Annotated in this window: 49 protein-coding genes, 1 tRNA gene and 1 pseudogene (1 of these 51 running past the window's edge); 29 read left to right on the plus strand and 22 right to left on the minus strand. The window is 59.8% G+C overall.

Annotated elements, in window-relative coordinates:
* Together CWM54_RS20570 and glpK are read left to right on the plus strand one after the other, a co-directional pair.
* Positions 1-667, plus strand: the 3' portion of a protein-coding gene (locus CWM54_RS20570) for an MIP/aquaporin family protein (RefSeq protein WP_100698290.1). It extends 185 nt beyond the left edge of the window; only the last 667 of its 852 coding nucleotides appear in the window; the start codon falls outside the window, past its left edge; it ends in the stop codon at positions 665-667.
* A gap of 21 nt (positions 668-688) precedes the next feature.
* Positions 689-2,200: a glycerol kinase GlpK gene (glpK, locus tag CWM54_RS20575; protein ID WP_061152933.1), complete on the plus strand. Its 1,512-nt coding sequence runs from the start codon at positions 689-691 to the stop codon at positions 2,198-2,200.
* 114 nt (positions 2,201-2,314) lie between these two features.
* On the opposite strand, the gene gltS is transcribed toward glpK, so the two are convergent.
* On the minus strand, positions 2,315-3,517 hold the full coding sequence (gene gltS / locus CWM54_RS20580) for a sodium/glutamate symporter (protein ID WP_074386941.1): 1,203 nt from the start codon (positions 3,515-3,517) through the stop codon (positions 2,315-2,317).
* A gap of 284 nt (positions 3,518-3,801) precedes the next feature.
* Here gltS and CWM54_RS20585 point away from each other — a divergent pair, with 284 nt between their 5' ends.
* From CWM54_RS20585 to CWM54_RS20600, 4 genes are all read left to right on the plus strand, one after another.
* Positions 3,802-5,193: a nucleobase:cation symporter-2 family protein gene (locus CWM54_RS20585; protein WP_008806808.1), complete on the plus strand. Its 1,392-nt coding sequence runs from the start codon at positions 3,802-3,804 to the stop codon at positions 5,191-5,193.
* Between the two features lie 140 nt (positions 5,194-5,333).
* A complete protein-coding gene (locus CWM54_RS20590) occupies positions 5,334-7,031 on the plus strand; it encodes an AsmA family protein (protein ID WP_100698292.1) in 1,698 nt (565 codons plus the stop codon).
* Positions 7,032-7,285: 254 nt separating this feature from the next.
* Positions 7,286-8,845, plus strand: a complete 1,560-nt coding sequence (locus CWM54_RS20595; protein WP_100680989.1) for a PTS transporter subunit EIIC — start codon at positions 7,286-7,288, stop codon at positions 8,843-8,845.
* Positions 8,846-8,857: 12 nt separating this feature from the next.
* Positions 8,858-10,237, plus strand: coding sequence for a glycoside hydrolase (locus tag CWM54_RS20600; protein WP_100680990.1), 1,380 nt, complete (start codon positions 8,858-8,860; stop codon positions 10,235-10,237).
* 485 nt (positions 10,238-10,722) lie between these two features.
* Here CWM54_RS20600 and CWM54_RS20605 read toward each other — a convergent pair whose 3' ends face one another.
* The 3 genes from CWM54_RS20605 to CWM54_RS20615 form a co-directional block, all read right to left on the minus strand.
* Entirely contained in the window at positions 10,723-11,445 is a 723-nt protein-coding gene (locus CWM54_RS20605) for a MurR/RpiR family transcriptional regulator (RefSeq protein WP_061152928.1), read from the minus strand.
* Between the two features lie 159 nt (positions 11,446-11,604).
* Positions 11,605-13,923: an alpha-xylosidase gene (gene yicI, locus CWM54_RS20610; protein WP_100698294.1), complete on the minus strand. Its 2,319-nt coding sequence runs from the start codon at positions 13,921-13,923 to the stop codon at positions 11,605-11,607.
* 12 nt (positions 13,924-13,935) lie between these two features.
* Positions 13,936-15,330 (minus strand): glycoside-pentoside-hexuronide family transporter, encoded by a 1,395-nt coding sequence (locus CWM54_RS20615; RefSeq protein ID WP_061152926.1) that lies wholly within the window; start codon positions 15,328-15,330, stop codon positions 13,936-13,938.
* Positions 15,331-15,622: 292 nt separating this feature from the next.
* On the opposite strand from CWM54_RS20615, the gene CWM54_RS20620 reads away from it, so the two are divergent.
* From CWM54_RS20620 to CWM54_RS20635, 4 genes are all read left to right on the plus strand, one after another.
* A tRNA-Sec gene (locus CWM54_RS20620) sits at positions 15,623-15,717 on the plus strand.
* Positions 15,718-15,884: 167 nt separating this feature from the next.
* Positions 15,885-16,352 (plus strand): DUF3237 domain-containing protein, encoded by a 468-nt coding sequence (locus tag CWM54_RS20625; protein WP_100698296.1) that lies wholly within the window; start codon positions 15,885-15,887, stop codon positions 16,350-16,352.
* Positions 16,353-16,464: 112 nt separating this feature from the next.
* Positions 16,465-17,472 (plus strand): zinc-binding alcohol dehydrogenase family protein, encoded by a 1,008-nt coding sequence (locus CWM54_RS20630; RefSeq protein ID WP_100680993.1) that lies wholly within the window; start codon positions 16,465-16,467, stop codon positions 17,470-17,472.
* A 1-nt stretch (position 17,473) separates the two neighbouring features.
* Positions 17,474-17,764, plus strand: a complete 291-nt coding sequence (locus CWM54_RS20635) for a putative quinol monooxygenase (protein WP_100680994.1) — start codon at positions 17,474-17,476, stop codon at positions 17,762-17,764.
* 49 nt (positions 17,765-17,813) lie between these two features.
* On the opposite strand, the gene CWM54_RS20640 is transcribed toward CWM54_RS20635, so the two are convergent.
* On the minus strand, positions 17,814-18,512 hold the full coding sequence (locus CWM54_RS20640; RefSeq protein ID WP_100698298.1) for a winged helix-turn-helix transcriptional regulator: 699 nt from the start codon (positions 18,510-18,512) through the stop codon (positions 17,814-17,816).
* Positions 18,513-18,894: 382 nt separating this feature from the next.
* Between CWM54_RS20640 and CWM54_RS20645 the strand changes: the two genes are divergently transcribed.
* Positions 18,895-19,944, plus strand: a complete 1,050-nt coding sequence (locus CWM54_RS20645) for an NAD(P)-dependent alcohol dehydrogenase (protein ID WP_100698300.1) — start codon at positions 18,895-18,897, stop codon at positions 19,942-19,944.
* On the opposite strand, the gene CWM54_RS20650 is transcribed toward CWM54_RS20645, so the two are convergent.
* A complete protein-coding gene (locus CWM54_RS20650) occupies positions 19,941-20,894 on the minus strand; it encodes a GlxA family transcriptional regulator (protein WP_100698302.1) in 954 nt (317 codons plus the stop codon). The two genes, CWM54_RS20645 and CWM54_RS20650, sit on opposite strands and share 4 nt — an antisense overlap.
* A 21-nt stretch (positions 20,895-20,915) precedes the next feature.
* Positions 20,916-21,695 carry an MBL fold metallo-hydrolase gene (locus CWM54_RS20655; protein ID WP_100680997.1) on the minus strand — a complete coding sequence of 260 codons (780 nt, stop codon included), beginning with the start codon at positions 21,693-21,695 and terminating at the stop codon, positions 20,916-20,918.
* 167 nt (positions 21,696-21,862) lie between these two features.
* On the opposite strand from CWM54_RS20655, the gene CWM54_RS20660 reads away from it, so the two are divergent.
* A complete protein-coding gene (locus CWM54_RS20660; RefSeq protein ID WP_100698304.1) occupies positions 21,863-22,423 on the plus strand; it encodes an NUDIX hydrolase in 561 nt (186 codons plus the stop codon).
* Here CWM54_RS20660 and CWM54_RS20665 read toward each other — a convergent pair.
* From CWM54_RS20665 to CWM54_RS20675, 3 genes are all read right to left on the minus strand, one after another.
* Complete coding sequence (locus CWM54_RS20665; RefSeq protein WP_002922972.1) at positions 22,413-23,267, minus strand: DMT family transporter; 855 nt, start codon at positions 23,265-23,267, stop codon at positions 22,413-22,415. The two genes, CWM54_RS20660 and CWM54_RS20665, sit on opposite strands and share 11 nt — an antisense overlap.
* 25 nt (positions 23,268-23,292) lie before the next feature.
* Positions 23,293-24,102 (minus strand): lipoprotein NlpA, encoded by an 810-nt coding sequence (gene nlpA / locus CWM54_RS20670; protein ID WP_061152917.1) that lies wholly within the window; start codon positions 24,100-24,102, stop codon positions 23,293-23,295.
* Positions 24,103-24,229: 127 nt separating this feature from the next.
* Positions 24,230-25,135 (minus strand): AraC family transcriptional regulator, encoded by a 906-nt coding sequence (locus CWM54_RS20675; protein ID WP_100698306.1) that lies wholly within the window; start codon positions 25,133-25,135, stop codon positions 24,230-24,232.
* A 116-nt stretch (positions 25,136-25,251) separates the two neighbouring features.
* Here CWM54_RS20675 and CWM54_RS20680 point away from each other — a divergent pair, with 116 nt between their 5' ends.
* Positions 25,252-25,788 carry a carboxymuconolactone decarboxylase family protein gene (locus CWM54_RS20680; RefSeq protein WP_061152915.1) on the plus strand — a complete coding sequence of 179 codons (537 nt, stop codon included), beginning with the start codon at positions 25,252-25,254 and terminating at the stop codon, positions 25,786-25,788.
* Between the two features lie 20 nt (positions 25,789-25,808).
* On the opposite strand, the gene CWM54_RS20685 is transcribed toward CWM54_RS20680, so the two are convergent.
* Both CWM54_RS20685 and CWM54_RS20690 read right to left on the minus strand, forming a co-directional pair.
* On the minus strand, positions 25,809-26,279 hold the full coding sequence (locus CWM54_RS20685; protein WP_016946126.1) for a DUF1348 family protein: 471 nt from the start codon (positions 26,277-26,279) through the stop codon (positions 25,809-25,811).
* Positions 26,279-26,908: a pyridoxamine 5'-phosphate oxidase family protein gene (locus tag CWM54_RS20690; RefSeq protein WP_100698308.1), complete on the minus strand. Its 630-nt coding sequence runs from the start codon at positions 26,906-26,908 to the stop codon at positions 26,279-26,281. The genes CWM54_RS20685 and CWM54_RS20690 overlap by 1 nt, the downstream gene beginning before the upstream one ends.
* 95 nt (positions 26,909-27,003) lie before the next feature.
* Here CWM54_RS20690 and CWM54_RS20695 point away from each other — a divergent pair, with 95 nt between their 5' ends.
* Positions 27,004-27,918 carry a LysR family transcriptional regulator gene (locus CWM54_RS20695; protein ID WP_100681003.1) on the plus strand — a complete coding sequence of 305 codons (915 nt, stop codon included), beginning with the start codon at positions 27,004-27,006 and terminating at the stop codon, positions 27,916-27,918.
* Here the strand turns inward: CWM54_RS20695 and CWM54_RS20700 are convergent.
* Positions 27,915-29,408, minus strand: a complete 1,494-nt coding sequence (locus CWM54_RS20700) for an MDR family MFS transporter (protein ID WP_061152912.1) — start codon at positions 29,406-29,408, stop codon at positions 27,915-27,917. The two genes, CWM54_RS20695 and CWM54_RS20700, sit on opposite strands and share 4 nt — an antisense overlap.
* Positions 29,409-29,488: 80 nt before the next feature.
* Here CWM54_RS20700 and CWM54_RS20705 point away from each other — a divergent pair, with 80 nt between their 5' ends.
* Positions 29,489-30,136: a TetR/AcrR family transcriptional regulator gene (locus tag CWM54_RS20705; protein WP_074386914.1), complete on the plus strand. Its 648-nt coding sequence runs from the start codon at positions 29,489-29,491 to the stop codon at positions 30,134-30,136.
* 699 nt (positions 30,137-30,835) lie between these two features.
* Here the strand turns inward: CWM54_RS20705 and CWM54_RS20715 are convergent.
* Positions 30,836-31,252, minus strand: coding sequence for a GNAT family N-acetyltransferase (locus CWM54_RS20715; protein WP_100698311.1), 417 nt, complete (start codon positions 31,250-31,252; stop codon positions 30,836-30,838).
* On the opposite strand from CWM54_RS20715, the gene CWM54_RS28765 reads away from it, so the two are divergent.
* The gene (locus CWM54_RS28765) at positions 31,227-31,343 is read left to right on the plus strand and encodes a hypothetical protein (protein ID WP_165785946.1); all 117 of its coding nucleotides are present in this window, start codon (positions 31,227-31,229) and stop codon (positions 31,341-31,343) included. The two genes, CWM54_RS20715 and CWM54_RS28765, sit on opposite strands and share 26 nt — an antisense overlap.
* Here CWM54_RS28765 and CWM54_RS28770 read toward each other — a convergent pair.
* Positions 31,303-31,425 carry a hypothetical protein gene (locus CWM54_RS28770; RefSeq protein WP_046620780.1) on the minus strand — a complete coding sequence of 41 codons (123 nt, stop codon included), beginning with the start codon at positions 31,423-31,425 and terminating at the stop codon, positions 31,303-31,305. The two genes, CWM54_RS28765 and CWM54_RS28770, sit on opposite strands and share 41 nt — an antisense overlap.
* Before the next feature lie 206 nt (positions 31,426-31,631).
* Here CWM54_RS28770 and eefA point away from each other — a divergent pair, with 206 nt between their 5' ends.
* The 8 genes from eefA to CWM54_RS20760 all read left to right on the plus strand — a co-directional run bounded on the left by eefA (position 31,632) and on the right by CWM54_RS20760 (position 42,415).
* Positions 31,632-32,756, plus strand: a complete 1,125-nt coding sequence (gene eefA / locus CWM54_RS20725; protein WP_008806782.1) for a multidrug efflux RND transporter periplasmic adaptor subunit EefA — start codon at positions 31,632-31,634, stop codon at positions 32,754-32,756.
* The gene (gene eefB / locus CWM54_RS20730) at positions 32,756-35,863 is read left to right on the plus strand and encodes a multidrug efflux RND transporter permease subunit EefB (RefSeq protein ID WP_100698313.1); all 3,108 of its coding nucleotides are present in this window, start codon (positions 32,756-32,758) and stop codon (positions 35,861-35,863) included. The genes eefA and eefB overlap by 1 nt, the downstream gene beginning before the upstream one ends.
* Before the next feature lie 3 nt (positions 35,864-35,866).
* Positions 35,867-37,231 carry a multidrug efflux RND transporter outer membrane subunit EefC gene (eefC, locus tag CWM54_RS20735; RefSeq protein WP_012967026.1) on the plus strand — a complete coding sequence of 455 codons (1,365 nt, stop codon included), beginning with the start codon at positions 35,867-35,869 and terminating at the stop codon, positions 37,229-37,231.
* A 45-nt stretch (positions 37,232-37,276) separates the two neighbouring features.
* Positions 37,277-38,440 (plus strand): multidrug effflux MFS transporter, encoded by a 1,164-nt coding sequence (locus CWM54_RS20740; RefSeq protein WP_100698315.1) that lies wholly within the window; start codon positions 37,277-37,279, stop codon positions 38,438-38,440.
* 162 nt (positions 38,441-38,602) lie between these two features.
* Positions 38,603-39,505 (plus strand): N-acetylmuramic acid 6-phosphate etherase, encoded by a 903-nt coding sequence (gene murQ / locus CWM54_RS20745; RefSeq protein ID WP_100698317.1) that lies wholly within the window; start codon positions 38,603-38,605, stop codon positions 39,503-39,505.
* Positions 39,506-39,529: 24 nt separating this feature from the next.
* Positions 39,530-40,960 carry a PTS N-acetylmuramic acid transporter subunit IIBC gene (gene murP, locus CWM54_RS20750; protein WP_100698319.1) on the plus strand — a complete coding sequence of 477 codons (1,431 nt, stop codon included), beginning with the start codon at positions 39,530-39,532 and terminating at the stop codon, positions 40,958-40,960.
* A 155-nt stretch (positions 40,961-41,115) separates the two neighbouring features.
* On the plus strand, positions 41,116-42,018 hold the full coding sequence (locus CWM54_RS20755) for a DMT family transporter (RefSeq protein WP_319823394.1): 903 nt from the start codon (positions 41,116-41,118) through the stop codon (positions 42,016-42,018).
* Positions 42,019-42,124: 106 nt separating this feature from the next.
* Complete coding sequence (locus CWM54_RS20760; RefSeq protein ID WP_023298372.1) at positions 42,125-42,415, plus strand: YicS family protein; 291 nt, start codon at positions 42,125-42,127, stop codon at positions 42,413-42,415.
* A 3-nt stretch (positions 42,416-42,418) separates the two neighbouring features.
* Here CWM54_RS20760 and CWM54_RS20765 read toward each other — a convergent pair whose 3' ends face one another.
* From CWM54_RS20765 to galB, 4 genes are read right to left on the minus strand one after another with little or no spacing between them, the layout of a single operon-like run.
* Positions 42,419-43,282: an NAD(P)-dependent oxidoreductase gene (locus tag CWM54_RS20765; protein WP_100698321.1), complete on the minus strand. Its 864-nt coding sequence runs from the start codon at positions 43,280-43,282 to the stop codon at positions 42,419-42,421.
* A gap of 2 nt (positions 43,283-43,284) precedes the next feature.
* On the minus strand, positions 43,285-44,370 hold the full coding sequence (locus CWM54_RS20770) for a 4-oxalomesaconate tautomerase (protein WP_100698323.1): 1,086 nt from the start codon (positions 44,368-44,370) through the stop codon (positions 43,285-43,287).
* Positions 44,371-45,084, minus strand: coding sequence for a 4-carboxy-4-hydroxy-2-oxoadipate aldolase/oxaloacetate decarboxylase (locus CWM54_RS20775; protein WP_038421920.1), 714 nt, complete (start codon positions 45,082-45,084; stop codon positions 44,371-44,373).
* Complete coding sequence (gene galB / locus CWM54_RS20780) at positions 45,081-45,821, minus strand: 4-oxalmesaconate hydratase (protein ID WP_008806774.1); 741 nt, start codon at positions 45,819-45,821, stop codon at positions 45,081-45,083. Before galB ends, CWM54_RS20775 begins: the two co-directional genes overlap by 4 nt.
* Before the next feature lie 127 nt (positions 45,822-45,948).
* Here galB and CWM54_RS20785 point away from each other — a divergent pair, with 127 nt between their 5' ends.
* Positions 45,949-47,175, plus strand: coding sequence for a LysR family transcriptional regulator (locus CWM54_RS20785; protein ID WP_060876271.1), 1,227 nt, complete (start codon positions 45,949-45,951; stop codon positions 47,173-47,175).
* On the opposite strand, the gene CWM54_RS20790 is transcribed toward CWM54_RS20785, so the two are convergent.
* From CWM54_RS20790 to CWM54_RS20800, 3 genes are all read right to left on the minus strand, one after another.
* Positions 47,172-48,434 carry a gallate dioxygenase gene (locus tag CWM54_RS20790; protein ID WP_100698325.1) on the minus strand — a complete coding sequence of 421 codons (1,263 nt, stop codon included), beginning with the start codon at positions 48,432-48,434 and terminating at the stop codon, positions 47,172-47,174. The two genes, CWM54_RS20785 and CWM54_RS20790, sit on opposite strands and share 4 nt — an antisense overlap.
* 13 nt (positions 48,435-48,447) lie before the next feature.
* On the minus strand, positions 48,448-49,818 hold the full coding sequence (locus tag CWM54_RS20795; protein WP_100698327.1) for an MFS transporter: 1,371 nt from the start codon (positions 49,816-49,818) through the stop codon (positions 48,448-48,450).
* Between the two features lie 211 nt (positions 49,819-50,029).
* The gene (locus tag CWM54_RS20800) at positions 50,030-50,971 is read right to left on the minus strand and encodes a LacI family DNA-binding transcriptional regulator (protein ID WP_020324162.1); all 942 of its coding nucleotides are present in this window, start codon (positions 50,969-50,971) and stop codon (positions 50,030-50,032) included.
* A 293-nt stretch (positions 50,972-51,264) separates the two neighbouring features.
* On the opposite strand from CWM54_RS20800, the gene CWM54_RS20805 reads away from it, so the two are divergent.
* The 4 genes and pseudogenes from CWM54_RS20805 to CWM54_RS20820 all read left to right on the plus strand — a co-directional run.
* Entirely contained in the window at positions 51,265-51,579 is a 315-nt protein-coding gene (locus CWM54_RS20805; RefSeq protein WP_100698328.1) for a PTS sugar transporter subunit IIB, read from the plus strand.
* A gap of 11 nt (positions 51,580-51,590) precedes the next feature.
* Positions 51,591-52,913 carry a PTS cellobiose transporter subunit IIC gene (locus tag CWM54_RS20810; RefSeq protein ID WP_002923156.1) on the plus strand — a complete coding sequence of 441 codons (1,323 nt, stop codon included), beginning with the start codon at positions 51,591-51,593 and terminating at the stop codon, positions 52,911-52,913.
* A 97-nt stretch (positions 52,914-53,010) separates the two neighbouring features.
* Complete coding sequence (locus CWM54_RS20815; protein WP_004205145.1) at positions 53,011-53,313, plus strand: PTS lactose/cellobiose transporter subunit IIA; 303 nt, start codon at positions 53,011-53,013, stop codon at positions 53,311-53,313.
* A gap of 144 nt (positions 53,314-53,457) precedes the next feature.
* Positions 53,458-53,773: pseudogene (locus tag CWM54_RS20820) on the plus strand (hypothetical protein); the annotation flags it as partial.

Here is a 53,773-nt window from a genome sequence, read left to right on the forward strand (position 1 = left end):
CTCCGGTGCGCACCTTAACCCTGCGGTGACTATCGCACTCTGGCTGTTCGCCTGCTTCGATGGCCGCAAAGTGGTCCCTTTTATTATTTCGCAATTCGCTGGCGCCTTTTGCGCTGCGGCATTAGTTTACGGGCTTTATTACAATCTTTTCCTCGATTATGAAACCACCCACCATATGGTCCGCGGCAGCGTAGAAAGCCTCGATCTGGCCGGCATCTTCTCCACCTATCCGAACCCGCATATCAATTTTGTGCAGGCCTTCGCGGTAGAGATGGTGATTACCGCTATCCTGATGGGCGTCATCCTGGCGCTGACCGACGATGGCAATGGCGTACCGCGCGGCCCGCTTGCTCCGCTGCTGATCGGCCTGCTGATTGCGGTGATTGGCGCCTCCATGGGACCGCTGACCGGCTTCGCCATGAACCCGGCGCGTGATATCGGCCCGAAAGCCTTCGCCTGGCTGGCTGGCTGGGGCGACGTCGCCTTCACCGGCGGCAAAGATATTCCTTATTTCCTGGTGCCGCTGTGCGCACCGGTGGTCGGCGCGGCACTGGGCGCGTTCAGCTATCGTAAGCTGATTGGCCACCATCTGCCTTGCGACACCTGCGTGGACGAAGAGCAACAGAGCCCTTCCTCTTCGACCACTCAACATAAAGCTTCGCTGTAATCTGACTACGGGACACCGACTATGACCGACAAAAAATATATCGTTGCGCTTGACCAGGGCACTACCAGCTCCCGGGCCGTTGTGATGGATCATGATGCCAATATCGTCAGCGTCTCCCAGCGAGAATTTGAACAAATTTATCCTAAGCCAGGCTGGGTTGAGCACGACCCGATGGAGATTTGGGCTTCGCAAAGCTCTACGCTGGTCGAAGTGCTGGCGAAAGCTGACATCAACTCCGACGAAATTGCCGCCATCGGCATCACTAACCAGCGTGAAACCGCCATCGTATGGGAGCGTGAGACCGGTAAGCCAATCTACAACGCCATCGTCTGGCAGTGCCGCCGTACCGCGGAGATCTGCGAGCAGCTCAAGCGTGACGGGATGGAAGAGTATATCCGCAAGGCCACAGGCCTGGTGGTGGACCCCTACTTCTCCGGCACCAAAGTGAAATGGATCCTCGACCATGTCGAAGGTTCCCGTGAACGTGCGAAACGCGGCGAGCTGCTGTTCGGCACCGTTGACACCTGGCTTATCTGGAAGATGACCCAGGGCCGCGTGCACGTTACCGACTACACCAACGCCTCACGTACCATGCTGTTCAACATCCACGAGCTGGACTGGGACGACAAAATGCTCGACGCGCTGGACATTCCGCGCGCGATGCTGCCGGAAGTGCGTAAGTCATCCGAAGTGTACGGCCAGACCAACATCGGTGGTAAAGGCGGGACCCGTATCCCTATCGCCGGGATCGCCGGTGACCAGCAGGCGGCCCTGTTCGGCCAGCTGTGCGTCAAAGAAGGGATGGCGAAAAACACCTATGGCACCGGCTGCTTTATGCTGATGAACACCGGTGAAAAAGCGGTAGCCTCAACGCATGGCCTGCTGACTACCATTGCCTGCGGCCCGCGCGGCGAGGTGAACTATGCCCTGGAAGGGGCGGTGTTTATGGCCGGCGCGTCTATTCAGTGGCTGCGTGACGAGATGAAGCTCATCAGCGATGCGTTCGACTCCGAGTACTTCGCCACCAAAGTGAAGGATACCAACGGCGTATACGTGGTACCCGCGTTCACTGGTCTTGGCGCACCATACTGGGACCCGTATGCCCGCGGCGCGATTTTCGGCCTCACCCGCGGCGTGAACTCGAACCACATTATCCGTGCGACGCTGGAGTCCATCGCCTATCAGACCCGCGATGTGCTGGAGGCAATGCAGGCTGACTCCGGTATTCGTCTGCACGCCCTGCGCGTGGACGGTGGCGCGGTGGCCAACAACTTCCTGATGCAGTTCCAGTCCGATATCCTCGGCACCCGCGTGGAGCGGCCGGAAGTACGCGAAGTGACGGCGCTGGGCGCGGCCTATCTGGCGGGTCTGGCGGTGGGCTTCTGGCAAAATCTGGATGAGCTGCAGGAAAAAGCGGTCATTGAGCGCGAGTTCCGCCCGGGTATTGAAACCACCGAGCGCAACTTCCGCTACAGCGGCTGGAAGAAAGCGGTGAAACGCGCGTTAGCGTGGGAAGAGCACGACGAAGCGTAAGATTGTGAAGGTATTCCCGGCTTGCGGCGTAAACGCCTTAGCCGGGCTACAAAACCCCAAACAGCACGATCTTGTAGCCCGGACAGGTGCGCAGCACCGCCTCCGGGTTTTTTATCAGCCAAACATCGGCAGCAGCAGGTATAGCTTAATCACCAGCGCGTTAACGATGTCGATAAAGAACGCTCCCACCATCGGCACCACCAGGAAGGCCATATGTGACGGGCCAAAACGGTCGGTGATCGCCTGCATATTAGCAATCGCCGTCGGCGTTGCGCCCAGACCGAAGCCACAGTGGCCCGCCGCCAGCACCGCGGCATCGTAATTCTTACCCATCATCCGATAGGTGACGAACACCGCATACAGCGCCATCGCCAGCGATTGCACCGCCAGGATAATAATCATCGGCAGCGCCAGCGAGGCCAGTTCCCACAGCTTGAGGCTCATCAGGGCCATGGCGAGGAACAGCGACAGGCTGACGTTGCCCAGCACCGATACCGCCCTATCGAACACCCGATACAACCCCGCCAGCGCCAGGCTGTTGCTAAGGATCACACCGATAAACAGCACGCAGACGAAAGTCGGCAGCTCGAAGACGCTGCCCGCCAGCAGTTGCGCAACCACCTTGCCCACCGTCAGACAGATGGCGATCAGGGCGATACTTTCGATCAGCACCAGCGAGGTGATCACCCGCCCCACGTCCGGTTTTTCAAAGGCGGTTGGCGCCACCTGATCGTCCGGTGTGCCGTCCGGAGAGGAAGAGTGCTTCACCAGGTAGCGAGCCACCGGACCGCCGATCAGGCCGCCCAGCACCAGGCCGAAAGTCGCGCAGGCCATCGCCACTTCGGTGGCGTTGGCAAAACCGTAGCGCTCAACGAACAGCTTGCTCCACGCCGCCCCGGTGCCGTGGCCGCCGGATAAGGTAATCGACCCGGCCAGCAGGCCCATCAACGGATCCAGCCCCAGCAGCGTCGCCATGCCGATACCGAGGGCATTCTGCAGCAGCAGCAGGCCAACCACCACGATCAGGAAAGTGCCCAGCACCTTGCCGCCGGCCCGCAGGCTGGCGAGGTTGGCGTTAAGACCGATGGTGGCGAAGAACGCCAGCATGAGCGGGTCTTTCAGGCTCATATCGAAATCAATTTCGATATCCATGCTTTTCTTCAGCACCAGCAGCGCCAGCGCCACCAGCAAACCGCCGGCGACAGGTTCAGGGATGGTGTATTGCTTGAGGAAGGGAACGGTTTGCACGAGTTTTCTGCCGAGCAATAGCACAAGCGTTGCGGCAACGAGCGTCGATAAGGTATCGAGGTGAAACATAAAAAGCTCCTTATGGGCGCATGATCCATTCACACGCGACGATATTCCTGGTGTCTTTAGCTTCTCATCATGAGGAGTCAGAGGGGGATTTTACGCAGAACGGCGGAAAAAATGACAGAAAAAGATATTTTGTATCACCAATGATGCGATTTATCATACAAAATGTTAATAACCTCGTTGCGCATATTCACGGCATAAATTTTTATGACCAAATGCTGGCAAACGTTTGCTTTTGGTCTACAGTCCGATAAAATTCCCGCTTTGCCACCTTGGGATTGCTTGTGATGTCCGTTAACACCGCAGAGTCAGAAAATGCGCAACCGGTTGCGCATAAATCAGCTAGCGAATTAATCTACCGCCTCGAAGATCGCCCACCGCTACCGCAAACCCTGTTCGCCGCCTTCCAGCACCTGCTGGCGATGTTTGTCGCGGTGATCACTCCAGCGCTGTTAATCTGCCAGGCTCTCGGTCTCCCGGCACAAGATACCCAACATATCATCAGCATGTCGCTGTTCGCCTCCGGCGTCGCTTCCATTATTCAGATCAAAGCCTGGGGTCCCGTCGGCTCCGGATTGCTTTCCATTCAGGGCACCAGCTTCAACTTTGTCGCCCCGCTGATCATGGGCGGTACCGCGCTGAAAACCGGCGGCGCCGACGTCCCCACCATGATGGCCGCTCTGTTCGGTACCCTGATGCTGGCCAGCTGCACGGAAATGGTCCTCTCCCGCGTCCTGCACCTGGCGCGCCGCATCATTACCCCGCTGGTCTCCGGCGTGGTGGTGATGATTATCGGCCTGTCGCTGATTCAGGTCGGACTGACTTCCATCGGCGGCGGCTACGCGGCGATGGCCGACCACACCTTCGGCGCGCCGAAGAACCTGCTGTTGGCGGGCATCGTGCTGGCGCTGATCATTATTCTCAACCGCCAGCGTAATCCCTATTTGCGCATCGCTTCGCTGGTGATTGCCATGGCTGCCGGTTATCTGGCGGCATGGTTCCTCGATATGCTGCCAGCCAATACCGCCCCGACCAACAGCAGCCTCATCACCGTTCCGACGCCGCTCTACTATGGTCTCGGCATCGACTGGAGCCTGCTGCTGCCCCTGATGCTGGTGTTTATGATCACCTCCCTGGAAACCATCGGCGATATCACCGCCACCTCCGATGTCTCCGAACAGCCGGTTTCCGGTCCGCTGTATATGAAACGCCTGAAAGGCGGTGTGCTGGCTAACGGCCTCAACTCCTTTGTTTCCGCGGTCTTCAACACCTTCCCGAACTCCTGCTTCGGCCAGAACAACGGCGTGATCCAGCTGACCGGCGTTGCCAGCCGCTACGTCGGCTTTGTGGTCGCCCTGATGCTGATCGTCCTCGGCCTGTTCCCGGCGGTGAGCGGCTTCGTGCAACACATCCCTGAGCCGGTGCTCGGCGGCGCTACGCTGGTGATGTTCGGCACCATTGCCGCGTCCGGCGTGCGCATCGTCTCCCGTGAGCCGCTGAACCGTCGGGCGATCCTGATTATCGCCCTGTCGCTGGCGGTGGGCCTCGGCGTGTCGCAGCAGCCGTTGATCCTGCAGTTCGCTCCGGACTGGCTGAAAAACCTGCTCTCTTCGGGGATTGCCGCCGGTGGTATCACAGCGATTGTTCTGAATTTAATTTTCCCGCCAGAAAAAGCCTGATCTGACGCGCTCCCGGTCGTGCTATCGGCCGGGACGCTCTCCACGACCTGCCACATCACGGAAATAAACCACGCCCGCCTTGAGAAGTGCGCCTAAATCGGGCATAACACGGTTATGTGCATCTCACAGAATGGAAGACCATGAAATTTCTTGGAAAGCTGATTCTCTGGCTGCTAGTCGCTCTGCTGCTCGTCATTGTTGGCGCATGGTTCCTGCTGCAAACCCACTGGGGCGCCCGCCAGGCCAGCGCCTGGCTCAGCAATGGCACCGGCTGGCAGGTCTCCTTCGATGCGATGGAACACGATTTCTCCTCCCCTCTTCATGTGCAGTTGCAAAACGTCACCTTTGGCCGGGAAGGCAAGCCGGCCACCCTGGTGGCAAAAACGGTCGATATTGGCTTCAGCACCCGCCAGTTTAGCGATCCGCTGCATGCGGATGAGATAGTCCTTAACGACGGCACCCTGAATCTGTCTCCCCACTCCGCGGCCCTGCCGTTCGCTGCCGACCGGCTGATGTTGCGCAATATGGCCTTCAACAGTCCGGAAACCGGCTGGGCGCTTAGCGCGCAGCGCGTCACCGGCGGCGTCAGCCCATGGGCGCCGGAGGCAGGCAATGTGCTGGGGAACACGGCGCAGATCCAGATGAGTGCGGGCTCGATGACCCTCAATGGCGTCGAAGCCAGCAACGTCCTGATTCAGGGTAAGATTGATCATGGCGAGGTCACCCTCTCCACCCTCGGCGCCGATGTCGCCCGCGGCACCTTAACCGGCAATGCAAAACGCAGCGCTGACGGCAGCTGGCTGGTGGATAACCTCCAGCTCAATGAGATTCGACTGCAAAGCGCCTCATCGCTGGCCGACTTTTTCGCCCCGCTGACCACCGTCCCCTCCCTGCAGATTGGCCACCTGGATATCACCGACGCCCGCCTGCAGGGGCCGGACTGGGCGGTAACCGACCTCGACCTGAGCCTGCGCAACCTGACGCTCAGCCACGGCGGCTGGCAGAGCGAGGACGGCACGCTGTCGATGAACGCCAGCGAATTTATCTACGGCTCGCTGCACTTCTTCGACCCGATCCTGAATGCTGAATTCTCTCCCCAGGGCATTGCGCTGCGCCAGTTTACCTCACGCTGGGAGGGCGGCATGGTGCGCACCTCCGGCAACTGGCTGCGCGCCGGTAACGCCCTGGTGCTCGACGACACCGCCTTCGCCGGACTGGAGTACACGCTGCCGGCGAACTGGAAACAGCTGTGGATGGAGCCAATGCCGGCCTGGCTGCAAAGCCTGACGCTGAAAAAATTCAGCGCCAGCCGTAACCTGATCATTGATGTGGACCCAGCCTTCCCGTGGCAAATTACCGCCCTCGATGGCTATGGCGGCGAGCTACAGCTGGTGAAAAACGGCAGCTGGGGAGTATGGAACGGCAGCGCGACGCTGAACGCCGCGGCGGCGACTTTTAACCGGATAGACGTGCGCCGCCCATCACTCAAGCTGAGCGCGACGGCGTCGACGGTCAATATCACTGAGCTTAGCGCCTTCACCGAGCGCGGCATTCTGCAGGCCACCGCCGCGGTATCGCAGCTACCCCAGCGCCAGGTTAATCTCAGCCTGAACGGCCGCGGCGTACCGCTGGGTATTCTGCAGGCCTGGGGCTGGCCTTCGCTTCCCATTAACGGGGACGGCAATCTCCAGCTGACCGCCAGCGGCAGCGTGCGGGCCGATGTCCCGCTCAAACCGACGGTTAACGGGCAGCTCAGTGCGGTAAATATGGAGAAACAGCAGGTGGCGCAAACGATGCGCAACGGCGAGGTCAACACCGCGCCCGCCGCGCCGCAGTAAACTCCTCCTCACCCTGGCCCTCTCCCCCACGGGGAGAGGGAACACTTCCCGGTAAAACTCAGCTCTGGCCACTCCCTCTCCTTTTCAGGGAGAGGGTTGGGGTGAGGGTCCTGAAACCTGTGTGCAATAAGCGGCTATCTGTACCTATTTAGCGCAACAGGTTCCTTTCAAATATCAGAATTGCTATAACCAAATTACTGGAAGTCGATAAAAAAACCGCTCCCTGTACCTACAAAAATATAAAAGGATCAATCATGCCTGAAATACGTCAGCGTATTCTGGAGAATATGCAAAAATTCTCCCGGGCCATGATCGGCGCCGTATTGTTCTTGCCGGTCATTGGCTTAATTCTGGCCCTCAGTTCAGTATTAACTAATCCGACATTAATTGCTGAAACCAGTTTCTTACACCAGCTTGGGCAAATGCTCGGCGACACCTTTTGGCCTTTATTTGGCAACCTCGGCTTATTATTTTGCGTCGGCATTAGCTATGGTCTGGCAAAAGATAAAAAAACCGAAGTCGCGCTGGTGTCAGTGATGTGCTTCATTATGTTCCTTGGTGCCAATCACTCCTGGCTGGAACACACCCACGGACTCGCCGAAAAAATTAACGGTGAATATTATGGCACCGGACAAACCCAGCTGCTGGGCTTTGTGGTGGTGGATATGGGCGTTTTCCTGGGCATTATTCTCGGCTGCACGATTGCGTGGGTGCACAATAAAGTCTCTGCCATTGAGCTGCCTGGCGCGCTGTCGATGTACGGCGGCGCTAAGCTGACGCTGGTGGCGATGACGCCGGTGGTTATCTTCTACGCCATCGCCTTTACCTGGATTTGGCCCTTTATGACCCACGGCATCTCCGCCCTCACCGGTTTTATGAAAAATGCCGGGGTCGCCGGGGTCTTCGTCTATGGTTTCTTTGAAAAATTTCTTATCCCGACCGGCCTGCATCATTTCGTCTGGTCCCCCTTCCAGCTCACCCAGATTGGCGGCACCCTGAACGTGGACGGTCAGGTGGTCTCCGGGACCCAGGCCATTTTCCTCGCTTATATGCGCCATCCCGACCTGACGCCGGTCATGAACGACGCATTACGTTTTTCGCAGCAAGGGATGACCACTATCTTTGGCCTGGCGGGCGCCTCGCTGGCGTTCTACCACACCGCGAAGCCGGAGAAGAAAGTGATGGCGAAGGCGATTCTGCTGCCAGCGATTATCACCTCGATGCTGACCGGTATCACCGAACCGATTGAGTTCACCTTCTTATTTGTCTCGCCGCTGCTGTGGGTGATCCACGCGACGTTAACCGCCGCCTCGCAGGCCATTTGCGACATCTTCACCGTACGTCCCTGGGGAGCATCGGGCCTGATCGAGTTTCTGATCTATAACCTGCCGCTGCCGGTCTCCTTAACGCGCTGGCCGGGCTATGTCCTTATTGGTATCGGCCAGTTCGCCGTTTACTACGTGATTTTCCGCACCCTGGTGGTGAAGCTGAACCTGAAAACGCCGGGCCGGGAAGATGACGAGAACGTGAAGCTTTACAGCAAAGCAGAGTACCGCCAGAAAGTCGCGCAACCACAGTCGGTCACCGATGACATTATCCGCGGCCTCGGGGGCAAGGCGAATATTCTCTCCGTCGATAATTGTTTTACTCGCCTGCGCGTGGCCGTGCGCGATATGGCGCGGGTTGATGACACGCAATTAAAAAATACTGGCGCCAACGGCGTCGTACGAAATCGAAATGAAGTTCAGGTTATTTATGGCGTCAAAGTGGGACAGGTACGTTCCCGGGTTGATAACTGGTTAGCAGAAAATTAATGAGGAGTTTGTATGAAATTAACCGTATTAGGCGGGGGCGGCGTTCGCTCTGCATTTTTAGCGAAATCTCTGGCCTATAACGCTCACCGCATTGGTTTAACAGAAGTGGTTTTTCTCGATAACTCTGCTGATAATCTGGCGATATTTGGCGAAATTGCCCGCTATGTATTTAATACTATTCGCCCGGATATTCAGTTTAGTACCACTACCGACCCGGTCGCGGCGCTGCAGGATGCCAACTATATCATTACCACCCTGCGGGTTGGCGGTGACGAAAGCCGCATTCGCGACGAACGCATTGCGCTACAGCATAACACCCTCGGCCAGGAGACCACCGGCGCCGGCGGCTTCGCGATGGCCATGCGCTCGATCCCGGCGATCCTTCGCTATTGCCGGCTGATCGAAGAACATGCCGCCGAAGACGCCATTCTGTTTAACTTTACCAACCCGTCAGGCCTGGTGACGGAAGCGATCATCAAGTCCGGTTTTAAGCGCCGGGTCTATGGGATCTGCGATGCTCCCTCCGAGCTGATTCGTGAACTGCCAGCGATCCTTGGCTGTGAGGAACGCGACCTCAGCGTGGAATGCTATGGGCTGAACCATTTCTCATGGTTTACCCACTTCACCGTACGCGGGGAAGAGGTGACCGAACGGCTGATCGCCAGCCCGGAACTGTACCAGAAGACGGCGATGCAGTACTTCTCCCCAGAGCTGGTGCGGCTTTGCGATAATCAGCTACTCAATGAATATCTCTATTATTACTACTATCGAGAGGTGGCGCTGAAGGCGATTCAGGAGGCCGGCGAGACGCGCGGAGAGCAGATCGCCCGTATCAATCATGAGATGCGCGAAGCGCTGCGCACCGTGGATGCCAGAACGCAACCGGAAGCCGCTTTCACCATCTGGATGCAGCATTACCTGCGCCGGGAAAACAGCTATATGCAGAATGAGTCGCAGCAGGAAAAATTCCACACCCGCGAACCGCTGACGCTGCGCCAGTTTATCGAAGAGCCGGACACCGGCGGCTATGCCGGGGTGGCGCTGGATATTCTGGAAGCGGTGAACAGCACCACCACCAAGCGTATCGTGGTATCGATCCAGAATAACGACACGCTCGACTTTTTGCGCCCTGACGACGTGATTGAGATCAGCTGCGACCTGAGCCGGGATGGCCTCAAGCCGGTGACGCCGGTGAAGGTGCCGGCGGCGCAGAAGAATATGATTTCCTGCGTGAAGGAGTATGAGCGGCTGGCGGTGGCGGCAATCCTGCAGCAGGATAAATCGCTGGCGGTGCGGGCGCTGATGGCGCACCCGCTGATCGGTTCATATTCGCTGGCGAAAACCCTGGTCGAGGCCTACCTCGACGATGAGCAATTCGCCGCCTGGCAGTAACCCGCATTGCCGATGGGATCCCCCCCCCCCGCTCGCGCTGCGCTTAGCGGGGCTACGAACGGAGCGGTTTGTGTTTTATGTAGGCCGGGTCAGGCGTAAGCCGCCACCCGACAAAATAGCCGCATCACCCGGTAGCCCGGATAAGGCGCAAGCCGCCATCCGGGAACTCCCCCCGCTCGCGCTGCGCTTAGCGGGGCTACGAACGGAGCGGTTTGTGTTTTATGTAGGTCGGGTAAGACGTTAGCCGCCACCCGACAAAATAGCCGCATCACCCGGTAGCCCGGATAAGGCGCAAGCCGCCATCCGGGAACTCCCCCCGCTCGCGCCGCGCTTAGCGGGGCTACGAACGGAGCGGTTTGTGTTTTATGTAGGTCGGGTCAGGCGTAAGCCGCCACCCGACAAAATAGCCGCATCACCCGGTAGCCCGGATAAGGCGCCAGCCGCCATCCGGGAACTCCCCCCGCTCGCGCCGCGCTTAGCGGGGGCTAACTATTGCTGCGTACGCTGGTAAACCACATCTTCAATAGTCGCTCAAAGCCTAAGATGCAGTAGCCGAAAAACGGATTGCTCCAGTAAATATCATCATCGAACTTCTGCGGGTCGTGAATAATAAACGCCGTATCCGCAGCCTGCGCCAGCGGGCTTTGATAATCGCCGGTAAAACAGACCAGATTAATCTCTTTCCCCTCCAGGGCCTTCACCCAGTTGAGCGCCGAGCTGCTGCGCCCGGATTTAGAAATTATCCAGATGGAGTCGAAGCGGGCGGCGTTTTTCTGTTCGAGGATTTCATAATCTGGCCACAGCGCCAGGCTGGCGTTGACGCCGGTGACGAGGAACTTGTTATAAATATACTGGGCAATGAGCTGCGAAAAGCCGCTGCCGTGGATCAGGACGCGCTGCTGCGCAAGGCTTGCCAGCAGCGGCGTCAGTGCTTCTTCCGGCTGAACGCTCATGTAGTCGATATCGTTGGTGACATCGAGCTTCGGCATGGTGATATTGAACTTGATGAAATAGACCAGCTCCAGCCAGCCGCTGAACTTCAGTTTCTTCGCCAGCCGGACCAGCGAAGAGGGATTGCTGTAGCACTGTTCGGCCACAGCGCGGACTCCCTGGCGGATACACTGCTCCGGGTCGTTCTGAATAAAGCGCAGCACGGTCATTTCCGTTTTGCTTAGCTTCACGTCACGAAAGATATTTTCTAAGTCCATGGCGGGCTCCTCTCAACGGCAGAATACGCTAACACCGTTGGGCGACAGCGTCTGCGGCCTGAGTCACCACTATGAAATGAACGTTACTTTTTGTACAAAAATGGAATAAAAAAACCCTCTCCGCCGGGCGAAGAGGGCTGCAGCCGTTAAGATGGTGTTTTACAGGGTAATCGTCAGCGTATTGCCCTCGGCGCTCACTACCACACCCCATTCGCTGCCGGCCTGAGTCCCGCCCTGCACGCCCGCGACCTGCGGGATATTACGCAGGCACAACGTCCAGCCGAGGGCCTCGCCTTCGCCGCTCACGGCGATGGTGTTGCCCTGTCGCCTGGCCTTCAGGGTGAAGATCGTCGAGCCGTCTGCCGCCGGAACGTCACAGCGTGCCTCGCGTCCATCCTCGAGGTGGAACAGCTGGAAGGCGGTGCCCTCATGCCAGGCATAATCGGGTTTCTGGTCGTTGTTGCCCAGCGCCAGCAGGGTGTTGTCGCGAACGTAGACCGGCAGGCTCAGCGCATCGTGATGCTGCTTATGCCAGCGGCTACCCGGCAATTCATCGTTATGCCACAGGTGCGTCCAGCGCCCATCCGGCAGATAAAACTGCACCTCGCCCGCTTCGGAGAACACCGGCGCCACCAGGACAGAATCGCCGAGCATATACTGACGGTCGAGATAGTCGCAGGCCGGATCGTCCGGGAACTCGAGCATCATCGCGCGCAGCATCGGCGTACCGAACTCGTTGGCCAGCGCCGCCTGACGATAGAGATACGGCATCATGCGGCATTTCAGCTGCGTGAAGTGGCGCACCACGTCGCAGGACTCGTCATCGTAAGCCCATGGCACCCGATAGGATTTGCTGCCGTGCAGCCGGCTGTGGCTGGAGAGCAGGCCGAAGGCGCACCAGCGCTTGTAGACATGGGCCGGCGCGGTGTTTTCGAAACCGCCGATATCGTGACTCCAGAAACCGAAGCCGGACATGCCGATTGACAGCCCGCCGCGCAGGCTTTCCGCCATCGATTCGTAATTGGCGTAGCAGTCACCGCCCCAGTGCACCGGGAACTGCTGCGCGCCCACCGAAGCGGAGCGGGCGAACAGCACCGCCTCCTGCTCGCCAACGGTCTCTTTCAGCACCTTCCACACCAGCTCGTTATAGATAAATGCGTAGTGGTTGTGCATTTTCTGCGGGTCGGAACCGTCAAACCACTGCACGTCGGTCGGGATACGCTCGCCGAAGTCGGTCTTAAAGCAATCGACCCCCATCGCCACCAAGCCTTTTAGTTTGTCGGCGTACCACTGGCAGGCTTCCTGGTTGGTGAAGTCATAAATCGCCAGCCCCGGCTGCCACTTATCCCACTGCCACAGCGAACCGTCCGGGCGCTTCAGCAGGTAGCCCTTCTCTTTCAGCTCCTTGAACACCGGCGAGCGCTGGCCGATGTACGGGTTGATCCACACGCAGACCTTCAGCCCTTTCGCCTTCAGACGCTTGATCATCCCTTCCGGGTCCGGGAAAGTTAGCGGATCCCATTCAAAATCGCACCACTGGAAGGCCTTCATCCAGAAGCAGTCGAAGTGGAAGACGTGCAGCGGCAGATGGCGCTCGGCCATACCGTCGATAAAGCTATTCACCGTCGCTTCGTCATAGTTGGTGGTGAACGAGGTCGTCAGCCACAGACCGAACGACCATGCCGGCGGCAGCGCCGGGCGGCCGGTGAATTGCGTATAGCGGTTAAGCACCGCTTTCGGCGTCGGGCCGTCGATCACGAAGTACTCGAGGTGTTCGCCTTCAACGCTGAACTGGACTTTAGAGACTTTCTCCGAGCCCACCTCGAAAGAGACGCGCTGCGGATGATTCACCAGCACGCCGTAGCCGCGGTTGGTCAGGTAGAACGGAATATTTTTGTAGGATTGCTCAGTGCTGGTGCCGCCGTCTTCGTTCCAGGTTTCTACGGTCTGGCCGTTGCGCACCAGCGCGGTAAAGCGCTCGCCGAGGCCATAGACGGTTTCGCCGACGCCGAGGTCGAGGCGCTCAAACATATAGTTGCGCTGGGTCTTACTATCCTGCACGTAGCCGTTGTTTTTCAGCTGGCTACCGGTGATACGCACGCCGTCGCGCAGAAAATCCAGCGCCCAGAATTCACCTTTAGTCACGCGCACGCTGAGGCTGCCGCTTTTCAGCTCGGCGAACTCGGCCGTATTTTCTATTTCGACATGGACGTCTTTCTGCACGTTCAGCGGATAGTGCGGGCCGTTATCCAGCGCGCCCTGGAAGTGCTCCATGCGCACGCCGATTATCCCTTCCTGAGGCGAGAAAAAGCGCAGGGTGAACAATGGCGTATCCAGCTGCCAGGCGCGTTCGCGGACATCGCGCGGCGCGGCATAGACCACCATTTCATTCCCCTGCTGCTCCACCTCGTAAACCTGTACGGGTTGGATCAGGTTGAGCCCTGGTTGAATGAGCCAGTTTCCATCACTGATTTTCATTAAAACGTCCTCTTAGTTTTGCCATTCTTTGTCGATCGGGGCTGCCGTGAATTCTTGTTCGTTGCGACGCGCGCCCTCGGCCAGCTCGGCCATCATTTTTTTCAGGAACGGCGTTTTCAGCGTGTAGTAGCGTTTGGCGATTACCGCGCTCAGCAGGTAGCACACCGCCGGAACGAGGGTGAACAAGGCGATAATGATGGTGAGGGTGGCGCTGTTCTGGGTTTTAGCGGCGGCGTCATAGCCGCCGCCGGCCAGCATCCAGCCGATCAGCGCGCCGCCCAGCGCCAGCCCCAGCTTGAGCACAAACAGGGTGCCGGCAAAGCTGATGCCGGTCAGGCGTTTGCCGTTGCACCATTCGCCGTAGTCGACGGTATCGGACATCATCACCCACTGGATTGGCGTCACCAGCTGGTGCAGTACGCCAATGACGAAGATAAAGGCGAACATGGTGATTTCGGCGTCCATCGGTATGAAGAACATCGCCACGCTAAGCACCGCCAGGAGGGCGTTGGTCCACCAGAAGACGCTGACTTTGCATTTCCAGTCGGTCAGCGGTTTCGCCAGCGCCGAGCCAATCAGGTTGCCGACGCAGTAGGTGGTGAGGAAGACGGTGAACAGCGCCGCCGAACCCATGATCCAGGTGGTGTAGTACATCATCGCGCCGCCGCGAACGCAGACCGCGAGGATATTGAGGATGGTGAGCACGCCAACCACCCGCCACTGGTCATTGCGCCAGATATCGCGCAAGTCTTCACGCATCGAGGTGCTGCTCGGCGGCGCTTCGACACGCTCTTTGGTGGTGAAAAAACAGAAAGCCAGCATCAGGAAGGCAATCACCGACAGCACCGCGATGCCCCCCTGGAAGCCGAGCGCTTTGTCTTCGCCGCCGATAAAGTTGACCAGCGGCATCATCAGCACGGTGGAGAGCATGCCCCCCGCCGTCGCCAGCACGAAGCGCCAGGACTGCAGCGAGATGCGCTGCGTCGGGTTGTCGGTGATCACGCCGCCCAGCGCGCAGTAGGGGATATTCACCACGGTGTAGAGCAGGGTCAGCAGCGTGTAGGTCACGGCGGCGTAGATCAGCTTGCCGTTGTGGCTTAAATCCGGCGAGCTGTAGGCCAGCACGCAGACGAGGCCGAACGGGATAGCGCCGAAGAGGATCCACGGGCGGAACTTACCCCAGCGGCTGCGGGTACGGTCGGCAAGCAGGCCCATGCACGGGTCGGAAATCGCATCCAGCGCCCGCGCCAGCAGGAACATGGTGCCGACAAAGCCGGCGGGGATACCGAAAATATCGGTGTAGAAAAACATCATGTACAACATGACGTTATCAAAAATAATGTGGCTGGCGGCATCACCCATGCCGTAGCCAATTTTCTCTTTGACGGACAAAATATGATCTTTCATATGCGCACTATTCCCTTAGCGGCACCGCGGATTGGTACCGGTTACGATTTTTGTAAACCTTTGCCGCAGTAAGATGAATTGCGATATCTCGTTATCAGATTACGTTTCTTGTTTTCTGTGATCGTGGTAGGGAATCAGGGAGTGAAAAAGTGTAACTCACGGATTTTGTGAGGATTTGTCCAGGACTGTTCTGTAAAGTCCAGTTTTAACAGTAAAAAAGTGCGTTTAGGTATGTGGTAAATGGCTGAAAGTAGCTATAATGCGCCCCGCCTCCATGTAGCAATCGAGGCGCGGAAGATCGTCATCTCCGGTGAGGTGGCTGGACTTCAAATCCAGTTGGGGCCGCCAGCGGTCCCGGGCAGGTTCAACTCCTGTGATCTTCCGCCAGTTTGCCTCTGCTCCCCCACAGCCACGCTATACCAACCTGAGCCCCCCCAAACTCATCATCCCAGCCAATCATTTTCATCCAAACCCTGCGTTATTTTGTCTCTCGCAAACCCGTTACACTGGCGCGGTGGCCGCGTGCCGTTGCCAACCGAAACAGGAGAGCCATAATGACCCCCGAACTCAGACACTGTTTTTCCATTACCATCCAGGTTGATAAACCGATAATTGTCTCCCGCAGCCCGCAGACCGGTAAGCGCCAGCTGATCCCGATTATCGGCGGCAGCGTCTCGGGTCAACTTCGCGGCCACGTGCTGCCCGGCGGCGTCGACAGCCAGATAATCGAACCCGACGGCACCTGCAGGCTGTCCGCCCGCTATGCCCTGCAGGTGGCGGAAGGGACAGTCTATGTGGAAAACAACGGCATCCGCCGGGTGCCGGCCCAGTATCATGACCAGCTGTTCGCCGACGATATGCGCTTTTTTAGCGATATTCCGCCAGAAACCATCTATTTTCGCACCGTTCCCTCCTTCGAGGTGGATACCCCCGCGCTCAGCTGGCTAACCACCTCGCTGTTTATCTGCTCCGGCGGACGAACCCAGGATGGGGTGATGCTCGATTTCTATCAGGTGGGCTGATTTTCACTTTCTGTGTATAACTGTTATTGCCGTTAGCCCGTTTTTCCCCTTCCGGCAGCGGTCTACGATGGCGTCCTCTCTTCCTTTACCCGAATCGCAGACCGGAGCAGTTATGAAAGCTATCGCTATTACTCAAGCCGCCGCTGACGGCAACAACATCCCTTCTTTAACCGAGATCGACCTGCCGGTCCCCACCGCCCACGGGCGTGACCTGCTGGTCGCCGTGAAAGCCATCTCGGTCAACCCGGTAGACACCAAAGTGCGCGCCGGCTTCCAGGGCGACACGCCGCGGGTGCTGGGCTGGGACGCCGTTGGCGTGGTGCAGTCCGTTGGTGAGGAGGTGACGTTATTCGCCCCGGGCGATGAGGTCTGGTACGCCGGCGCGCTGGGCCGGGCCGGCAGCAACAGTGAATATCAGCTGGTGGACGAGCGCCTGGTGGCGCACAAACCGCGCACCCTCGATAACGCCGCTGCCGCCGCGCTGCCGCTGACGGCGATCACCGCCTGGGAGCTGCTGTTTCACCGTCTCGGCGTTAAGGAAGGCGGCAATGCGGGCGACACGCTGCTGATCGTCGGCGCGGCGGGCGGCGTGGGATCAATCCTGACCCAGCTGGCCAGCAAACTGACCGCCATGACGGTGATCGGCACCGCTTCGCGTCCGGAGAGCCAGCAGTGGGTCCGCGAGGCGGGCGCGCACCATGTGATCGATCACAGCAAGCCGCTCGCCAACGAGCTGGCGCGCATTGGCATCACCTCGGTGACCCATGTCGCCAGCCTGACCAACACCGAGCAGCACTTCAACGCGCTGATCGACGCCCTCGCCCCGCAGGGCAAGCTGGCGCTGATTGATGACCCGGAGACCCTGGACGTGGTGCCGCTGAAAGCGAAAAGCCTGTCCCTGCACTGGGAATTTATGTTCACCCGTTCAATGTTTGAGACGGATGATATGATCGCCCAGCATCAGCTGCTCACCCGTGTGGCGGCGCTGATTGACAGCCACACCATCAAAACCACGCTCGGTGAACACTACGGCGCCATTACCGCCGCCAATCTGCAGAAAGCGCATCGTCAGCTGGAAACCGGACGCGCCGTCGGCAAGATTGTGCTGGAGGGATTTTAAGATGATCTCGCTTATCGCCGTGCTCAGGGCGAAACCAGGCCAGACGGCGGCGCTGCGCCAGGCTTTGCAGGCGCTGCTCCTGCCGACGAGACAGGAGCCGGGCAACCTCGACTACGCCCTGTATCAGCTGCGCGACGCGCCGGACACCTTCTATATGCGCGAGGCGTGGCAGGGACAGGACGCCCTCGATGCGCATGTCGCGATGCCCTATTTTCAGGGATTCATCGCCCGGATGGAGAGTCTGCTGGCTGAGCCGCTGCGGCTGGACTATCTGACGCCGATTGAGCCCTAAGCGGACCTGCAGGCGAGGGGCGAGAAATGACGTTCTTCGCCTGCCAGGCTCAAAAATTGGCGGGAAGCGGGTGGGCGATGGTCTCCAGCACTCCACGGTGGATGATAATATAATCGCCTTTGCGCAGCTCCGACAGAATCGACATAATGCGGCTACGCGACAGGTTGGTACGGCGTTGTATAAAACTTAACACATTGATTTGGCTACGATACGTGTCCGGATAGACCGCCAGCTCCATTAATAGGGTTCGCACCATCTGGTAAGAGTCCACGCCCAGTAGTTCCTGCTCACGCATGCTTAATACCATCAACCGCTGTGCCAGAATATGGGCAAGGTCCTGCCACAGGTTTTTCTCATTCAGAATATCGACCGCCGCCTGGTGTCTTATCCAGCGCCCGCGCAAATCCGTCTCGGCAAACAGGGAACAGTGGCGCTTATTCGGAAGACCGTTAAACACGCCATAACCATCAATTAATCCCAATATTGAAGGCGGAAGGATCGTCGATATCACCATTTTTTTTTCCGCATAACAAAGTGAAGCCACCCCTTCTTCGAGGAGAATTAATCCGGCTTCGCCCTGGGTTGTGGGGAAATGGTAATAGGTCGACTGCGCCAGTTCAAAAGGAATGCTGGCAGGCCGAAACGCAGATACTAAGGATTCCACGGCGAATAAGGGTTTTGTCCGTCGTCCATAAAAAAAAGAAGGTAATGACGGAGAATTCTGGCTGTTGGCATCAGGTTTCGACATCGTGTTGAGTCATCAAGTCAGGTTGAAGAAGATCATTTTCAGTCACGCATAGTATCAACGGGCGCGACAATCAATGAAAAACAAGTCGTTACCATAATAAAAAGAGTGTAAACATCATTATCAGCAATAGCGTCTCTTCGCTATCATATACGATAAAACAATAATATTTTCGTAAATACTAATAAAGCTTAGTCGATTTAATGCTTACTCCACGGCATTATTTACAGGCCTGATCGTTGCCCGCAAACAGCGTGCCTGATATTTCCCGCGGTACGTTCTCTTCTCGCATCTCGCCCACTCCAGGCTACGCTTATCGATGCCACTCACCAGCCGCGTCCATCTTCCGTTCCACGCAAACAATTCATCAAGTAGAGGTTTCGCTATGCAGATCAACGCTATTGGTACCTACTCCGCCAGCCAGCCGCTGGAATCAATGGCCATCACCCGCCGCGAGCCGGGGCCACAGGATGTACAGATCGCCATCGCCTACTGCGGCGTCTGCCACTCCGATCTCCACCAGGCGCGATCGGAGTGGGCGGGAACGCTCTACCCCTGCGTGCCGGGGCATGAAATTGTGGGCCGGGTGACCGCGGTCGGCAACGCCGTCTCGCGCTACGCCGTCGGCGATCTGGTCGGCGTCGGCTGTATGGTCGATAGCTGTCAACAGTGCGAAGAGTGCGCTGAGGGGCTGGAAAACTACTGCGACCACATGGTGCTGACCTATAACGGCCCGACCCAGGATGCACCGGGCCACACGCTTGGCGGCTATTCCCAGCAGATTGTGGTCAAAGAACACTACGTGCTGCGGATAACCCATCCCGAAGCGCAGCTGGCCGCCGTCGCGCCGCTGCTGTGCGCCGGGATCACCACTTACTCGCCGCTGCGCCACTGGCACGCCGGGCCGGGTAAAAAAGTCGGTGTGGTCGGCATTGGCGGCCTCGGGCATATGGGGATCAAGTTGGCCCACGCCATGGGGGCCCACGTGGTGGCCTTTACCACCTCCGAATCCAAGCGTAATGCAGCCAGAGCGCTGGGCGCCGATGAAGTGGTGGTGTCGCGCAACGACGACGAAATGGCGGCCCACGTCAAAAGCTTCGACTTCATCCTTAATACCGTGGCGGCGCCGCACAATCTCGATGCCTTCACCACGCTGCTGAAACGTGATGGCGCCATGACCCTAGTGGGCGCTCCGGCCACGCCGCATCCGTCGCCGGAAGTGTTCAATCTGATCTTCCGCCGCCGGTCAATTGCCGGCTCGATGATCGGCGGTATTCCGGAAACTCAGGAGATGCTCGACTTCTGCGCCGAACACGGCATCGTCGCCGATATCGAGCTTATTCGCGGCGATGAGATCAACGAAGCCTGGGAAAGAATGGTCAAGGGTGACGTGAAATACCGCTTCGTGATCGACAGTGCGACCCTCGCCGGCTAAGCGCCGCGGCGAAAGGTGCGCCGCCACTCCGCCGGGCTGACGCCAAAGCGCGCTTTAAACTGCTGGCGCCAGGTGACCGCTGAAAGATAACCCACCGCCTCCGCCACCTGCTCGACCGGCAGATCGCCCGCCTCAAGCAGACTCTGGCTGCGGCGCAGACGTTCGGCGATCAGCCAGTCGGTAATGCTCATCCCGGTCGCCCGGGCGAAGTGGCGGGTCAGGGTACGGCGACTCATCGCCACCACCCGGGCCAGCGAATCGAGACTGTGCGGCTCGGCAATATGCTGCTGCAGATAATCCAGCAGGCAGTTAATCCGCGCATCGCGGGTGTTTTTCGGCACCGGCTGGGCGATAAACTGCGCCTGGCCGCCTTCGCGGTGCGGCGAAACAATCATCCGCCGGGCGATCTGATTGGCCGCGAGGCTGCCGAAACGCTGGCGGATGAGATACAGGCAGCAGTCCAGCGCCGCCGCGGTGCCCGCCGAAGTGATCATTCGCTGGTCATCGACATACAAGGCATTGATATCCAGCTGCACCTGCGGAAACCGGCGCTGGAAATCCTGCTCGAACTCCCAGTGAGTCGCCGCTCGCCTGCCATCCAGCAGCCCGGCGTAGCCGAGGACGAACGCGCCGAGACACAGGCCGACAATCTCCGCGCCGTTATCCCGCGCCCGCACCAGGCTATCAAGCAGCGCCTGCGGCGGACGCCTATCGACCTCGCCCCAGTAAGGCACCACCACGATATCCGCCTGTTCCAGCGCGGCGAAATCGCCGGTGGCGTACAGCGCAAAACCATCGCGGGCGCGCAGCAGCCCCGGCCGCTCGGCGCAAATGTGCAGATTAAAGCGTTTGATTTCAGAGACCGAATCGCCAAACAGCATGCAGGGGACGGCGTAGTGAAACGGGCTAAAGCCCTCTACGGCGACAATCGCCACGTCGGTGAGTTTCATCGTCCTTTCCCCTTGCGCATGTTAATAAACCACGGTTTCCCCATCCTGTGGGATACTCACCACATCGGCAATCTGATTATCCACCGCATACTGGCGCATTTCTTCCCGGCTCACCAGACAGTGGTTGACCGCCTCGAGGTGGATAGCCATGATTTTCGCTTCCGGCAGGGTGAAGTGCACGTTCAGGAGATCTTCCTTGCCCATGATTATCGGGCCAAAGCCGATGACGTGGGCGTAGCCGGCGTTCAGCACCACCACGTCCGGGCGCAGCTTCAGCAGGTCAGCTTCAATTTCATCACGCCAGATGGTATCCCCCATCAGCCACAGCGTCTTCTCCTGCGGATGGCGAAACACCACGCCGCAGGCCTCGCCCAGGCGTTCAGCCATCGCCGGCACCGCGTAGGTCCGGTCGCTGCCGTGTTGGCCGGAGGTGGTTTTCTGCAGGCGCACGCCGGCAAATTCGCTGTCTGCCGACAGCAGGCGCAGATCCTGAAATCCCTGGCTGCGCAGCAGCGCGGCGTCGACCTCATGCTGGACGAACACCGGCAGGGTTTTCGGGATCGCGGCGATCGCCGCCGCGTCCCAGTGATCGTCATGGGTATGGGTGACGATCACCGCATCAACATCGATAATTTTATCGCGGGAAAAAGGCAGCTCAACCAGCGGATTGCGCAGCTCGCTACGCGCGGTGCCGGGAAAACCTGGCCAGGCGCCCTTGTCCGCCAGCATCGGGTCGATGAGAAATCTTTTCCCGGCGTAGTCAATCATCTGGGTCGCATTCCGGATATGGGTGATGTTCATGTTGGCGTTCCTCTGTGGGGTCATCTGACGAACATCGTACTGAGTACCAGCCTGGCTCAACAGGGGCATTTGGGCAATGATCGATGAAATCGGGCCAACCTGCGGCAGTTGCCATCCGCCTCCGGCTATGTTGTTCTTAAGGCTCAATTTTTGACAGGAGTGGCACGATGAAAAAGAAACTGACCGCCGCCGATATGCACGACCCGCAGGTCATCGCCGAGACGCCGTGGTTCAGCATGCGTAAGGTGGGTATTGATGTCGCCCCCGGCGAGCGCCGCGACTTTTACGCCATTCACTATCCGCGCCCGGCAGTGGGGATTGTGGCCATTCAGGATGAGAAAGTACTGCTGATTCGCCACTACCGCTACCTGATCGATAAGGTGGTGTGGGCGATCCCCTCTGGCGGCGTCGATGAAGGGGAAGACCCGGAGGTCGCCGCGCTGCGCGAACTGCGGGAAGAGACCGGCTGGCAGGCGCAACACGTCGAGGAGATCATTCGCTTCAACCCCTCCTACGGCAGCAGCGATCAGCTGTTTATTACCTGGCTGGCTACCGATTTACGCTGGGTCGGCATGGACGCGGATCAGGATGAGGTGATGGAAACCGGCTGGTTTACCTTTGAGGAGATAAACCAGCTGATCGCCCGCGGCGAAATGCCGGACGGGTTGTCGCTGGTGCCGCTGCTGCAGCTGATGGCGCAGCAGCGAAGCGGCCCGCTTACGGCTTAAGCATCCGCCAGCGGAACCACAGCTGGGCCACCAGGATCAGCACGCCGCCGATAATCTTCTGCAGCGGCAGCTGTTCGCCGTACCACAGCGCGGCGGCAATGACCGTCAGCAGCGGTTCGAGCACCATGATGATCGCCGCGCTGGCCACCGCCGCGTACTTCTGCCCCTTCATCTGCAGACCGAAGCGCAGGCTGGTGGCGATGACAATGCTGGCCACCAGCCAGCCGAGAGTCGGCAGGGTCATCGGCTGGTCCCAGCGTTCAACGGCAGCGGAGATGGTCAACCCGACGATACCAGTGATCGCCAGCTGCACGGTGGTCAGGGGGATCAGCGGTACTTCACGCGCGCAGCGGCTGGTGTAACAGAACCAGATCGACTGCACCAGCGCCGTCAGCAAAAACCAGCCCTGGCTGGGGTGGAAGGCTATCGGCATATGCAGACTGAGCAGCCCCAGGCCCACCACCGCGATCGGCAGGCACTCCCACCAGGCGCGCGGCGGGCGTACCTTCATCATCACCCACGCGGTCAGCGGGACGAACATCATCGACAGGCTCATGATAAACGCCCCTTCGCCGAGCGACGCCGTCGTGGAAACCGAATAGATCCACAGGCAGAGGTTGAGGGCAAACCAGAGTCCGCTGATGATGAGCTTTGGCCAGTGCTGCTTTTGCGGGCGAAAACCGCGGCAGAACGGCAGCAGCAGCAGCGCGGCGAAGAAAAAGCGCAGCCCAAGAAACGCGAATACCGGCATGCCGGCGATCGCTTCACGGGAAAATATCCAGCCGCAGGCGGCAATCACCGTCGCGGCAATCAGCAGCAGATCAGCCTGCCGTTGGCGTACCATACGCGCCTCTCCCTGTGAGATTGGCTTACCAGCCCGGCACCGCGCCGCCGTTGAAGATAGTCTCTGCCGCCTTCGCCACCTCCGGCGACTGATACGACTGCATAAACTCCTTCACGTTTTCCGCGTCTTTATTGTCTTCCCGGGTCACGATAATGTTCACGTAGGGCGAGTTTTTATCTTCGATAAAGATGCCATCGCGAACCGGCGACAGCCCGGTTTGCTGCAGGTAGGTGGTGCTGATGATGGCCACATCGACTTTGGGATCGTCGAGCACGCGCGGCAGTTGCGCCCCTTCCAGCTCCATGATCTTCAGGTTATGCGGGTTGTCGGTGATATCCACCGCCGTCGGCAGCAGGCCGGTGCCGGCTTTGAGGGTAATCAACTTCTCTTTTTGCAACAGCAGCAGCGCCCGCCCGAGATTGGTCGGGTCGTTGGGGATGGCGATCGTCGCGCCGTCTTTCAGTTCGGCGACTGACTTGATCTTGCGCGAATAGCCAGCCATCGGGAAGACGAAGGTATTGCCGACGGCCACCAGATGATAGTTATGCGCTTTGTTGTCCTGCTCGAGGAAAGGCCGATGCTGGAAGACGTTGGCGTCCAGATCGCCGGCGTTGGTCGATTCGTTAGGCAGCAGCGAGCCGCTGAATCCCACCAGCTCGACGTCCAGACCGTACTTCTCTTTGGCCACCTTCTTCGCCACTTCCGCCACATCCTGCTCGGCGCCGTTAATCACGCCGACCTTAATGTGTTTTGCGTCATTCCCCTTTTGGTCGCAGCCGACCAGTACCAGACCCGCCAGCATCACTGCGGCGGCGGCCCGTAAACGTAATTTCATCCTCTTCACCCTGTCTGTCCTGACTGTCATTGTTTTTTTCGTGCAAAACTATAGCGACTTTCGGGTCGGGTAATAAACAGCAAACCACGCAACTGGAAATAAAATCATCTTCGCGGAACGTGAGGCGCTAGCTCCGGCGCCACTCGCCCGGCGTCACGCCATAGCGCATTTTGAAGCGCTTCGAGAATGACGCCAGCGACTGAAAGCCGCAGCGTTCGGCAATGACTTCGAGGTTGGTCTGACGCTCCAGGCGCAGCAGCCGGGCGGCCAGCGCCATTCGCAACTGCGACAGCCACGCCTGCGGCGTCAGGTGATAGACGCGGGCAAAATGACGGGCAAAGGTGGCCCGCGACAGAAACGCACGGGCGGCCATGGTTTCCAGCGTCCACGGCTGCTCCGGGGTCGCCATCACCGCCAGCACCGCCGGCATCAGGCGTTCATCGCTCATCAGGCGCAGCAGTCCGCCGGGCGGCTGTTGCTCGCCAAGCAGCATGCGCAGCAGGAGCACCAGTAGCGTATCGCCGAGGCTGCGCACGATGGCGCTCCCGCCGGGACGCTGCGCCAGGCTCTCGCGCACCAGTATATTAAGCAGCGCGTCCAGCTCCGGGCAGTCTTCACGTGCATCGGTATGGAGATGGATCAGCGTCGATGCTTCACTGAACAGCCAGCTGACGTGCGGACCAAAATAGAATTCGCCGCACAGCATCTCCAGCGCCCCCTCCGTCGGGCCGGCGCGCATTTCCGTCACCGTGCCGTTAAACCGGTGCGCCACCGGCAGCACCTGGCCCCACTCCACCAGGCTCTCCATCAGGTGCGGCGAACCGTGGGGCAGGAGAACGACATCGCCCGCGCGCAGGTGGTGGGTCTGGCCGCCGACGTTGAGCCGCCCCTCGCCGCGCAGCACCACGTGCCAGGGCACCACGCCGCTGCGCATTTGATCGTGCCCGGCCTGCCAGCGGCCGCCGAAGCGACAGTGCAGGTTCACTTCGCAGCGCGGCGCCAGCAGCGCCAGCAGATGACTGAGACTGTCCATGCTTCTCCTGAGACGATAAGACAAAAAGGTGAGACGAAGACCGCCAGTCTAGCATGCGGCAAGCGCCTAAGATGACCCCATTGCCAACACACCCTCGATAACAACAGGAGTTAACCATGAGCCGTTTAGCAGATATCCGTGAACAAGACGCCACCGGCAAAGCCGCCGATATTTTCGCCGGGATCAAAAAAGCGATGGGCAAAGTGCCGAATGCCTATCTCACCATCGGCGGCCACTCGCCGGCGGCGCTGCAGCAGGCGCTGGCGCACAATGCGATGCTCCATAAAGGCAGCCTCAGCGCCCAACAGCTGGAAGCGATTAATCTGTCGGTCAGCGAAGCCACCGGCTGTGACTACTGCCTGGCCGCGCACAGCCTGATGGCGAAAAAAGCCGGCTTCAGCAACGAGCAGATCCACGCCCTGCGCCGCGGGGAGTATACGGAAGAGGCGCAGCTTGATGCGCTGGTGAAATTTGCGCAGACTCTGGTGACCACCACCGGCACCCTGCCGGCAACCGACGTCGCCGCGCTGCGCAACGCCGGTTTTAGCGACCAGCAGGTGATTGAGATTATCAGCGCCATCAGCGCGATCCTGTTCACCAACATGGTGAACCGGGTTAACGACACGGTGGTCGACTTCCCGAAAGCCGATTAATCCGTTGCGCCGCGCCGGTTTTACAGCCCCAGATCGCTGAGCCCCGGATGATCGTCCGGGCGGCGCCCCTGGGGCCAGTGGAACAGGCGCTCGCTTTCGGCGATCGGCAGATCGTTGATGCAGGCGTAGCGCGTCTGCATCAGTCCGTGCTTATCAAACTCCCAGTTCTCATTGCCATACGAGCGAAACCAGTTGCCGCTGTCGTCGCACCACTCGTAGGCGAAGCGCACGGCAATGCGATTCTCCTGCCATGCCCACAGCTCCTTAATCAGCCGGTATTGCTGCTCCTTGCGCCATTTTCGCTGCAGGAACTCAACAATCTGCCCCCTGCCGTGGACAAATTCGCTGCGGTTGCGCCACTCGCTATCCACGGTGTAGGCCAGAGCGACTTTTTCGGCATCGCGACTGTTCCAGCCATCTTCCGCGGCGCGGACCTTCTGGATAGCGCTGTCGCGGGTAAACGGCGGTAACGGGGGACGTTGCTCATTCATCAGGAGTCTCCTTTTGAGGATAATTGCTGCTGCAGGCGCTGATTCTCCTGCTCCAGGTCATGAATACGTTGCTGCAGGTTCTGGCTGTACTCCGCCACCTGCTGCGCGCTGTAGCGCGGCGTAATGTGCTGCGGGCAGTTCCAGTCAAACGCCTGTAAATGAAAAAGAAACAGACGTTCGATGCGAGCGCGATAGTTGGCTGGCGCCACCTGCGCCAGCAGCTCCGGGTGGTCCTCTGCCGCCAGGACTTCGACGGTGGCGTAGATTTTCAGCCTGGCACGGCGCGGATAATCCATCAAAAACAGGCAGGCCCGGTCGCTGCCGCGCAGATTGCCGGTAGTGATGTACTGGCGGTTACCGCCGAAATCGGCCATCGCCAGGGTGGTGTCATCCAGCAGATGCAGAAACCCCACCGGGCCGCCGCGATGCTGAATGTAGGGCCAGCCGCTCTGCGACACCGTCGCCAGATAAAAGCTGTCGCGGGTGGCGATCATCCCCGCTTCGCTGTCGCCGAAGCGGTCGGCCTGGCGGCGACTGTGCGGCGTTTGCCACAGCGTGTCGCTGCCCATTTCATGCTGCACATCCATCACGTCCGGGGTGATGGCGATATCGAGAAAGGTTGCTGCCATAGCGCCTCCTGTTGTCTGGCGCCATCATGGACTGTACTGTGAAGAATGATAATACGGGTTAAGTGGCAATCATCTTTCCGGAAAACGGGAGAATAATGGATCGATTAAGCGCGATGGCGCTGCTGGTGAAAGTGACCGAGCTGGGGAGTATGTCGGCGGCGGCGCGGGCGCTGAATATGCCGTTGACCACCGTCAGCCGCCATATCGGTGAGCTGGAGAGCGCGCTGGGCGTGCGCCTGCTGGCGCGAACCACCCGCAAACTGACGCTCACCGACGCCGGGGTCGATTATGTCGCCGCCGCGCGGCGGATCCTTGAGGAGGTGGAAAACGCCGAACGCCAGGCGACGGGCGAATATCAGGAACCGAAGGGCGAGCTGGTGATCTCCGCGCCAACGATGTTTGGCCGTCAGCACGTTCTCCCGGTGATCGGTGAATTTATCGCCCGCTACCCGCAAATTCGCGTCCGTTTGCTGCTCAGCGATCGCAATGCTGACCTGGTGAGCGACCATGTCGATCTGGCGGTGCGGATTGGCGAACTGGCGGACAGCAGCATGGTGGCCACCCGCCTTGGCACCATGCGGATTGTGGCCTGTGCCCATCCGGCGCTGCTGGCGAAATACGGCGAGCCGCAGCGGCCGCGCGATCTGGCGGCGCTGCCGATCATCCGCATTGAATCGCCGATGCCCTATCGCGGTTGGCGCTTTCGCGCCGCTGAGCGCGAGGACCAGCTGATTAACCTGCCGCCGGTGCTATCCGTCACCACGCCGGAGAGCGCCGCCGATGCTGCGCGGCTGGGGGTGGGGGTGGCCCGCTTACTGCACTATCAGGCGCTGGATGGTCTGCGCCACGGGGAGCTCCGTCTGCTGCTGGAAAGCGTCGAGCCCGCCCCCGCGCCGGTCCATTTGCTGTATACCGCACGGGATCTGGCGCCACTTAAGCTGAGGACATTTATCGATTTTGCCGCACCGGCGCTGCGTCAGGCACTGCTGCGCATCGCCGGCGCCGCTTAATGCACCGCGGTCTTCAGCGGTGCCTCCTTTAACAGCCAGGAGAGGACAAACGCCACCGCCATAATGCCGGCCGCCATCAGGAACGCCGCGTGGATCGCCGCGCCGAAGGCGTCGAGATAGTCGAGGCGGATATCCGCGGGCAGGTGCTGAACCGCCACTGGATTCATTCCCGGCGGCAGCACCGCGCCTTCCGGCAACAGCTTTTGCAGGTTGCTCTGCAGCACGTGCGTGAACACCGCGCCAAACAGCGCCACGCCGATGGAGCCGCCAATCGAGCGGAACAGGGTCACACCGGAGGTGGCGACGCCGTACATCTGCGCCGGCATCGCATTCTGCACCGCCAGCACCAGCACCTGCATCACCAGTCCCAGACCCGCCCCCAGCACACCGGTAAACAGGTACAGCTGCCACATCGGCGAATGAATGGTGATGCGGGTCAGCAGTACCATGCCGGTCACGCCGAGCAGGGTGCCGAGGATCGGAAACAGGCGATATTTACCGGTACGGCTGATAATCCGCCCGCTGATAATCGAGGTCAGCAGCAGGCCGCCCATCAGGGGGATCAGCTGCAGCCCGGCCTCGGTGGGCGTCGCCTCCTTCACCACCTGCAGATAGAGCGGCAGGAAGGTGACTGACCCGAACAGCGACATGCCGATGACGAAGCCAATCAAGCTGCACAGCAGGAAGCTGCGGTTGCGGAACAGCGCCAGCGGAATAATCGGTTCGATGGCGATCCGCTCTTCGTAAATAAAGCCGATGATCCCCACGATGCCGAAGGCCAGAATGCACCACAGCTGCGGGTCATTCCACGCATGGACGCTGCCCCCTTCCGAGGTAAACAGGATGATGCACAACAGCGCCATGCTGAGGTAAATCGCCCCCAGCCAGTCAATCTGATGCTGGCTGCGTTTATTGCTGCTGTGGAATACCGCGCCGATCACCAGCAGCGCGAACAGGCCGAGCGGCAGGTTGATATAGAAGATCCAGCGCCAGGAGGCATGCTGTACCAGAAAACCGCCGATCAGCGGGCCGATCACCGTCGCGAGGCCGAAGACGCCGCCGAACAGCCCCTGATAGCGGCCACGGTTGGCGGGCGGGATGACGTCGGCGACCGCCGCCATACTGATCACCATCAGGCCGCCGCCGCCGAGCCCCTGCAGGCCGCGCATCAGCACCAGTTGGGTCATATTCTGCGCCAGCCCGCAGAGCGCGGAGCCGACGAGAAACAGCCCAATCGCCACCTGCAGCACAATTTTGCGACCGAACAGATCGCCGAATTTCCCGTACAGCGGCACCGCGATGGTGGAGCTGAGAATATAGGCCGTGACCACCCAGGAAAGCTTGTCCAGCCCGCCCAGTTCGCCGACAATCGTCGGCAGCGCGGTGGAGACAATGGTCTGATCCAACGCCGAGAGCAACATCACCAACAGCAATGCGCTGAACAGCAGGCGTATCGACTGCACCGGTGGGTTAGCGACTTCAGAAGTCATTACAACGCTCGCTTGAAATTAATTAAATGCATAATTAATATTTAGTGAAAGAATGAGTCGGGTCAAGAGATCGCCATACCATGACAGCACAAAAGGATCAGGATGCACCCCGCCGCCCGGGTCGGCCGCGCGGTAAAAAACCGGGTACCGCCAACCGCGAACAGCTGATGGACATTGCCCTGACGCTGTTTGCCCGCGACGGGACGGCTCGCGTGTCGTTGAACGCCATCGCCAAAGAAGCCGGGGTGACGCCGGCGATGCTGCATTACTATTTCAGCTCCCGGGAAGCGCTGGTGACCCAGCTGATTGAGGAGCGCTTTATGCCGCTGCGCAATCACATCAGCCGCATTTTTGTCGATCATCCGCAGGACCCGGTGTTGGCGCTGACGATGATGGTCGAGACGCTGGCGCATATGGCGGAGAAAAACGCCTGGTTCGCGCCGCTGTGGATGCAGGAGATCATCGGCGAGATGCCGATCCTGCGTCAGCATATGGATGCCCGCTTCGGCGAGGAGCGTTTTCAGGTGATGCTGGAGACGGTGCGTCGCTGGCAGTTGGAGGGCAAGATCAATCCGGCGCTGTCGCCGGAGCTGCTGTTTACCACGGTGATTAGCCTGGTGCTGGTGCCATTTTCACGCATTCACAGCGATCCGCGTTTACAGGCGGTCAACCGCCAGACCATCATCAGCCACGCGCTGGCGTTAATGGGCCACGGCATCGGGGGTTAAGGCGTGGTTTTGACGCTTTTGTAGCCCGGATAAGGCGCCACGCGCCGCCATCCGGGATTTTCCCTGCTCGCGCTACGCTTAGCAGGGCTACAGAAATAACGGCACAACCGTAAATTTCCCTGCTCGCACTGCGCTTAGCAGGGCTACCACTCCCGTGTTATGTCCGGGCAGATTGCGCTCCCGATATTTCTTCTGCGCTATGTCTCTTATGGCGCAGGGAGCGCACAGGGGGCGGCCAGTCGCCGCCGCCCCCTGTACCCCCGGGCTCCGGCCAGCAAAATCGCCGCTACGCGGTCCCTTCGACTTATCCCTGCAGGCTTCGGGTCGGGCCGAGGCAGCGTCCATGCAAAACACGGCCCTCAGCCCGCATCCATGCGGGCTGCCCCGGCCTTCCGGGAACGTCTCAGCGATTTTGAGGCCGCCAGCACCGGCAGTTTCAGTCGCGCAAGTGGGTATATCAACAACAGGCCGCTCGGCATCATGGCGGGCACAGCACGAACCGTAGGCCGGGTAAGGCGACAGCCGCCACCCGGCAAGAATACAGGTGCCGTGCCTGATATCCTGCCCGGCGGCGCTGCGCTTGCCGGTCCTGGGTGGGACGAAACGACGGGAGGACTGTGTAGGCCGGATAAGGCATTTATGCCGCCATCCGGCACAACCACAGGTACGGTACCTGACCGCCCGGGGATACCACTACCGTTACAGCGCCTTCGACAAATAGTGGCGCTGCAGGCCTGCGTGGGGGAAGTCGGGCAGCGACATCTGCAGCTGATAGCCTAATTTTCGATAAAACGGCAGCGCCTGGAAGCTAAAGGTATCCACCAGCAGATGGCTGCAGCCTAGCGCCCGCGCCTGCTGTTCCGCCTCCTGCATCAGCTCGCTCCCCAACCCGCGCCCGCGCGTCGCCTCGCTAACCCACAGATACTCAATGCACAGCCAGTTACCCTTGCGTTTGGCAATCAGCCCGCCCTGCATCACCCCTTGCGCATCGCGGGAGTAAACCCCCAGATCGCCAAACTGCGCCGCATCGAGATACTGCTGATTATAGTGCCGCAGACCGGCAAGCAATTCTTGTTGATCGTCGGGATTAATGCTTTTTGTAATGATTAGTGTCATTAACTATCTCCAGTATTGCGATGCCGAATCGTTATTTTCCCACTCCACTTTCACAAAATATTCTTATTTTCTCCATGATTATTTGCCTTAATTTTTTGCGTTCTAAAAGTAAGCAAAAAAACCTTTCCATTATCGCGGCGGATCGTATAATGGAGAAAAATGAGAATGATCATTCTCACCACAAAACCAGAGGAGATGCGCTTTTCACCTCCTGAAGACCGAAGAGGTTGGCTTCAACGGAGACACAATAACAATCACGTTCAGGAACATCTGTGTTCCTTTTTTGTCATTTTCGCTAATCCGAAAATGCCTCAGCGCCCAACCTATTCCCTCGTTTTTTAATAAACGGGGCGGACGTCTTATATCTTGAGAAAATATAATGAAATACATCATAGCTCCCATCGCGACAGCATTATTTCTCCTCAGCGGATGTGATAATGCGCAGACATCTGCCCCGCAGCAACCCGCGCCGGAAGTGGGCGTGGTCACCCTGCAAAGCCAGCCGGTTCCGGTAGTCAGCCAGCTCACCGGCCGCACCACCGCCTCGCTCAGCGCCGAAGTACGCCCGCAGGTGGGCGGCATCATCCAGAAACGCCTGTTTACCGAAGGCGATATGGTGAAGGCAGGGCAGGCCCTTTACCAGATCGATCCCTCCAGCTATCGCGCGACCTGGAACGAAGCGGCGGCCGCGCTGAAACAGGCCCAGGCGCTGGTGGTCTCCGATTGCCAGAAGGCCCAGCGCTACGCGTCGCTGGTCAGGGATAACGGCGTTTCCCGCCAGGATGCCGACGACGCCGCCTCCACCTGTGCCCAGGACAAGGCCAGCGTGGAATCGAAAAAAGCGGCGCTGGAGAGCGCGCGCATCAACCTGAACTGGACCACCGTCACCGCGCCGATTGCCGGGCGCATCGGCATCTCGTCGGTCACGCCGGGAGCGCTGGTCTCCGCCGATCAGGATACCGCGCTGGCGACGATCCGCGGGCTCGACACCATGTATGTTGATCTGACGCGATCCAGCGTCGATCTCCTGCGTTTACGCAAACAAAGCCTGGCCAGCAACAGCGACACCCTCAGCGTGACGTTAACCCTGGAAGATGGCAGTACCTACCAGGAAAAAGGGCGTCTGGCGCTCACCGAAGTCGCCGTCGATGAATCCACCGGCTCGGTGACCCTGCGCGCTATCTTCCCCAACCCGCAGCACGTCCTGCTGCCGGGGATGTTCGTCCGCGCGCGCATCGATGAAGGCATCATGAACGACGCGATCCTCGCCCCGCAGCAGGGGATCACCCGCGATGCCAAAGGCGACGCCACGGCGCTGGTGGTCGATGCCGCCAACAAAGTTGAGCAGCGTACCGTGGAAACCGGCGACACCTATGGCGATAAATGGCTGGTGCTGAGCGGCCTGAAAGCGGGCGATAAGCTGATTGTCGAAGGCACCAGTAAAGTGGCCCCCGGACAGACAGTGAAGGCCGTTGCCGTCAACAATAACGGAGGGAACGCCTGATGTTCTCCCGTTTCTTCGTGCGTCGCCCGGTCTTTGCCTGGGTGATCGCCATTCTGATTATGCTCGCCGGGGTGCTGGCGATCCGCACCCTGCCGGTAGGCCAGTATCCTGACGTCGCCCCGCCGGCGGTGAAAATCTCCGCCACCTATACCGGGGCGTCCGCCGAAACCCTGGAGAACAGCGTCACCCAGGTGATCGAGCAGCAGCTTACCGGCCTCGATCACCTGCTCTACTTCAGCTCCACCAGCAGCTCCGACGGCTCGGTCAGCATTACCGTCACCTTTGAGCAAGGGACCGACCCGGACACCGCCCAGGTGCAGGTGCAAAACAAAGTCCAGCAGGCGGAATCGCGGCTGCCAAGCGAAGTCCAGCAGTCCGGCGTAACGGTGGAAAAATCGCAGAGCAGCTTCCTGCTGATCCTTGCGGTGTATGACAAAACCAACCGCGCCACCAGCTCCGATATCTCCGACTGGCTGGTCAGCAATATGCAGGACCCGCTGGCGCGCGTGGAGGGCGTCGGCAGCCTGCGGGTGTTCGGCGCCGAATACGCGATGCGCGTCTGGATGGACCCGACCAAACTCGCCTCCTACTCGCTGATGCCTTCCGATGTCCAGTCGGCGATTGAGGCGCAGAACGTGCAGGTTTCCGCCGGTAAAATCGGCGCCCTGCCGTCATCTAACACCCAGCAGCTGACCGCCACCGTGCGGGCGCAATCCCGGCTGCAAACCCCTGACCAGTTCAAAGCGATCATCGTGAAAAGCCAGGCCGACGGCTCGGTAGTGCGCCTGAGCGATGTCGCGCGGGTGGAGATGGGCAGCGAGGATTACACCGCTACCGCCAATCTGAACGGCCATCCGGCCGCCGGGATCGCGGTGATGATGGCCCCCGGCGCCAACGCGCTGGATACCGCGACCCTGGTGAAAAGCAAAATCGCCGAATTCCAGCGTCAGATGCCGCAGGGCTATGATATCGCCTATCCGAAGGACAGCACCGAGTTCATCAAAATCTCGGTCGAGGATGTGATTCAGACCCTGTTCGAAGCGATCATTCTCGTAGTCTGCGTGATGTATCTGTTCCTGCAGAACTTCCGCGCGACGCTCATTCCAGCGGTGGCTGTGCCGGTGGTGCTGCTTGGCACCTTCGGCGTGCTGGCACTGTTCGGCTACTCGATTAACACCCTGACGCTGTTCGCCATGGTGCTGGCGATCGGCCTGCTAGTGGATGACGCCATTGTGGTGGTGGAGAACGTCGAGCGCATTATGCGCGACGAAGGGCTACCCGCCCGCGAAGCCACCGAAAAATCGATGGGCGAAATCTCCGGCGCGCTGGTGGCGATCGCCCTGGTGCTGTCGGCGGTGTTCCTGCCGATGGCTTTCTTCGGCGGTTCGACCGGGGTCATCTATCGCCAGTTCTCGGTAACCATTATCTCGGCGATGATGCTGTCGGTGGTGGTGGCGCTGACCCTCACCCCGGCGCTGTGCGGCGCGCTGCTCAGCCACTCCAAACCGCACACCAAAGGGTTCTTTGGCGCCTTTAACCGCCTGTGGGGACGCACGGAGGAGGGCTATCAGCGTCGGGTGCTCGGCGGCCTGCGCCGGGGCGTAGTGATGATGGGCGCTTACGCGCTGATTTGCGGGGCGATGGCGCTGGCGATGTGGAAGCTGCCGGGCAGCTTCCTGCCGGTGGAGGACCAGGGGGAGATCATGGTCCAGTACACTCTGCCCGCCGGGGCCACCGCGGTGCGTACCGCCGAGGTGCGCCGCCAGGTGACCGACTGGTTCCTCACCAAAGAGAAAGCCAATACCGACGTCATTTTCACCGTCGACGGCTTCAGCTTTAGCGGTAGCGGCCAAAACGCCGGGATGGCCTTCGTATCGCTGAAAAACTGGTCGCAACGCAAAGGGGACGACAATACCGCACAGGCCATCGCCCTGCGGGCCACCAAAGCGCTGGGGACAATCCGCGACGCCACCCTGTTCGCCATGACCCCGCCGTCGGTGGACGGTCTCGGGCAGAGCAACGGCTTCACCTTCGAGCTGATGGCCAGCGGCGGTACCGACCGCGACAGCCTGATGAAGCTGCGCAGCCAGCTGCTGGCGGCGGCCAACCAGAGCAGCGAGCTGCAGTCGGTGCGCGCTAACGATCTGCCGCAGATGCCGCAGCTGCAGGTGGATATCGATAACAACAAAGCCGTCTCGCTGGGGCTGTCGCTGAGCGACGTGACCGATACGCTCTCCAGCGCCTGGGGCGGTACCTACGTGAATGACTTTATCGATCGCGGCCGGGTGAAAAAGGTCTATATCCAGGGCGAAAGCGACGCGCGCGCGGTGCCGTCGGACCTCGGCAAATGGTTCGTTCGCGGCAGCGATAACAGCATGACGCCGTTCTCCGCCTTCGCCACCACCCACTGGCAATACGGCCCGGAAAGCCTGGTGCGCTACAACGGCTCCGCCGCCTTTGAGATCCAGGGGGAAAACGCCGCCGGCTTCAGCTCCGGCGCGGCGATGGACAAGATGGAAAAGCTGGCCGACAGCCTGCCGGCGGGCTCCACCTGGGCGTGGAGCGGCATTTCGCTGCAGGAAAAGCTCGCCAGCGGCCAGGCGATGAGCCTGTACGCCATCTCGATTCTGGTGGTGTTCCTGTGCCTGGCGGCGCTGTATGAGAGCTGGTCGGTGCCGTTCTCGGTGATCATGGTCATCCCGCTCGGCCTGCTCGGCGCGGCGCTGGCGGCGACACTGCGCGGTTTAAGCAACGACGTCTACTTCCAGGTGGCGCTGCTGACCACCATCGGCCTGTCGTCGAAAAACGCCATCCTGATCGTGGAGTTCGCTGAATCCGCCGTGGATGAGGGGTATTCGCTCTCCCGGGCGGCGATCCGCGCCGCGCAGACTCGTCTGCGCCCGATTGTTATGACCTCGCTGGCGTTTATCGCCGGGGTGCTGCCGCTGGCCATCGCCACCGGCGCCGGAGCCAACAGCCGCGTGGCGATCGGCACCGGCATCATCGGCGGCACCCTGACAGCCACCCTGCTGGCGGTGTTCTTCGTACCGCTGTTCTTCGTGCTGGTGAAACGTCTCTTCACCCGCCAACGTCCTTCTCAGGAGTAAGGTATGTTTCGTTTGAGTTTTATGTTTATCGCGCTCCTGACCGCGGGCTGCGTCTCGCTTGACCCGCATTATGATCGCCCGGCCGCGCCGGTGCCAGCCACCCTGCCCGGGGCGCACGGCGAATCGACGGCGGTGGTCGGCGACTGGCAGAAAGTGGTCAATGACGCGCGGCTGAAAAAAGTGGTCAGTCTCGCGCTGAACAGCAACCGCGATGTGCAAAAGGCGCTGGCTGATATCGAGGCCGCGCGCGCCCAGTACGGCGAGACGCGGGCGTCGCTGTTTCCCACCGTTGATGCCGAGCTGAGCCATACCCGCAGCAAAACGGTAGCCAGCGGCCTGAGCTCCGCTTCACAGGCCGACGGCGCGGTCTCCAGCTTCGAACTGGACTTGTTCGGCAAGAACCAGAGCCTGTCGCGCGCGGCGCGCGAAACCTGGCTTGCCAGCGAATTCACCGCGCAGAATACCCGGCTGACGATGATTGCCGATTTGACCACCGCCTGGGTAACGCTGGCGACGGATAACAGCAATCTGGCGCTGGCGCAGCAGACCATGGACAGCGCAGCAAACTCGCGCAACATCGTCGCCCGCCAGATGGCGGTGGGTACCGCTTCCGCCGGCGATGTAAGCTCGGCGGAAAGCGTCTATCAGCAGGCCCGCGCCAGCGTCGCCAGCTATCGCACGCTGGTGGCGCAGGATAAAAACGCCATTAACCTGCTGGCGGGGGAAACCGTGCCGGAGAGCCTGCTGCCCGGCACCCTCGAGAGCCTCGGGGATAATAGTATTGCGCTGGTGCCGGCGGGCGTGTCGTCGTCGGTGCTGCTGCGCCGGCCGGACATTCAGGAAGCGGAGCACAATCTGAAGAGCGCCAATGCCGATATCGGCGCGGCGCGGGCGAACTTCTTCCCGTCGATTTCTCTGACCGCCAGCGCCGGGGTCGGCAGCGACTCGCTGTCGTCGCTGTTCAGCCACGGGATGCAGGTGTGGTCGTTCGCCCCCTCCATCAGCCTGCCGCTGTTCACCGGCGGCAGCAACCTGGCGCAGCTGCGCTATGCGGAAGCGGAGAAAAAGGGGCTGATCGCCACCTACGAGAAATCGATTCAGAGCGCCTTTAAGGACGTTGCCGATGCGCTGGCGCGCCGGGAAACGCTGAGCGAAGAGCTCGATGCCCAGCGGCAGTACGTCGCCGCCGAGCAGACATCGCTGGATATCGCCATGAAGAGCTATCAGGCCGGGGTCGGCGATTATCTGTCGGTGCTCACCGCTCAGCGCACGCTGTGGTCGGCGAAGACGACGCTGCTGTCGCTGCAGCAGACCGACCTCAATAACCGGATCACCCTCTGGCAGTCGCTGGGCGGCGGCGCCAGTTAATTTCACCCGCCGGGCGGCCGCGCCCGGCTTCTGTAAGGAATCGTTATGCCACGTGTTTCCCTCTCCTGGGCGCTGATCCTCGGCCTGCTGTCGGGTATCGGCCCGCTGTGCACGGATTTTTATCTGCCGGCGCTGCCGGAGATCACTCAGCAGCTGCAGGCCACCAGCACCCAGACCCAGCTGTCGCTGACCGCCGCGCTGATTGGCCTCGGCCTGGGTCAGCTGTTTTTCGGCCCGCTGAGCGATCGCATTGGCCGCCTGAAACCGCTGGCGCTGTCTCTGCTGCTGTTTATCTTTGCTTCGGCGATGTGCGCCCTGACCCGGGATATCAACATGCTGATTGTCTGGCGCTTTTTACAGGGCTTCGCCGGCGCCGGCGGCTCGGTGCTGTCGCGATCCATCGCCCGCGATAAATACCAGGGCACCCTGCTGACCCAATTTTTCGCCCTGCTGATGACCGTGAACGGCATTGCGCCGGTGCTGTCCCCGGTGCTGGGCGGCTACGTTATCACCGCCTTCGACTGGCGAATTCTCTTCTGGACGATGGCCGCCATCGGCGGCGTGCTGCTGGTGATGAGCCTGACGATCCTGCGGGAAACGCGCCCGGCCACAGCAACGCATGCCGCCCGCCAACAGCCCGGCCAGCCGGTGTTGAAAAATCGCCGCTTTCTGCGCTTCTGCCTGATTCAGGCCTTTATGATGGCCGGGCTGTTCTCTTACATCGGCTCCTCTTCCTTCGTGATGCAGAGCGAATACGGCATGAGCGCCATGCAGTTCAGCCTGCTGTTCGGTCTGAACGGTATCGGGCTGATTATCGCGGCGATGATCTTTTCCCGCCTGGCGCGCCGCTTTAGCGCCGAAAGTCTGCTGCGTGGCGGCCTGACGCTGGCGGTGGGCTGTGCGGCGATCATGCTGCTGTTTGCCTGGCTGCAGCTGCCGGTGCTGGCGCTGATCGGCCTGTTCTTTACCGTGTCGTTGATGAGCGGCATCAGCACCGTCGCCGGCGCGGAGGCGATGAGCGCCGTCGACGCCGCGCAGTCCGGGACCGCGTCCGCGCTGATGGGCACCCTGATGTTTGTCTTCGGCGGCATCGCCGCGCCGCTGGCGGGTCTCGGCGGCGAAACGATGCTGAAAATGAGCCTCGCGATGGCCATCTGCTACCTGCTGGCGCTGCTGCTGGGCCTCAGCAAACCGCGCAGCGCGCGCTAATCTCCTGCTGCGGTAATAAAATATTCCAGATTTATTACCGCACTATTTCCCGCCATACCTACCATTCTCGTATTATTCTCCGCGTACTAATCGTGATACTCTTCACAGGCAAGGAATAAATAATTCCTTATACTGCGCGCCACTGAGAATAACGAGGTTTCTATGAGTATCGACCTGAGCAAACTGCTGACCGAGCGACGCAACGCCAACAGCGCCAACATTGACACCCTCTCCACCCTCGACATGCTGACGGTGATAAACCAGGAAGACCAGCAGGTAGCCCAGGCGATTACGCCCTATCTGCCGCAGATTGCCGAGGTGGTGGATAAGGTCGCGACGGCGCTGCAGGCCGGTGGCCGCTTGATTTATATCGGCGCTGGCACCTCAGGGCGTCTGGGGATCCTCGATGCCAGCGAATGCCCGCCAACCTTCGGCACCCGCCCGGAGCAGGTGGTGGGGATCATCGCCGGCGGACATAAAGCGATTCTCAGCGCCGTGGAAAACGTGGAAGACAATAAAGCGCAGGGGGCGATGGATCTGCAGAACCTGAACTTCAGCCACCGCGATGTGCTGGTGGGACTGGCGGCCAGCGGACGCACGCCGTACGTCATTGGCGCCATGGAATACGCCCATAGTCAGAATGCCTTTGTCGCCATCGTCAGCTGTAACCCGCATGGCGAAATGGCCCAGCTGGCGGACGTGGCGATCACCCCGGTGGTCGGCCCGGAAGTGGTCACTGGCTCTACCCGCCTGAAAGCCGGCACCGCGCAGAAGCTGGTGCTGAACATGATCTCCACCGGGGCGATGATCCGCGTCGGCAAGGTGTACAGCAACCTGATGGTCGACGTCGAAGCGACCAACGCCAAGCTGATTGAGCGCCAGGTTTCCATCGTGATGGAGGCGACCGACTGCGATCGTCCCACTGCCCGGAAGGCGCTGGAGGCCTGCGGCCGCCACTGTAAAACGGCGATCGTGATGGTGCTGGCGAACTTAAGCGCCGCAGAGGCGCAGTCGCTGCTGGCGAAAAACAACGGCTATATCCGCAAGGCGCTCAGCAACACCTGAGCGCCGACAGACAGGTAACGGGCAATGGCAAAAATAACGAAAGAGATGATAGCGCGGATCCTCGCCCACGTAGGCGGCGCCGCAAACGTCGCGCAGGCGGGCAACTGCATGACGCGCCTGCGCTTGACCCTGCGCGATGAAAGTCTGGCCAACAGCGCCGCCATCCGCCAGATTGACGGCGTGATGGGGGTGATCGTCAGCGACGAGCAGTTCCAGGTGGTGCTCGGCCCCGGCAAGGCGCAAACCGCCGCCGAGATGATGAACGGCCTGCTGGAGGAGGCGCCCGCCGTGCCGTCGCTGGCCGACGTCGCGGCAGAGAAAAAGCAGGCGCTGAAGGGCAAGCAGACCAGCGCGGTGCAGAAGTTTCTCGCCAAATTCGCCACCATCTTTACGCCGCTGATCCCCGGCTTTATCGCCGTCGGGCTGCTGCTGGGCTTCGCCACCCTGGCGGAACAGGTCTTCGTGCTGGAGAACGCCCATCCGAACGCCAGCCTGGTGGCGCTGATTGGCTACATGAAGGTCTTCAGCAAAGGGATGTTCACCTTCCTGAGTATCCTGATTGGCTATAACGCGCAGAAGGCGTTCGGCGGCTCCGGCGTGAACGGCGCGATTATCGCCTCGCTGTTCGTGCTGGGCTACAACCCGGAGGCGACCAGCGGCGTCTACGCCGGCATTTCCACCTTCTTCGGCCACGGCATCGATCCGCGCGGCAATATCATCGGCGTATTGATCGCCGCTATCCTTGGGGCGTGGGTTGAACGCCAGGTGCGGCGGGTAATGCCGGCCAACCTCGATATGATCCTCACTTCGGCGGTGACGCTGCTGATCATGGGCGCGGTGACCTTTACGGTGATCATGCCGATTGGCGGCTGGTTGTTTACCGGCATGTCGTGGCTGTTCCTGCATCTTAACGGCAACCCGTTTGGCTCGGCGGTGCTGGCCGGCCTGTTCCTGCTGGCAGTGATGTTTGGCGTCCATCAGGGGTTTGTGCCGGTCTATTTTGCGCTGGTGGACGCCCAGGGCTTCAACTCGCTGTTCCCGATCCTGGCGATGGCCGGGGCCGGGCAGGTGGGGGCGGCGCTGGCGCTGTTCTGGCGGGCGAAGCGCGATTCGCTGCTGCGAACCCAGATTAAAGGGGCGATTATTCCGGGCTTCCTCGGGATTGGCGAGCCGCTGATCTACGGCGTCACCCTGCCGCGGATGAAACCGTTTGTCACCGCCTGCCTCGGCGGCGCCTGCGGCGGGTTCTTCGTCGGACTGATCGCCTGGCTGGGACTGCCGGTCGGCCTGAACACGGTGTTCGGACCGTCGGGGCTGGTGGCGCTGCCGCTGATGACCTCCGGCAGCGGAATTTACGCCGGGATGGCGGTCTATGCCGGCGGACTGGTGGTCTCCTACCTGTGCGGCTTTGTTCTCACCTGGCTGTTCGGCAGTAAAAATGTCGATTTAAGCTAGAACGCGACTGTCGGGTAGTGCCCGGTGGCGGCTTCGCCTTATCGGGCCTACACGTCTGCCGGACCCGCCGCCGCGCCCGACTACCATTTCCTGCCCCGCCGCCCGGGCGCGCGCATGCTATGATTCCCCTTTGTCATATTTCGCTTGAGGAAAAGATGGGCTCCAGCAAAAAAGGGATGCTGAACGTACTGATTGCCGCCGTGCTGTGGGGCAGTTCCGGGGTGTGCGCGCAGTTTATTATGCAGGAAAGCCAGATGTCGTCGCCGTTTCTGACCATGACGCGTCTGCTGTTCGCCGGGCTGATCCTGTTGATGCTCGGCTTTGTTCACGGCGACCGCATTTTCCGCGTGCTGCAAAACCGCCGCGACGCCCTCAGCCTGCTGTTTTTCTCGCTGTTTGGCGCGTTAACCGTGCAGTTCACCTTTCTGATGACCATTGAAAAATCCAATGCCGCCACGGCCACGGTGCTGCAGTTCCTGTCCCCGACGATCATCGTCGCCTGGTTCGCCCTCGCCCGCAAAGCGCGTCCCACTCCGCTGGTGCTGGGGGCTATCTGCACCTCGCTGGCGGGCACCTTTCTGCTGGTGACCCACGGCAACCCAACGACGCTGTCGATTTCGCCGGCGGCGCTGTTCTGGGGGATCGCCTCGGCGTTTGCCGCCGCGTTTTATACCACCTACCCCTCGACGCTGATTGCCCGCTACGGGACGCTGCCGATCGTCGGCTGGAGTATGCTGTTTGGCGGCGCGATGCTGTTGCCGTTTTACGGCGGCCAGGGCACCGATTTTGTGGTTAACGGCAGCCTGCTGTTAGCTTTTTTCTATCTGGTGGTGGTCGGTACCTCGCTGACCTTCAGCCTTTATCTCAACGGCGCGCAGAAAATTGGCGGCGCGAAGGCCGGGATCCTCAGCTGCGCCGAACCGCTGAGCAGCGCCCTGCTGTCGCTCCTGCTGCTGGGGATCACCTTCACGCTGCCGGACTGGCTGGGCACTCTGCTGATCCTCGCGTCGGTGGTGCTGATCGCCATCGACTCGCGGCGGCGGGTGAGAGCCGCCTGAGAAGGCGATAAAAAGCGCATTTTCAACAAGTTAAACTGACCACTATTTGCGTGTTTTCACGCCTGCGCATATAGTTGACGGAAGCGATTACGGAAGGAGAAACCTGATGAAAGCATGTTGGATGGTATGCCTGGTCACCGCCCTGAGCGCCACGTCGGCGTGGGCCGAATCACCGCTGCAAAGCCTGCAGTTCGAACAGCAAAAACAGCTGGTGCTCAAAGCGGTGAAGGAAAAATGCGCGCCAGCAAGCCACCTCAGCGATAACGATTTTGCCAATAAAGTGCTGGCGACCGACGGTAACAAGAACGCGGTCCGCGAAGCAACGCTGGCGAAAGAGCGCAATAACCAGAAAAGCTACCAGGCCGCGATCGACAAAATCGTCTGTCCGGCCAAATAGCGGTTATTTCAGGCTGGCGACCAGCGTTTTCCAGTCAAACGGCGTTAGCTGCCTGTAGTTCAGGCTACGGGCAGCCATCTGCTCAGGCAACTGGCGCTGGCTTGTCGCGATCGCCTCGCTCATTATCCCTGCGCTCCCCACATCACGCAGGGTTTTCACCACCTCTTCCATCTCTTCGCTGCGCCGAATGCCATGTTCCGCCACCCGGCTGATCAGATAGTCGGGAAACGCTCCCGTCCAGCCCAGAGAGGGGAAACTATGATGCAAGGAGCTAAGCACCTCCTCCTCGACACCGTATTCACGGGCCGCGAACAGGCATTCTGTGGTGAGCGCTTCAAGCCCCTTGATCATCACGCTGCGGCACATTTTTATCGCCGACACCTGGCCCACCGTACTGGCGCCATAGCGGGCATTCAGCCCCAGCCCCTGCAGACGCGGCGCGATCGCCTCCGCCTGCGGCCCGCCGATCAATAACGGTGTCTGCAATCGGGCGGGCGGTACCGGCGCCATCACCGCGACATCAATGTAGGCGCCGGGCAGAAAATGAGCGGCGGCCTGCCGTTTTGTCTCCGGCGCCACGGAGTTGAGATCGAGGAAGTATTGCCCCGGCTGCAGCAGCGCGGCGGCCTGCTGCGCCACCTTTAGCGCCTCACCCGCGGTCACAGTAGAAAAAACCAGCGTGGCGCTCTCCAGCGCCTGCGCCAGCGAATTCCCCACCTGAACGCGCGAGTCACGGGCTTTTTTGCCCATCGCCTCTCGTGCCGGGCCATTGAGCTTGCAATCCCACATGGTCACCGTATGCTCACGAGCCAGATCCGCCGCCAGAATGCCACCCGCCTCGCCAAAACCAATAAACGCGATTGTCATCATCACTCCTCACGCGGCCAGACGCGGGCCGGAATAAAAACCTCGCCAGCAAACAGCAGTCGCGCCGTGCGTAACAGACCGCAGCCTGCTAACGCACCGTCAGCGTCAAGCTGAAGCGTTACGCTAAATTCGCCTGTCGGATGCTCAACGCTGAGCAGCGGCGTAGGGCCTGACGTCACTTGCGCCATGCCCTGCGCGACGGAACCAGGAAGCAGACAGGCGCTGGCCACGCTCACCGCGCCAAACACGCCGATTGACGCGTGGCAGCGGTGCGGGATAAAGGTGCGACTGCTGATGGCGCCGCCGTGTCGCGGTTCGGCGATCAGGGTCATCTTGGGCACCGTGCGCTGGCTGACGTCGCCAAGCTGCATCAGCGGCCCGGCCTGCAGGCGAATCGACTCCAGGCGACGTTTAAGCGCGTCGTCATTATCCAGTTGTTCGCGCGTCTCATAGCCAGTGCAACCGAGGTCGCAAGCGCGCAGCAGGATCACCGGCATACCGTTATCGATGCAGGTCACCTCAACGCCGTCAAAACGGTCACGAACCCGGCCGGTCGGCAGCAGCGCCCCGCAGCTGGAGCCCGCCACATCAAGAAAATGGAGCAGGATCGGGCTGGCGCTGCCCGGCACGCCATCGATACGACTCTCGCCGACGTAGTCGACCCCGTCGGCATCGCAGGGGATCTCTGCCACCGCCAGTTGCCCCGTGTTCTCCATATAAATACGCACCCGAGTGAGCGGCGCATCGTGGCGAACCAGACCACGCTCGATGGCGAAAGGGCCAACGGCGGCAAGAATATTGCCGCAGTTTTGGCCGTAATCCACGGTGGCCGCCGCCACGTTCACCTGGGCAAACAGATAGTCCACATCGGCGTCAGGCCGTGTGGAGCGGCGGATAATCGCCACTTTACTGGTCAGCGGATCGGCGCCGCCGATCCCGTCAATTTGCCGGGGATCAGGCGAGCCCATCACCGCCAGCAGCACCGCATCACGTTGCACCGGATCGGCAGGCAGATCGTCGGCCAGAAAACAGGCTGCCTTCGAGGTGCCGCCGCGCATCCATAGACAGGGGATTCCGCGTTGCGCCATTTATTCCTCCACCTCGTCTGCGCGGTCGTAATACCGCAGCCCCTTTTCCGCCAGACGCGGGCGCATCGCGTAAATATCCAGCCCCAGCTCGCCATGGCGCATCCGCTCACGCTTCGCAAGCTCATTGCTCATACGGGCTTCCGCTTTATCGAGCACATCACGGACCTGCGCGTGAGGCAGCACCACGACGCCATCGTCGTCGGCCACCACGACATCGCCCGGCTGCACAAGCTGGCCTGCGCAAATCACCGGGACGTTAACCGAACCGAGGCTCTCTTTCACCGTTCCCTGGGCATAAACCTGACGGGACCAGACGGCGAATCCCATCTCCCGCAAAGTCTGCGAATCACGAATGCCGATATCGCCCACCAGACCGACCACGCCGCGCGATTGGAGAGACGTCGCCAGCAGATCGCCGAAGAAGCCATCGCCGCACGGCGACGTCGGGGCCACCACCAGAATATCGCCGGCGCGGCACTGCTCGACCGCCACATGAAACATCCAGTTGTCGCCTGGCGTCACCAGCACGGTTACCGCGTTGCCCGCCCGGCTGACGCCCTGCTGAATCGGACGGATTACCGGCCCCATCAGCCCCTGGCGCTCCCAGGCTTCATGGAGCGTCGCCACCCCGGCCGCCTCACAGCGGCGCAAAACCGCCTCGTCATGGCGCGGCAGATGGCGGATCACAAGGCCTTTTTTATTTAACAGGTTCATGCCAGGTTCTCCGTTACGCGGGGGAAGATGCTCTGGAAGGCTTCGCCGTGAACGATATCGCGCGCGGCCGTGATGCCGATATTGCGTTTGGCCTGCACTCCGCGCTGCAGCGCCACGCGGGTGTAGTATTCCCACAGATGCTCCTGACCCTGCATGCACTGAATGGCCTGATACTTCTTCTCCCAGACGGCGGTGATGTCCAGTAACACATCGGGTTTCCAGTTGCACTGCTCCGGCTGGTGCGGTTCGAAACAGTAAACCGGAGGAGCTGCGACAATTTTCTCGCCGGGGCGATAGCCCTCTGCCTGGGCGATAATCCGTGCTTCCTGCGCCAGATGGGAGGCCAGCGGATGATCGTAGTTATAGGGATCGTGCAGGGAGTGCGTCAGGACAAAGTGGGGCTGGATACGGCGATACACATCCGCCAGACGAAATAGCGTCTCTTTATCGGCGCGCAGCGGATAGTCGCCGATATCAAAGAATTCGACGCTGGCGCCCAGGATCTCAGCGGCGGCCTGCGCCTCTTCGCGACGCACCTGCTTCACCGCCTCCTCGGTCATGTTGCCTTTGCGCCACAGTTTGGCGGACTCGCCGCGCTCGCCAAAGGATAAACAGACCACATGGACCTGATAGCCCTGCAGGGCATGCAGCGCTATCGCACCGCCCGCACGCCAGACGAAATCGGCCGAGTGGGCGCTGACGACAAGGGCACTTTTTTCGCTAACCGGATGAGACATGATGGCTTCCTCTGTTGTTTTTTTCAGCTTGTCATGTCCCGTCGCAGGGAGGTAATTCGTTAACTTGCGAAGGCTATGATTTTTATTTATGTTGTCAACTCACTCACTGTTCCAGGCCTGACGAACCATGCTGAAGAAAAAGCACGATAAAATCATAAATATCATGCAGCTGCGTTTTTTCTGTCAGGTCGCGCTGCGCGGCAGCGTCTCGCGTGCGGCCGATGACTTATTCCGCACGCAGTCAGCGATAACCCGGGCGATCCGCGACCTTGAAGCCGCGTTGAACGTCACGCTGTTCGAACGCCATTACAGCGGCATGGTGCCCACCGAGTATGGCAAGTGCATCCTGCCGCGCGCCCGGCGGGCGATTGACGACCTGCAGGCCATCCCGGCGCTGTTGCAGAAACACCATACCCGCAGCAGCGGCCCGCTGGCGGACGCCGGCTGGCTGTTCAATACCCGCCGGTTAGCCATATTTATTCAGCTCTATCACGTCAACCATACCCAAACCGTCGCGCAACAGTTGGGGATCACCCAGCCGGCGGTCAGCGCCGCGCTGAAGGTCCTGGAGAAAGGGGCGGATTCGGCGCTATTTCGCCGGACGCCAGAAGGGGTGCGCCCCACGCCCGCCGCGGAGCTACTCTATCCCCCGGTAAGCAGAGCGCTCAACGAGCTGGAAAACATCTGGAGCGATCTCGCCGCCCGTCGTGGGGTGCTGGAGGGCACCGTGCGCATTGGCGCCCTGCCGCTGAGCCGGACCCGGCTACTGCCCTCCGCCATCGCCGCCTTTCTGGCCCAGCACCCGGGCATTACCCTCATGACCAATGAAAGCCCGTATGAGTCGCTGGTCGCCGATATGCGGGCAGGTAATATCGATTTTATTATCGGCGCCCTGCGTCAGGATGAAGATCTTCCGGACCTCTGTAGCGAGGCGTTATTCGAAGAGGATATGTTGATTTTACTGCGTAATAACCACCCGCTGCTGCGCCATCCGGATCCGCGCAGCCAGCTGGCGACCGCGCAATGGGTGCTGCCGCGCGCCAACGCGCCGGCGCGCCATTTACTGGATAAGGCGTTTATCACCCTGGGGCTGCCGCTGCCCCAGCCGACGGTGGAGACCGGGGATGCGGCGATGGTGAGAGGATTGCTGCAGGACTCCGACATGCTGGCGGCGGTCTCCGCCAGCCAGATGCGTTTTGAAACTGACAATGGGCTGCTCAGCGTGTTGCCGGTCCCCCTGCCCGATACCACCCGGCGTATCGGGCTGACGTTTCGCGCCGGCAGCCTGCCCTCCCCGGCGACGCAGGCGCTGTTGCGTTTTATTTATCAGCAGGTTCAGGACGGGACCGTTTAACGTTTACCCGCCACCGAATAGGTTACCTGTTGATTACGCGTTTGCTGAAACGCCTCCAGCGTCTGCCCGCGCATCGCGGCGTAAATATGCAGGTTGGATACACCGACCACCGCGCCCATTTTCTCCAGCAGGAAGAAACTGGCGCCATACTGAATCAATCCCCGCCAGTCGCGTGCGTTGAGCAACTGCTGTTCCTCCTCACTCAGTCCGGCTTCGGCATAAAGCGACTGAGGCGACTGCAGAAAACGTTCGCGCCAGGCAGGCTCAATCAGCCGATGCAGGAAACGGTTAAGCCGCAAGCCATTCAGGCTGCGCTCGTGGGTAAAAGGATAGGTTCCCGGCAGTTTCTCCACCCCGGCCAGCTGCTGCGCCATATGCTGGCGATGGCGCGTCAGGGTATCGACGGGGGGCAGGCGCGCATTGTTCTCAAGGATCAGCGTGGCGATACCGGTCATCGACGGCAGGTAATAGTCGCGCCAGGTTTCGGTGACATTGGATGATAAGGCGCCGCGCATCACCAGCCACATGATTACTTCGGACCCCTCCATCCCCCCCAGCTCAGCATATTCGCCAAGGGTCATTTCGGTGAGCTTTTCCGGGTCATTAACCAGCATGTCAACAAACTGGGCATCCCAGTCGGGATTATTAAATCCGCAGCGCTCGCCATGAACCTGATGCGAGAGCCCGCCGGTCGCGACAATCGCCACATTGATATCTTCCGGGAAGCTTTCAATTGCCCGGCGCAACGCCTGGCCGAGTTTGTAACAACGGCGCGCGCTCGGTACCGGAAATTGCAGCACGCCGATCTGTAACGGGATCACCGCCGTCGGCCACCCCTGCGCTTCATCCCAGGGCAGCAGCGCCGAAAGCGGCGAGAAAAGGCCGTGGTCGAGCTTTTTATCCATAAAGAACGACATATCAAACTCATCGGCCATCAGGCTGGCGCCAATGTGCCTTGAGAGCGCCGCATTGCCCTGGACCGGCGGCAGACAGCGTGGTCCGCCGCCTTCATCGGCAACGTCATATTGACTATCGATTCCCAGCGTAAAAGTCGAATAGTGATCGAAGAAAAAGGCGGTCACATGGTCATTAAAGATGTACACCAGCGCATCCGGCTTTTTTTCCTCCAGCCAGCGCTGCAGCGGTTCGAAGCTCTGGAAGATCGGCGACCACGCCGGGTCCTGCTGTTTATGATGATCGACCGCGAAGCCGATAGTCGGGGTATGAGAGACGGCGATACCGCCGAGAATGTTAGCCATCAGATAACTCCACTTATCGGTGTTCCAGGGGGGATGACAAAGCGTCCAGTTCTGCCTCTGTGAGTCGAGGCTTAGCGTGATTCATACGGTGCAACAAAATACAGATCCCCGCCAGGCAGGCCGGCAGCGCAAGCACCAAAAAGATCGACGAGTGTCCCGGCACAGCCAGCATCAGCATCCCACCCAGCGTGGAGCTGAGAATAGCCCCGGTACGGCCGATACCATGCATCCAGCTGACGCCGGTAGCACGGATCTCGGTTTGATAATAGGCTGGCGAATAGGCCTGCAGACCGTTCTGCGCGCCGTTAATGCACATCCCGCTGATAAAAATCAGCACCGACAGCGCCGCCGATCCGAAATCCATCAACCCCTGGGACAACAGGCACAGGCAGCCGAGGAAATAGGTTGCCGCAATCACGGCTTTCGCCGAAGCACGATCCATCAGCATACCGACAAGGATCCCGCCCAGCGGGCCGCCGAGCTGGAACAAGCCGGTCATCATCGCCGCCTGCTGCAGCGACAGCCCGCCGGAGCGGAGAATGGTTGGCAGCCAGCCGTTCAGCAGATATATCACGAACAGCCCCATAAAATAGGTCAGCCACAGCGCTATCGTGCCGCGGGCATAGCCATGCCGAAACAGCTGCGCCACTTTGCTGCTCCGCGTGATGGGCGGCGCATTCAACTGAAAAACGGTTTCCGCCGTAAACTGGCCCCCAAGCCGGTTAAGCGCCCTGGCGATCTGCTCGCCCGGTAGCCGGCGCGCCACCATGTTCATCGCCGACTCCGGCAACATCACGATCATAAAGGGGAGCACCACGAGCGGCAGCACGCCGCCAAAAATCAGCGCCGAGTGCCAGCTGTAATGCGATAACAAACCGGCGGCGATAAAGCCGCCGAGGCCGGAACCCACGTTAAAACCGCTGTACATCAGGGTGATCATCACCCCTTTACGCCGCTCCGGCATATATTCTGCCACCAGCGTGACGCAGTTGGGCATCACCGCGCCAAGGCCAAGGCCAGTAAGAAAACGCATCAGCGCCAGTTGCGATGGGCTTTGCGCCACGGCGCCGGCCAGGCTGAACAGCGCAAACAGCGCCACCGACCAGAGTAAAATGCGTTTTCGGCCGTAGCGGTCAGAAAGCGGGCCCGCCACCAGGGCGCCAATGGCGACGCCGAACATGGCCGCTCCAAGAATCGGCCCCATTTCAACCCGGCTGATGCCCCAGTCCTCAATGAGCGCCGGGGCGACAAAGCCCATCACCGCGGCGTCATACCCATCCAGCATAATGATGATGAAACAGAGCAGCAGCACGTTCCATTGAAAGCGCGAGACCGGACGGGCATCTATCCACGCTTTCACATCGACAACGTTCATGTGATTCATAGGGTCACTTCCTTAAGCAGGCGGTACGAATGTTCTGGTTAGTGTTTTTTGAGTGGAACTTTCGTACTCAACTTAAGGCAGGTCACGCAGGCTGTCCGGTTCGAAAACCCGGCGTCAGATATGAGTTTTATTTATAATGTGAGGGATACGACAAAAACCAGCCAGCAAAAAACCCGCAGCCAACGGCGGCGGGTCAGGGCAAGAGCGGAGTTCAGTGCTTCGGAATAATTAAATCGCCGCGCAGCGGGCTGCCGCCCGGGTTGTCCGTTTTCTCGGTCAGCCAGTTGACGATCCGCGACGCCATCGCGTCCATGGAATATTCAATGGCCGGAATGGTGGGGATACCGGGCAGCTGTAACGATCCGGCGAGGCTAAACACCATCACATTTTGCGGAACGGCGCGGTTAAACGCCTGCAGCTGCGGCACCACGCGCTGCGCCTGCTGTTCATCGCTCACCAGCAGCGCGTTAAAGTTCAGCGTCGTGGCGTTATTGACCAGCTCCTGCACCGCCACCGACGGCGAGGTGTTATCCAGAAACACCAGGTTGCGATTAAACGGCAAAAAGTTTTTTTCCAGCGCGTGCTTGTAGCCCAGCAGCACCTGATCGGCAAAGCCGCTGCTCTGCGGATGAATCAGCGCAATCTGCCGTCTGCCCTGGCTAATCAGATAGTGACAGGCGGTTTCGGCAGCGAAAGCATGATCGAACTGAATGCTGTTGTCGCCCTCGCTGTCGAGGCAGTCCACCAGCACCACGTCCGGGCGGTTAATATTCAGGGGAAAACGCGCGCCGATGATCAGCACGTTATCGCACAGCCCGCAGGTCAACTCCTCCAGCGAGTTCATCACGCCGTTGCTGGTGTTGGCGAAGCGCAGCAGCAGGTGCTTCTGGTGCTGGCTGAGCTGTTTTTCCAGGGCGTAGAGATAGCTGGTGGTTTGATTGATGTTGTCCTGGGCGCAGATGACGCCGATGCAGCCGGTGGACTGGCTGAGCAACGACTGGGCTATCATGTTTGGCCGGTAATTGAGCGCTTCCGCCGCCTGCAGCACCGCCTGACGACTGGCTTCCTTCACGCCACGTGAGCCGCTCAACACTCGCGACACCGTGGCTTTGGAAACCCCGGCAAGTCGTGAAACATCATTGATTGTCGACATCATTTTCCCCTGCGCGGGCGCCGCGTCCCGCCAAAATCCTGTAAACCTGAATCGCTTCAATTGTGACCAGCGCAGTATATCCATTTCGTCATTTGTTTGGAAACCGATTTTCCATTTCAGCGCAAAACATCGCCAAATCGACAGAATAATGTGAGCGAAATCCAATAAATCCGCCCCATAAGCAGGAGATCTTGACCACTATCACAGTTCTGCTTTTTATGAATGGAAACCGGTTTCCGTCTGATATCAAATCATCCACGCAATAACTTTTTACATTTTGAGGATGGTCGTCGATGTACAAGATTATGCTGTGCTGCTCTGCCGGGATGTCCACCAGTCTGCTGGTCAGAAAGATGGTGGAGGCAGCGAATGAACGTGATCTGCCGGTGCAGATTGATGCCTATAGTGTTTCCGAATTTGACATGCAGTTTCCGCAGTATCAGGTGGTGTTGCTTGGCCCCCAGGTGAAATACATGTTGAAAACCCTGTCTGACAAAGCGGCTTCCCTGAACATTCCCGTTCAGCCCATCGATACGATGGACTACGGCATGCAGCGGGGAGACAACGTCCTGAATTATGCTCTGTCGCTGATCCCAGCGGCGCACTGAGAGGTGTTGAAATGAGTTCTCTGTATCAGTCCATGATTGCCGTGATCGAGCAATCTATTACTCCGCTGGCAGGACGCCTTGGGCAGCAGAAATATGTTATCGCTATCCGCGATGGCTTCACTGCCGCCTTGCCGTTTATGATCATCGGCTCTTTCATGCTGGTATTTATCTTTCCGCCGTTTTCACCCGATACCACCAACGGCTTTGCCCGCGGCTGGCTTGATTTCTCCCAGCACTACCGCGAACAGCTGATGCTGCCGTTTAACCTCAGCATGGGCGTGATGACCTTCTTTATCTCGGTCGGCATTGGCGCCAGCCTCGGTCGGCAGTTTCAGCTCGATCCGGTGATGTCCGGTCTGCTGGCGTTTATGGCCTTCCTGCTGGTCGCCGCGCCCTATGCCGATGGCAAAATTTCCACTCAGTATCTGTCCGGTCAGGGCATTTTCACCGCGCTGATCACCGCCATCTACTCCACCCGCGTTTATGCGTGGCTGAAGCAAAACAACATTACTATTCGTCTGCCGAAAGAAGTACCCACCGGCGTCGCCCGTTCGTTTGAAATCCTGATCCCGGTGCTGGTGGTCATTGCGACTCTGCATCCGCTGAACCTGTTTATCGAAGCGCAGACCGGGATGATCCTGCCGCAGGCGATCATGCATCTGCTGGAGCCGCTGGTTTCCGCCTCCGACTCGCTGCCGGCGATTTTGCTCTCTGTTCTGATGTGCCAGATTTTCTGGTTCGCAGGGATCCACGGCTCACTGATTGTTACCGGCATTATGAACCCGTTCTGGATGGCCAACCTGTCGGCAAACCAGGCGGCGCTGGCGGCGGGTACGGTGCTGCCGCACGTCTATCTGCAGGGCTTCTGGGATCACTATCTGCTGATTGGCGGCGTCGGTTCGACCCTGCCGCTGGCTTTCCTGCTGCTGCGTAGCCGGGCCACTCATCTGCGCACCATCGGCAAGATGGGCATTGTGCCGAGCTTCTTTAATATCAACGAGCCGATTCTGTTCGGGGCGCCGATCATCATGAACCCGATGATGTTTATCCCCTTCGTCTGCGTGCCGATGGTCAACGCGGTGCTGGCTTACGGCGCGACGCGTCTTGGCTGGCTGAGCCAGGTGGTGTCCCTCACTCCGTGGACCACGCCGGCACCGATTGGCGCGTCGTGGGCGGCTAACTGGACCCTGAGCCCGGTGGTGATGTGCCTCATCTGCATGGTGATGTCGGCGGTCATTTACCTGCCATTCCTGCGCGCCTATGAACGTTCCTTAATGAAAACCGAAGTTGAGAAAGCCAAAAATAGCGTTCCGGTGGCAGAAACCGTTAGCTAATACCTCTCCGCCTGGAGCGATAATAAGATGACAGCGTAATAATGCAGAAAAAGGACTTTCACTGCATTATTAAATAATAAATACCTCAGGAATACACATGATTGAATTAGAAGATGCGGTAATGGAAATTATCGTTAATGCGGGACAGTCACGCTCATTATGTTTTGAAGCGTTGCATGCGGCCCGAACCGGAAATATCGACGAAGCGCGCTTACTCTTAAATGAGGCCGACGGCTACGCCCGTCGGGCGCATCAGATGCAGACCCAGCTCATCGAGCAGGACGCCGGTGAAGCGCGTCAACCCATGACGCTGATTATGGTACATGCCCAGGATCATCTGATGAACTCGCTGCTGGCCCGCGAGTTCTCAGAAGAATTAATCCATCTGTACCAGCGTTAATTAATATGGAATAACGTCAGCGAGAATATTATTCTCCGGCGTCGCTGTACCCTAAAAAACAAATCAGCTTATTTTGGTTATTTATTTTAGCCAGAATGGGATGGTTATTATCTGAAAGATATTAATTATTAAAGCGAGATAACCATGAATACTGTGAAAAAACTGCCTTTAGCCATGGCGGTTGTCGCCGCGCTGTGCCCAATTTCTGTCATGGCGCAAGAATTTACGCAGGAACAGATCGACGCCATCGTCGCCAAAGCCGTTGATAAAGCGCTGGCCGACCGCCAGGCGAAAATCGACGCCGCGGCCAACAAAAAGGTCGACGTGATCACCAACCCGCAGACCACCGCCGCCTCGCCGGATATGGCCATTCCGTTCGGCCTCAAGTTCAGCGGCTATGCCCGCTATGGCGCCCACTTCCAGACCGGCGACCAGAAATATGTCGGCGTCGACGGCTCCT

Origin of the sequence: Klebsiella sp. D-Nf1, assembly GCF_002810515.1 — a bacterium.
Taxonomy (GTDB): domain Bacteria; phylum Pseudomonadota; class Gammaproteobacteria; order Enterobacterales; family Enterobacteriaceae; genus Klebsiella; species Klebsiella variicola.

Coding starts and splice junctions, on each gene's coding strand:
- CWM54_RS20680 (WP_061152915.1), top strand. CDS start 25,252: ATGAGCCGTTTAGCAGATATCCGTGAACAAGACGCCACCGGCAAAGCC.
- CWM54_RS28765 (WP_165785946.1), top strand. CDS start 31,227: ATGCTTTTTGTAATGATTAGTGTCATTAACTATCTCCAGTATTGCGAT.
- CWM54_RS20635 (WP_100680994.1), top strand. CDS start 17,474: ATGATCTCGCTTATCGCCGTGCTCAGGGCGAAACCAGGCCAGACGGCG.
- murQ (WP_100698317.1), top strand. CDS start 38,603: ATGAGTATCGACCTGAGCAAACTGCTGACCGAGCGACGCAACGCCAAC.
- CWM54_RS20650 (WP_100698302.1), bottom strand. CDS start 20,894: ATGAAACTCACCGACGTGGCGATTGTCGCCGTAGAGGGCTTTAGCCCG.
- CWM54_RS20715 (WP_100698311.1), bottom strand. CDS start 31,252: ATGACACTAATCATTACAAAAAGCATTAATCCCGACGATCAACAAGAA.
- CWM54_RS20760 (WP_023298372.1), top strand. CDS start 42,125: ATGAAAGCATGTTGGATGGTATGCCTGGTCACCGCCCTGAGCGCCACG.
- CWM54_RS20595 (WP_100680989.1), top strand. CDS start 7,286: ATGCCTGAAATACGTCAGCGTATTCTGGAGAATATGCAAAAATTCTCC.
- nlpA (WP_061152917.1), bottom strand. CDS start 24,102: ATGAAATTACGTTTACGGGCCGCCGCCGCAGTGATGCTGGCGGGTCTG.
- CWM54_RS20665 (WP_002922972.1), bottom strand. CDS start 23,267: ATGGTACGCCAACGGCAGGCTGATCTGCTGCTGATTGCCGCGACGGTG.
- CWM54_RS20740 (WP_100698315.1), top strand. CDS start 37,277: ATGCCACGTGTTTCCCTCTCCTGGGCGCTGATCCTCGGCCTGCTGTCG.
- CWM54_RS20675 (WP_100698306.1), bottom strand. CDS start 25,135: ATGGACAGTCTCAGTCATCTGCTGGCGCTGCTGGCGCCGCGCTGCGAA.
- eefB (WP_100698313.1), top strand. CDS start 32,756: ATGTTCTCCCGTTTCTTCGTGCGTCGCCCGGTCTTTGCCTGGGTGATC.
- CWM54_RS20590 (WP_100698292.1), top strand. CDS start 5,334: ATGAAATTTCTTGGAAAGCTGATTCTCTGGCTGCTAGTCGCTCTGCTG.
- CWM54_RS20810 (WP_002923156.1), top strand. CDS start 51,591: ATGAGTTCTCTGTATCAGTCCATGATTGCCGTGATCGAGCAATCTATT.
- CWM54_RS20685 (WP_016946126.1), bottom strand. CDS start 26,279: ATGAATGAGCAACGTCCCCCGTTACCGCCGTTTACCCGCGACAGCGCT.
- CWM54_RS20690 (WP_100698308.1), bottom strand. CDS start 26,908: ATGGCAGCAACCTTTCTCGATATCGCCATCACCCCGGACGTGATGGAT.
- CWM54_RS28770 (WP_046620780.1), bottom strand. CDS start 31,425: ATGATCATTCTCATTTTTCTCCATTATACGATCCGCCGCGATAATGGA.
- CWM54_RS20815 (WP_004205145.1), top strand. CDS start 53,011: ATGATTGAATTAGAAGATGCGGTAATGGAAATTATCGTTAATGCGGGA.
- CWM54_RS20800 (WP_020324162.1), bottom strand. CDS start 50,971: ATGTCGACAATCAATGATGTTTCACGACTTGCCGGGGTTTCCAAAGCC.
- CWM54_RS20775 (WP_038421920.1), bottom strand. CDS start 45,084: ATGAACCTGTTAAATAAAAAAGGCCTTGTGATCCGCCATCTGCCGCGC.
- CWM54_RS20695 (WP_100681003.1), top strand. CDS start 27,004: ATGGATCGATTAAGCGCGATGGCGCTGCTGGTGAAAGTGACCGAGCTG.
- CWM54_RS20705 (WP_074386914.1), top strand. CDS start 29,489: ATGACAGCACAAAAGGATCAGGATGCACCCCGCCGCCCGGGTCGGCCG.
- CWM54_RS20795 (WP_100698327.1), bottom strand. CDS start 49,818: ATGAATCACATGAACGTTGTCGATGTGAAAGCGTGGATAGATGCCCGT.
- CWM54_RS20660 (WP_100698304.1), top strand. CDS start 21,863: ATGAAAAAGAAACTGACCGCCGCCGATATGCACGACCCGCAGGTCATC.
- CWM54_RS20765 (WP_100698321.1), bottom strand. CDS start 43,282: ATGACAATCGCGTTTATTGGTTTTGGCGAGGCGGGTGGCATTCTGGCG.
- galB (WP_008806774.1), bottom strand. CDS start 45,821: ATGTCTCATCCGGTTAGCGAAAAAAGTGCCCTTGTCGTCAGCGCCCAC.
- gltS (WP_074386941.1), bottom strand. CDS start 3,517: ATGTTTCACCTCGATACCTTATCGACGCTCGTTGCCGCAACGCTTGTG.
- glpK (WP_061152933.1), top strand. CDS start 689: ATGACCGACAAAAAATATATCGTTGCGCTTGACCAGGGCACTACCAGC.
- yicI (WP_100698294.1), bottom strand. CDS start 13,923: ATGAAAATCAGTGATGGAAACTGGCTCATTCAACCAGGGCTCAACCTG.
- murP (WP_100698319.1), top strand. CDS start 39,530: ATGGCAAAAATAACGAAAGAGATGATAGCGCGGATCCTCGCCCACGTA.
- CWM54_RS20805 (WP_100698328.1), top strand. CDS start 51,265: ATGTACAAGATTATGCTGTGCTGCTCTGCCGGGATGTCCACCAGTCTG.
- CWM54_RS20625 (WP_100698296.1), top strand. CDS start 15,885: ATGACCCCCGAACTCAGACACTGTTTTTCCATTACCATCCAGGTTGAT.
- CWM54_RS20790 (WP_100698325.1), bottom strand. CDS start 48,434: ATGGCTAACATTCTCGGCGGTATCGCCGTCTCTCATACCCCGACTATC.
- CWM54_RS20785 (WP_060876271.1), top strand. CDS start 45,949: ATGCTGAAGAAAAAGCACGATAAAATCATAAATATCATGCAGCTGCGT.
- CWM54_RS20755 (WP_319823394.1), top strand. CDS start 41,116: ATGGGCTCCAGCAAAAAAGGGATGCTGAACGTACTGATTGCCGCCGTG.
- CWM54_RS20655 (WP_100680997.1), bottom strand. CDS start 21,695: ATGAACATCACCCATATCCGGAATGCGACCCAGATGATTGACTACGCC.
- CWM54_RS20630 (WP_100680993.1), top strand. CDS start 16,465: ATGAAAGCTATCGCTATTACTCAAGCCGCCGCTGACGGCAACAACATC.
- CWM54_RS20605 (WP_061152928.1), bottom strand. CDS start 11,445: ATGGACTTAGAAAATATCTTTCGTGACGTGAAGCTAAGCAAAACGGAA.
- eefA (WP_008806782.1), top strand. CDS start 31,632: ATGAAATACATCATAGCTCCCATCGCGACAGCATTATTTCTCCTCAGC.
- CWM54_RS20700 (WP_061152912.1), bottom strand. CDS start 29,408: ATGACTTCTGAAGTCGCTAACCCACCGGTGCAGTCGATACGCCTGCTG.
- CWM54_RS20770 (WP_100698323.1), bottom strand. CDS start 44,370: ATGGCGCAACGCGGAATCCCCTGTCTATGGATGCGCGGCGGCACCTCG.
- CWM54_RS20645 (WP_100698300.1), top strand. CDS start 18,895: ATGCAGATCAACGCTATTGGTACCTACTCCGCCAGCCAGCCGCTGGAA.
- eefC (WP_012967026.1), top strand. CDS start 35,867: ATGTTTCGTTTGAGTTTTATGTTTATCGCGCTCCTGACCGCGGGCTGC.
- CWM54_RS20585 (WP_008806808.1), top strand. CDS start 3,802: ATGTCCGTTAACACCGCAGAGTCAGAAAATGCGCAACCGGTTGCGCAT.
- CWM54_RS20615 (WP_061152926.1), bottom strand. CDS start 15,330: ATGAAAGATCATATTTTGTCCGTCAAAGAGAAAATTGGCTACGGCATG.
- CWM54_RS20600 (WP_100680990.1), top strand. CDS start 8,858: ATGAAATTAACCGTATTAGGCGGGGGCGGCGTTCGCTCTGCATTTTTA.
- CWM54_RS20640 (WP_100698298.1), bottom strand. CDS start 18,512: ATGTCGAAACCTGATGCCAACAGCCAGAATTCTCCGTCATTACCTTCT.